The following is a 57671-nucleotide window of genomic DNA, read 5'->3' as shown; positions in this document are numbered from 1 at the left end:
AAGCCGTAGGCCAGGCCGTCGAGCTTGGTCTCGAGCGTATGGTTGCCCTCGGGGATGATATAGCGCAGGACAAAGCCGGCGGCAAAAGAACCCAACACGATGTCGAGATCAAAGACGGCCGAGAACGCCACGAGCGTGACCAAGATGAGCACCGTCAGGCGCACGAAGGTCTGCGACGTGGTATCGGCGCGTTCCTCGACAAACGCAAAGAAGCGGCTGCCGACGCGCTTGGAGCGGCTTGGGACCACGGCCAGCAACACGCAGACCACCGCAAACAAGCCAAGGATTACAAGCGTCTGGATGCCGGTGCGGGCAGACAGCAGCACCGACATGGCGAGCACGGGGCCGAGCTCACCCCAGGTGCCATACGCAAGAATCGAGTCGCCCACGCGCGTGCCGGTGAGCGAGCGCTCACGCATGATGGGCACGAGCGTGCCGAGCGCCGTCGAAGTGAGGGCAAGCGTCACGGCGATACCGTCGAAATGGCTGACCGAGAACCACGGAGTAAAGCGCACGGCAAGCCAGGCGATACCAAACGTGACGACCCACGTCGCCAAGCCGTAGCGCCCCTCGACGCCCGTGATGCTCTTGGGGTCGATCTCAAAGCCGGCGAGCAGGAACAAAAAGGCCAGACCGAGCTCGGACACAAGCGAGACCTCGGCATCTACATGGATAATGTCGAGCATATGGGGTCCCAGCACCGCGCCGAGCACGAGCAAAAAGACCGTCTCGGGAACGGGTTTTCTGGGAATCGCCGAGGCGATGAAGGGGCTTGCAAAGGCCACGAGCGCGATGATGGCGAGTGAAACGAATGCCATGTGATGCCTTTCTCTTGTTTGCGCTTCACTGTAGCACCCTCGCCGTCCTCAACGCGCCGCGAGCTGTCGTATCATAGTGAGGTTTACAAACATGTGGCTCAAGGCGACCGCGAGGCTTGTCCCGTAAACCGACCGCTGCCGCATACCGTACCGTACGCCCAACCGATCAGGAAGGCAGGAACCAATGGTCTCTCGTATCTACGTGGAGAAGAAACCCGGGTTCGACGTCGAGGCTCAGCAGCTCAAGGGCGAGCTGACCGAAATTCTCGGCATCAAGGGCATCGAGGCCCTGAGGATCATCAACCGCTACGACGTCGAGGGCATCGACGAGGAGCTTTTCCGCTCCTGCGTGCCGACCGTCTTTAGCGAGCCCCAGGTCGATGTGACCTACGACGAGCTCCCCGCAAGCGATGGCGCCGTCTTTGCCGTCGAATTCCTGCCTGGCCAGTTTGACCAGCGCGCCGACTCCGCCAGCGAGTGCGTGCAGCTCATCAGCCAGGGCGAGCGCCCCGCCGTGCGCTCCGCCAAGGTCTATATCATCTCGGGCGCTCTGGACGAAGCCGCCATCGAGGCCATCAAGCACTACGTGGTGAACCCCGTCGAGGCGCGCATCGCCTCGCTCGACCTGCCCGAGACGCTGTACATGGAGACTCCCGAGCCCCAGCCCGTCGAGGTGCTCGACGGCTTCCGCGAGCTCGACGAGGCCGGCCTTGCCGCCTTTATTTCCGAGCGCGGCCTTGCCATGGACGAGGCGGACATCGCCTTCTGCCAGCAGTACTTCCGCGATGAGGACCGCGACCCCACCATCACCGAAATCCGCGTGATCGACACCTATTGGTCCGACCACTGCCGCCACACCACCTTCGGCACCGTCCTGGATGACGTGACGATCGACGACGCCGTGGTGCAGCAGGCCTTCGACCGCTACATGGAGATGCGCCACGAACTCGGCCGCGACGCCAAGCCCGTCTGCCTCATGGACATGGGCACCATCGGCGCCAAGTACCTTAAGAAGACCGGCGTCATGACCGATGTCGACGAGTCCGAGGAGATCAACGCCTGCACCGTCAAGGTGAAGGTCGATGTCGACGGCGAGGACCAGGACTGGCTGTTCCTGTTTAAGAACGAGACCCACAACCACCCGACCGAGATCGAGCCCTTCGGCGGTGCCGCCACCTGCGTGGGCGGCGCCATCCGCGACCCGCTCTCGGGCCGCAGCTACGTGTACCAGGCCATGCGCGTCACCGGCGCCGGCGACCCCACCGTCCCGGTTTCCGAGACGCTCGAGGGCAAGCTGCCGCAGCGCAAGCTCGTGACCACTGCCGCCGCCGGCTACTCCAGCTACGGCAACCAGATCGGCCTTGCCACCGGCCAGGTCAACGAACTCTATCACCCCGGCTACGTGGCCAAGCGCATGGAGGTCGGCGCCGTCGTGGGCGCTACCCCGGCAAACCACGTGCGCCGCGAGTGCCCCGCCCCCACCGACAAGATCATCCTGCTGGGCGGCCGCACCGGCCGCGATGGCATCGGTGGCGCCACCGGCTCCTCCAAGACCCAGAACACCGAGTCCATCGAGACCTCGGGTGCCGAGGTCCAGAAGGGCAACGCCCCGGTCGAGCGCAAGCTGCAGCGCCTGTTCCGCCGCGGCGACGCCTGCCGTCTGATCAAGCGCTGCAACGACTTTGGCGCCGGCGGCGTCTCAGTCGCCGTGGGCGAGCTTGCCGACGGCCTGTACGTGGACCTGGACACCGTGACCAAGAAGTACGACGGCCTGGACGGCACCGAGCTCGCTATCTCCGAGTCCCAGGAGCGCATGGCTTGCGCCGTCGCCGACGGTGACGTCGAGGAGTTCATGGGCTACGCCGCCGAGGAAAACCTGGAGGCGACCGTTATCGCCGAGGTTACCGCCGAGCCGCGCATGCGCATGGCATGGAACGGCGTCGCCATCGTCGATCTGTCCCGCGAGTTCCTCAACTCCAACGGTGCGCCCAAGCACCAGGTCGCCCACGTCTGTGCCCGCAGCGTGTGGCAGCCCAGCTGGGCCGGCACCACGCTCGCCGAGCGCATGACCTCGCTCGTCACCGACCTCAACGTCGCTTCCAACAAGGGCCTTTCCGAGCGCTTCGACTCCACCATCGGCGCCGCGACCGTGCTCATGCCCTTTGGCGGCAAGACGCAGCTCACCCCAAGCTCGGCCATGGTCGCCAAGTTCCCCGTGGACGGCGAGACCACCACGGCGAGCGCCATGGCATGGGGCTTCAACCCCTATCTGATGGAGGCCGATCAGTTTGCGGGCGCCTACCTGTCCGTGGTCGAGTCCATCGCCAAGCTCGTTGCCGCCGGCTTTGAGCACAAGCGCGCCTACCTCTCCTTCCAAGAGTACTTCGAGCGTCTGCGCACCGAGGCCGAGCGCTGGGGCAAGCCCACGGCAGCCGTCCTGGGCGCCCTCATGGCCCAAGTCGACCTGGGTGCCGGCGCCATCGGCGGCAAGGACTCCATGAGCGGTTCGTTTGAGGACGAGACCGGCGAGCTCAACGTTCCGCCGACCCTGATCAGCTTCGCCGTCGCCGTGGGCAAGGCCGCCCGCGCCGTCTCGCCCGAGTTCAAGGGCCTCACGCACCGCGTCGTCCGCATCGCCCCCGCCACCTATGGCGAGGACTACCGTCCCGACGCCCAGCAGTTGCTCGCCGCGTTTGACGCCGTCGAGGCGCTCACTGCTACCGGCAACGCCCTGGCCATATCCACGCCCGGCTACGGCTGCGGCGCCGAGAGCCTCTTTAAGATGTGCGTCGGTAACCAGATCGGTATCGAGCTTGCCGAGGATGTAGACGTGGAGAGCCTCTTCACCCCGCTCTACGGCAGCTTTATCGTCGAGCTCGCCGAGGACGCCGAGCTGCCCGAGGTCGCCGACGGCGTTGTCGTCGAGCCCCTGGGCACCACCGTCGAGGGCTATGTCATCGACACCGGCTCCGAGGTCATCGAGCTCGCCGAGCTCCAGGAGGCCTGGGAGAGCGGCATCGAGGGCGTCTTCGCCTACCGCAGCGCCGGCGAGACCCCCGAGGTCGAGACCATCGACTTCCGCGCCAAGGATATCCACGTGTACGGCGGCGCCAAGATCGCCCGCCCGCGCGTGATCATCCCCGTGTTCCCCGGCAACAACTGCGAGTACGACAGCGCCCGCGCCTTCCGTGCCGCCGGTGCCGAGGCCGACACCTTCGTGATCAACAACCTCACGCCCGAGGCCGTCGCCGAGAGCACCCACGAGCTTGCCCGCCGCATCCGCGCAAGCCAGATCGTCATGATCCCCGGCGGCTTCTCGGGCGGCGACGAGCCCGACGGCTCCGCCAAGTTCATCACGGCGTTCTTCCGCGCTCCCGAGGTCACCGAGGCAGTCCGCGACCTGCTCAAGGCCCGCGATGGCCTGATGCTGGGCATCTGCAACGGCTTCCAGGCCCTGATCAAGCTCGGCCTGGTGCCCTACGGCGACATCGTCGACGCCACGCCCGATGCGCCCACGTTGACGTTCAACACCATCGGTCGCCACCAGAGCCGTCTGGTGCGCACCCGCATCTCGTCCAACTTGTCCCCGTGGCTGTCGCAGTGCAGCCTGGACGACCCCTACACCGTCGCCATCAGCCACGGCGAGGGCCGCTTTGTCGCCAATGACGAAGTGCTCGCCCAGCTGATCGCCAACGGCCAGGTCGCCACGCAGTACGTGGGCGAGAACGGTAAGCCCAGCATGGACCTTTCCGTCAACCCCAACGGCTCCGCACTCGCCATCGAGGGCATCACGAGCCCCGACGGCCGCGTCCTGGGCAAGATGGGCCATGCCGAGCGTCGCGGCGACAACCTGTACCGCAACGTGCCCGAGCATGTCCCCGGCGATAAGTTCATGCCGATCTTTGAGAGCGGCGTGGCCTACTTCGCTTAAACCTTTCCCATCGGGTACAATCCCTTCGGGTAACAACACCCGCCACCGGCACATCCGGTGGCGGGTTCTTTTTTGCTTCGCGCATGTAGGAAGGACATCATGGAAAGCCGCAAGCCGTATCTCGCCACCCTGCCCGGACTCATCCTGGGCTGCCTCGTCTGCTGTGCACTCTGGGGATCGGCCTTTCCCTGTATCAAGATCGGTTACGCACTCTTTGGTATCCCAGCGCACGATAGCGCCTCGCAGCTGCTCTTTGCGGGCTTGCGCTTCACGCTTGCCGGCGCCCTGGTTATCGTTGGGATGAGTGCGGCCCAACGCCGCCCCCTCATTCCGCAGGCTCGCGACATCAAGCCCATCTTTGTCTTGTCGCTCTTCCAGACTATCGGGCAGTACTTCTTTTTCTATCTGGGCCTCTCGCGCGCCAGCGCCATGTCGAGCTCCATCATCGAGGCCAGCGCCAACTTCCTCGCAATCCTCTTTGCCGCCCTGGCGTTTCGCACCGAGAAGCTCAATACGGCCAAGGTGCTTGGCTGTGCGCTGGGCTTTGCCGGCGTCGCTCTCGTCAACCTTTCGGGCGCGGATGGCACCTTTGGCTTCAGGCTCGATGGCGAGGGCTTTATCCTAGCCTCCACCGTCGCGGGTGCCCTTTCGACCTGCCTGATTGGCATCTTCTCGCGCGAGCACGACGGCGTCTTGCTTGCCGGGTGGCAGTTCTTGGTCGGCGGCCTTGTCCTCACCGCCATCGGCTTTTTGATGGGTGGCGCGCTCTCCCCCACGGCGATTGCCCCCGCCATCGCGCTCATCATCTACATGGCGCTTATCTCCGCGGTCGCCTACTCGCTGTGGTCGCGCCTGCTTGCCGTCAACCCCGTCAGCCGCGTCTCGGTCTTTGGGTTTATGAACCCCGTCTTTGGTGTACTGCTGAGCGCGCTGCTGCTCGGCGAAGGCGCGGGCACGAGCCCCGTTACCGTCATCGTTGCCCGGCTGTTGGTCTGCGGCGGCATCATCATCGTCAACAAACCCAAAAAAGCCTAGCGAACTCACCTTTTTAGGGAGGGCATTCGCATACTTTAGCTTAATGGAGCACACTGGTTCTCGTTGATTTCGTACCGAGTCGCGGCGGCAGACGCCCGTCTTGCCGCACCGCGCCTGGGCATTATGGCCGGTGGCCCCCACAAACGCAAAAGGGGCGCACGACCATCGCAACGGTCGTGTGCCCCTTTTCCTAGCGTATCTGAACGCCAGCTTTCTTTTTCTCGGCCTTGACGCGGTAAAGCTCCGCATCGGCAGCGCGAAGTAAGTCTTGCCAGGTATCAACACTATCGCCGACCCGCGCGTAACCGATGGACATCCGCAATGCATACGGCACCTCGGCATGCGCGAGCTCGTCGTTGATTGTCGCGCACAGATGCATGATATCCCGTTCCGCCACTGCCTTTTGGAGCACCACGAACTCATCGCCACCGTAGCGTGCGATAAAGCCACCAGACGCCGAGCAGACCTCTTTGAGCGCAGCAGATAAGACCTGAAGAGCATGATCACCCTCCACATGTCCATAGCGATCGTTAATCTGCTTAAAGCCGTCAGCGTCCATCATGAGAAGATACACATCGTCCGTATGACCAACATTTGAGAAGAGCGACAGCATATAGGTCTCAAAACGGTTGCGATTGTTGAGACCAGTCAACGGATCGGTCGAGATAAGCTGTTCCTGGCAGATGATGTAGAGCAGCAACATGCTAATCATTATGCCGACACAAAGGCCGGGCACCGAGCATACGACCTGAAAGGTACCGCCCACCAGGGCCGGAATGGCGAAAAACGCCAAGGTTCGATAGATAGCCTTCGTCTGCAAGCTCTCGACCCTGCGAGATTGCACAAACGCATGCAGGGACGTATGTATAACGTAACAGTAGCTGACAATGGGCTGGATCATATAAGCAAAGCCGCGACGATACACGCCCTGCGAATCGATATAGAACAGGGCATGCGTCCAGTAACTGGTAAACGCCAGCACGACCACCAGAGCCGTAGGCAACGTTACAAGCACCACCCTATAGCGCGAGGTCACAAGGCGAGAACCCTGCATCGTCTCGGAATAGATAAACCAAATGAGACACGCGATGGCAAAGAGCGAGAACGAAACCGCGTTGGAAATCCAGTTGGTAGCAATGCCCAACGTGCCGTCCGCACCATCCGAAAGCGTCCAGATCATATCGAATAATACGTACGCAGCAGAGGTGTAGCCAAGCATACTAAACAATAGTTGCAGGGTGCTCGAGAACAAGGAGCGACGACTTCGCGCGGCAAGCCCGATAAGAACAATCATGCATAGCAGGAATATCTCAATCTTGAGTGCCTTAACCACTAGACGCCCTCCCTTCAATATCCGAATGGTCAGAATCGCCCAATTCGAATCTGGGCAATAAACACCCCTTTACTCCGCAGGGGTAAAGGGAATCATAGCAAAGCGCCCGAACATCACTGCAAAACAGTTTCTGTTCGGGCGCTCGGACGGCGCGAATTGCACGCCGGAATCAATTATCGGTAACGGCCGTTACTCACCGTCGATGTCGGTCGCGACGGCCTCCTCGATGGCCTCGACACCGGCAGGCGACAGGTCCTCCTTGCCCTGGCAGAACTTCTTGTCGACCCAGCCGGTCAGAATCGGAGCCATGATTGCCGTGATGATAACGGCAGTGGCGATCTGGGCGTACGCGGTGGGCGCAAGCTCGGCGTAGCGCGGCGCGACCTCGGCGAGAGCAACCGGCGTGGTCATGGCCGTGCCGGCAATGGTGGAGCATGCCACAGCCGCCTTACCGTTGCCGCCACACAAGCGCTCGAAGGCAAAGGTAATGGGACCGACGATAAAGAGCGTGATGAGGCCCAGCAGGATACCCGAAATACCGCCGGTGATAAAGCTCGAAAGGCTCATGGACGCACCGAGCTGAAAGCCGATAACGGCGATCGCGGGGTTGGCACCGGGAACTAGCAGGTTCTTGATAAACGGGAACAGGTTGCCCAGAACCATGCCGATAACGAGCGGCAAAATGGAGCCGATGATAGTACCGACAGGGATGTTGGCAAGACCCGAAACACCAAGGATGATCATCGTGACGGCGGGGCCGGCCGTAAAGAACAGGATACCGACGGCGCCCTGCTCGGACTCATCGCCGAACTCGCCCATGATGCCCGTATAGAGCGCCATGTTGCAAAACGTAATGCCGCCGATGATAGACACGGAGCTCAGACCCAGGAAGTTATCGTTAAAGAAATATGCCACACCCAGGCCGAGAGCCGCTGCGACGACCAGCTTGGGAATCAGCACGACGATGCCGGTCTTGATGGCGCCCGGCGTGGACTTAAAGCTGATGCCGGCGCCCACAAACAGCAGGATCGCGGCGACGATGGTATTGGAGCCACCGCGACAGGCAGCCGTAAAGAAGCCGCCGACCTCAAAGACCTGCGGGCAGAAGGTGTTGAGCAAAAGACCGACGATCATCGGATAGATCATGATGTCGCCCGGAATGCGCGGGACCTTGAATTTCTTTTGCTCGTTGGTGGTTGCTTCCTGTGCCATGAAACCCCATTTCCGCTGACGGGGTACAAAAGCCCACGTCACGCTTTGCTACAGTAAAGTTTGACCATGGTACCAGAAGAAATAGACCAGCTCGGTGAAAAATCCGACAAGTTGGGGTGGAACGAGATTCGGCGCCCGCGACGCCACCCCTATATAAGGCTCAAGACAATATAGAGTACGATGCCCGAGACGCAGCACCACAGCATCGATTTTGTCTTGACCGCCACGACCACGACGCCGGCGGCCGCAATCCAGGGAACCAAGGCAGGCCAGAGTCCCGCGTCGAACGCGCCGGGGCTCACCAAGTCGTTGGCGACCAGCGCGGCAAAGGCAGCGGGCGGGATATAGCCCAGGGCCTCGGTAATGCGGGGCGACAGGGTCCGCCCGCGCAAGGCGAACGCCGGCGCGATGCGAAAGAACGCGATAGCAGCCCACGACGACAGCCACAGAACCAAGAACTCGTTAACGGGCATCGCGGGCACCTCTTCCGTCAAATACAGCATCGCACGCCAACGCAATGGCAATGCCGGCCACGACGCTTGCCGGCACGGCAATATTCGTGAGGCCCAAGAACTTGCATACGACGACGGACACCGCGCCCGAAACCGCCGCGACAACGTTGCCGCGCGACAGCCGCTGCGAAAAGAGCAGGCAGATAAAGAGTGAGGTGCAGACAAAGGCTGCAATGGCGGTGGGAACATCGACAACGGCGCCGACGATGGCGCCCGTCGTACACGAAACGCCCCATGTTGCGATAAGGATCACGTTGAGCACGAAGGACTCACGCGGGCCCCAATCCTCCCCTTCAACCAACTTGGCAAGCGAGATGCCGTATGCCTCCTCGGTAAGTGTCGCGGCAACAGCCAGCGTCTGACGCTTCGAGGCACCCCTCAGATGCGGTGCGATCGATGCCGAGTAAAGCGCAAAGCGCGAGGAGATTGCGGCGACGCTCGCGACGATCGATGCTGCAGGCACACCCGCCAGCCACAGGTTGCAGATCATAAACTGCCCGCTGCCCGTCACAAACGTGCTGCTCAGGGCAAAGACCATCCAGGGCTCCATTCCCGTCTGCCCCATGATCATTCCGCACGGCGCGCCTATTGCAACATAGGTAAGCATCACCGGCCAGACGGTTCTAACGATTTTGAGCACCATACGCTTCTCATCCTGACAAGGTCTCCGAGCCGCATGTAGCGACACGGCAGAATCATCATCCGACAGCAACCGAGTTCACCTACAATTGCCACCGGATCGAAAGACACAACTTTTTAGGAAGTCATTATGACAGCTATCGATCGAGACCGGGCGCGCGCGGCCTTCAAAAGCTACACCGATGCCTACGACGCCACCAACCCACGCATCGCGCTCAAAATCGAGCATACATACCACGTGGCCGAGGCATGCGATGCCGTTGCGCGCGAGCAGGGCTGGTCGTCAGAAGATATTGACCTGGCATGGCTTTGCGGCCTGCTACACGATATGGGCCGCTTTGAGCAGCTGCGACGCTGGGACACCTTTAAGGACGCCGAGAGCATGAGCCATGCGGCGCTGGGCATCGAGGTCCTCTTTGGCGAGAATCCCGCCGATGCACCCGCCGTAACGAGCATCCGCGACTTTATCGATGACCCGGCAGAAGATGGGCTCATCCGAGCGAGCATTGCCTATCACAGCGATTTCCGCCTACCCGCGCAGCTCGACGTGCGCACGCGGAGCTTCTGCGATATCGTGCGCGATGGTGACAAGATCGACATTATGCGCACCATCGCCGACAGCACCGTCGACACTATCCTCAAGGTGGACGAGAAGACGTTTCTCGGCAGCCGTTTCTCGTCGCCGACACTTGCCGCCTTTGACGAGCACCGCTGCGTCGCACGCGATGAGCGCGATGAGCCCGCCGACTTCTTGGTGGGGCTTATCTGCTTTATGTTTGAGCTCGTCTATCCAGCAAGCCGCGCGCTGGCGCGCGAACAGGGCGATATCCACCGCCTGCTCGACGCGCCCTTTGGCATTACGCGGCCCTTTACCGACCCCGCCACGCAGGCAACTTGGAGCCGCCTAAAGGACGAGATGCGCGACTGGCTGGCGCGCGCCTAGCGCTCAAGCTGGGCCAGCAGCTCCTCGACGACCTCGACGGCGTCCCCAACAACCTTGTACTGGGCAGCACCGAAAATGGGGGCATCCGGGTCCTCGTTGATGGCGATAATGCACTCCGCCCCACCGATGCCGGCAAGATGCTGAATGGCGCCCGAAACACCGATACTCACGAGAAGCTTGGGCGAAACCGATACGCCCGTCTGGCCAATCTGATGGCGATACTCCAACCAGCCGGCCTCCACGACGGGTCGCGTGCAGCCAAGCTCGGCTCCCAGAGCCTCGGCGAGCCTTCGCATCAACGGCAGGTTTTTCTTGGAACCAATGCCGCGACCCACCACGACCAGGCGCTCGGCATTGGCGATCGAGGGCTGCTGTCCCCACTCCTCGGCGGGAATCGAGATCTCGACATGAGCCTTAGCATCATCCGCAAGCGATATCTGGGTGATCGTGCCAGAGCGGCCGTAGTCGAAGTCGGGAGCCTTAAAGATACCGGGGCGCACCGTTGCCATCTGCGGACGGTGGTTGGGGCAAATGATGGTGGCCATCAGGTTGCCGCCAAACGCCGGACGCGTCTGTTGCAGCAGTCCCGTCTCTGTATCCATCGAAAGTACGGTGCAGTCAGCCGTAAGGCCCGTCTGCAAACGCACGGCAACGCCGGGTGCCAGTTCGCGACCAAAAGCGGTCGCGCCGTACAGAATTGCCTCGGGCTTGCGCTCGGCTACCAAATCACAGATCAGGCGAGCGTAGACTTCGGCATCGCTCTGACGCAAACGCTCGTCGCGACAAACCAGGACCTCGTCCGCGCCGGCGCAAACCAGATGCTCCAGGTCTCCGAGCGAGCCCTCGGGGCTCATGCCGACCAATGCCACCAGACGGCAGCCGCGAGCATCGGCAAGCTCGCGCCCCTTGCCCATGAGCTCGTAGGCCACGGGAGCCACGGCGTCGTGCTCGTCAGTCTGCACGAAGACCCAAATGTCTCGATATGCATCAAGGTCCACCGCACCAGCGGCCTCGTCACGCTCGATCGAGATAGCGTTGACGGGGCAGGCGTCGACGCACCCACCGCACAGGATGCAGCCGTCGGTTACGTGGGCGCATCGGTTGGGTCGCTCGCCTTCCACTACGATGCCGCCCGAGGCACAGGCGCGAACGCAGCGACCGCAGCCGATACAGGCCTCGCTATCGATAATCAGTCCGCTCATCTATGCCATCCCCTCGATAATCTTGGCAAGCTTTGCCGCCTGCTCGGACGCCGTCCCCTCAACGGTCTCGCACGTTTGGTCACGGTCGGGCACAAACGAGCGCACGACCTGTGTCGGCGACCCGGCAAGGCCGCAACGCGCGGGGTCGGCGTTCACGTCGGCGGCACTGACCACGCGCACGTCCGCCTCCTCTGCCGCGCGAATACCGGCAATACTCGGCATACGCAACTGGCCAATCTCCTTGGCAGTCGTCATCGCGCACGGCATCTCCAGATAGACCGTCTCCTCGCCGGCATCGCAACCGTGAACGAGCGAAAGCGCACCGCACGTCGTAAAACCTGCGCTCTGCACGCAGCTCACATCGGTCACGCAGGGAATCTCAAAGGCGCCGGCAAGCTCGGGGCCAATCTGGGCCGTATCGCCATCCACCGCCATCTTGCCGCAGATGAGCAGGTCGAAGTCCTCGTCGAGCGCCTCGATGCCGCACTTGAGGGCATAGGTGGTTGCCAGGGTATCGGCACCCGCAAAGGCGCGATCGGTTAGCAGCAGCGCGTCGTCGGCGCCTCGGGCGATGCAGTCGCGCAATAGCGATTCAGTCGCGGGGATGCCCATCGACACCACCGTTACGCGCACGTCCATGCCAAAGCCGATAAAGTCGTCCTTCAGCGCCAGCGCGCATTCTAGGGCACTTGCATCGAAGGGATTAATGACCGCCTGCTTGCCATCACGCACGATGGTATTGGTCTTGGGGTCCATCTTGACCTCGGTGCTGCCCGGCACCGCCTTGACGCACACTACCATATGGAAATCGCTCATCTTCACGCGCCCCCTTTCTGGACGAGCTCATCCAAGAGCTTCTCCGAAAACAGGTTACCGCGACCCAGCTGCCCGGCAGGATCGAGCTGGAGCTTGAGCCGCGCCGACTCGACCATGGCCTCGTGACCGTACATCGTCTCCAAGAAGCCCGCCTTGATCTTGCCGACGCCGTGTTCTGCGGAGACGGCGCCGCCCATGACCGTGACCTCGGAAGCCCACTGGGCAAAGAGTTCTCCGCCGCGGCGATAATCCTGCGCATCGCGCGGCAGAATGTTCACATGCAGATGGTTGTTACCGATATGCCCCCAGGCGGCAGATTCAAGCCCACTTTCCGCCAGCGTGCGGCGATAGAGGGCGATAACATCGGCCAAGTGCGCGTTGGGCACCGACATGTCCGAACCCAGTTTGGTGATGGTGGGATCCATGCGGCGGCGCTCGTCGATGAGCATGTTGACGCTCTCGGGCACCGCATGGCGGAAGAATCGCTGACACTCGCGATCGACCTCGGTGCGCGCGACCCATGTCGCATCGTCACTGCCACCCGCAAGCTCCAGTACCCACCCCAAGTGATACAGCTCCTCAGTCGCCTGGGCTTCGTCGTCGCAGTCGAGCTCCACGTAGACACAGACCTTGGCGTCTTTGTCGAGCGCAGGCAGCGAGGCAAACGCCGTCGACTGCTCGCGCTGGCGACGTAGAATATCCAGGGCGCCAGCATCGAAGTACTCGATGGCAGCCGCATGGGACAGGACGGGACGCACAGAATCGGTGAAGGACACGGCCTTGTCTTCGCTGTCGAAGAAGCAGCTCACGCCCCAAACGACCGCGGGTGCCACCTGCAGGGCAATCTCGAGTTCGGTGATGACGCCGATTGTGCCACACGCACCGATAAACAGATCGATGGCATCCATATCGTCAACAACGAAATAGCCCGAAGCATTTTTTGTCTTGGGCATGGTATAGCCGGGAAGATCGAGCTCGAGTGTACGGCCCGCTGCCGTCACGAGCGACAGGTGGCGGCCCTGGGCAAAAGCCTCGCCGCGTCGAAGCTCAAGCAAATCGCCATCAGCCAGCACGACGTGGAGTCCCGTGATATGTGGGCGCATGGGGCCGTAGGCGTAGCTGCGGGCACCGGAGGCGTTACATGCCGCCATGCCGCCCAGACAGGCAGACGCCTCGGTGGGATCGGTGGGAAAAAACTGGTCGGGAGCCTCTTGGAACTCCTCGTAGGCCTCAAGCGATGCCTGGTCCCAACCAGCGGTCGGCAGCACCTTCTTGCTCAGCTGCTTGCGCAGCTCCGAGAGCACAACGCCCGGCTCCACGCGCAGCAGAAATTGGCCTTGTTCATCGCGGCGAAGGCCCAAATAGCGATTCATACGGGAAGTATTGAGGATATGCCCGCCGTGGGGCACGGCGCCGGCGGCAAGGCCGGTTCGGGCGCCCTGAACCGTTACCGGAACACGCTCGACATGGAGCTTTTCCAAAATGGCACGGACCTCGTTTTCCGTTGTCGGAAACGAGATGCTCGAGGCCTCGCCCGATGCGCGAGATTCATCGCGGCCATACTCTTCGAACTCGTCGGTGAAGGGTTTGATGGTTGCAGACACGCGAACTCCCCCTTTAGCTAACTACAGTGTTTGCAGGGAGATGTTACCGCATCGTTTCGTCAACGTGTTCGAGACCGTCTCCATAATTGGCGTTTTTTACGTTCGTGCAATTCGGCGAGCGGCTTGATTTCCTCGGCAGACGATGCTTTTGACACATATGGCCCCGCCGTCGCCGACCGCGCGATTGTCGCTCGAAAAAAGTTGGAGTATTTTTTGCCGCCTTTTACCTGCGGAGACGCCAATCCGTCAAGCATTTGGTCAGAAATTGGTCAAGTAGCGGCTGATACGGTCGGCGTCGACAGCCAAAACCGATAGAAGTTTTGGCCCAGAAGCAGGGAGGTTCCCATGGCATATTACTGGCCCCAGTACGGCATCGCCATCGAAGTCGACGACGATCCCCATCTCCTGCCTTTCGACGAAGAGGCATTCCCCGATACGACGGTCTACCACGTTACCACCGATGTGATCTGCGACCCCGAGTCGTTCTCGGCGCTCGCCCACCACATCGCGCATATCCACGACATCGAGCTCCCTCCCGACTTCGAAGAACTCGTCTACTCGCGCCGCCTGATGCTTCACATGCTCTTTGGAGCGGACCCGTCCACCTTTGCGCGCATCTATGCCGCCAAGGATGCCGCATGAGCGCGAAGAAGCCGCCCCACTTTGCAGGTCTGGGGCATCGCAGGAAGCTCATCGTTGCCTGCTTGGCCATCGTCTGTGCCCTTGTCGCCGTAGGACTATACACTTGGCAGTCGCAGCCCGTACCCGAGGCGGGCGCTTCGGTTACGACGGCCGAGGGCAAAACGCGTCAGGAAATCCAAGATGAGCTCGACGCCATCGTCCGCGACAACATGATGACGATTTCGGTCGCACCGGTCGCTCAGCTGCAGGAGGACGGCAAGCTGCGCGTCAACGTGCAAAACGTCCAAGACAATAAATTTCCCCAGCGATTCCGCGTCATCCAAAACGACGAGACCATGTACGAATCCGGTGTGGTCGAGACCGGCAAGACAATCGAAACGTGCCCCGCCGGCGACATCAAAGAAGGCGAGGCGTACATCGAGATCCAGGCACTCGATGCAAAGACCCTCGACAGCCACGGCAATCCGACACGTGTCAAGGTACGGGTTGAGCAAGCCGAGAACTAGCTTTCCGGCCGACGCGGCACCGCACGCAATTCACCAGCATTCGTCCAATCATCGCGGGGACGGCCCGCGGCGAATAGAAAGGAACGACCATGGACATCACCAGGAACATGAACGGAGCCAGAGCGCTCGCCGTGGGCGCAGGGCTCGCGCTCGCGCTCGCAATGGGCGCCGCCCCGACGCCAGCTATGGCAGCCGGACGCGTTGGAACCACGAAAGTAATGGTCAGGACCGAGATCGACAACGTTGAGTTCAAAGTTCCGACGGTTATTCCCTTCGTCGCCAAGGCCGACGGCACGCTTCAGGGCCCCTCAGAAGACGCGACCACCATCGACAATCATTCGGCCTACGGCATCCATGTCACCAACATGAAGATCGATGCCATGAACACCTGGACCATTGCTGCCGACGCCAAGACCGGAACCGCGCAGAACTCCATCGACTTTAAGGTCGGCCCCGACGGCGCACTCCAGAACGCCAGCGCCGCAATGCAGGGGACGGGCCTCGATCTTTCCAAGAACGCAGCCTTCGACATGGGCTACCAGGGCATTGCCGGCGGCACGGACAAAATTAAGCTCAAGACAAGCGGAAACGTCGCCCGCGTCACGCGCGACATCTTCCGCGTAACCGGCGAAGGCGATCAGGTTGCAACGATCACCTGGACGGTCGAGCCCGGTGCGCACACGGCATAAGGCCGTCGCCCTGGCCGCCGCCGTCAGCATCCTAGCGTTTGGGCCAGCCATGGCCTTTGCCCAGCAAGAACAGGCGCAGGCCGCCACGCAAGTGACGGTCGACCTCTCGGAGCTCGACCGCGGCGACCGCGAGGAACCGTTGGCGCAGACAGGCGACAGACGATGGCTCTTGGCAGCAGGCGCCACAGCAGCAGGCGCGGGAACCGCCGGCCTCGGTCTGCACATCAAACGCAGCCAGAAACAAAACACGGACAGGCCGCACTAAATTAGCTAAGGAGACCCCATGGCATCGAAGAACCTTTTGCCCGTCGTCGCACTCTGCGGCGCGCTCGCAACCGGAACGCCTGTCGCCGCTTGGGCGACTCCCGTCATGGCAGACTCCTTACCAGCAGCCCTAAGTTCTGCACCAAATCCGTCGAGCGCCATTGCGTGCAAGCGTTTTTCGATCGCACAGGCCGCAAGCTCAACCTCGGGATGCCTTCGTCGTAATACGGACGGCTCGATAGTCGTGGATATCAAGCGTTCGAACAAGGCAAACGGCTCCCAGGCGGGGTTCGCCGTCTGCACGTGGCGTTCGGTTGTGCTCGATGCGGATGGCGATCCATGCAATTTAGAGCTGCGCATCGACATCGCTTCGGTCGATGACTCGGCGAACGGAGCGAAGGTCGCCTTCGACGGTACGTTTTTTGAGAAAGGAGGCGGTATATGTCTGGGCTGCGCCGCCGCGAATGCAGACGATGCGCAGCCCACCCTCTCATTCACGGCATCGTTGCGGCTGACCAAAGCCGGTACCGATGCCACCGCGGCGGGAGAAGCGTCCCTGCTGTTCTACGCCGTCAGCGCCAAAGACACAGACGCTCATTTCGAGAAGCCAGCCGGATCACTCAGCCTTACACGAGGGATAGAGGCAGGCCCTATTGAAATCGATGCCCACACGCAAAGCAGGCAACGCATTCTTGCCGACCCGGCGCTTCTCGAAATGGAGTGGAACGGATCCGGAGCCATCGGAATTCTTCCCTCCGCGCTTGACGCCAAGACGCTCCCCCCAAACGACGAACCCATCAACGCAACCATACAAGAAGGGAGCGCGGACAAAGAAGCAGGTGCGGGCGACACGCCGCCGCCGACAAACAGCGTCTCAGCTTCTTTCGAAGCACCGAATGAGCCCGCTAACGATCCAAACGATCCCGAGCTCGCAGACAGTCTGGGACTTGCTGATCCTCAAGAGATCGATGAAGGTAACTGCTGCGTGCTTGCCGCGCTCGACCACACAGAGGTCATCGACGCTGCGAACATCGAAGTTGCCGCCGCCAATCAGCCCGTCCGCAAGTCAGCCATCATCGCATTTCCTGAATCCATCGAAGTCGTCTTTTTGCCATCGGGCGAGGTCGTGGCCCCAACACTGCTCACCTTGTTGGGCGCCAAGAATACTCGAAACGAAATTAAAAAGGTCACGGTTGTCGACCCTGCAACCACCGCCAAGCTGCGTCTATACGCCGTTGCTCCAGACGGAGGCAAGACCTTAGAATTCGATGGTGACACACTCCTAGCCTGGCGACGTCTGGACATTATGCAAGACGTCTCGTATCAGATCGAACTCGAAGGGTTTGATCGTGCCCGCGATGCCAATATCATCGCCGCGGCTATTGAATCCCCGCAGCGGCTTATGACACTGCGCTTTGAATACTATCCCTATGTCCCGACAACCACCTGAGGCTTAAATGCCGCGCATCATTCCTAATACCACTTATATAACGTATTAGATGAGTCGCGATGTGCCTCGCATTTCGTTCTGCTACGATTGCCACGTTGGCATCAATACAGGAGGGCTCATGCCGGGCTTGGGAACAATCATCAACGTTGTGCTTTTAGTTGCGGGCGGTCTTTTGGGATTAGCGGGCGGCCGCTTCATCACACCGCGCATCCAAGACACGCTCATGAAAGCATCGGGGCTGTGCGTCCTGTTTATCGGCCTTGGCGGCACCATGCAAAAGATGCTCCTTATCGATGGGAAGGCGCTAGCGACCACCGGCACCACCATGCTCATCGTCTCATTTGCGCTCGGTTCGCTCATCGGCGAGGCCGTCAACTTGGAAGCCGCCATCGAGAACCTTGGCGAATGGCTCAAGCGCAAGACCGGCAGTGAGGGCGATAACGAGTTCACCAACGCTTTTGTCTCGACTTCACTCACCGTGTGTATCGGCGCCATGGCAATTGTGGGATCGATCCAGGACGGCCTGCTCGGCGACTGGTCAACGCTTGCCCTCAAGGGCGCACTGGACTGCATCATCGTCTGCACCATGACGGCGTCGCTCGGACGCGGCTGCATCTTCTCGGCCCTGCCCGTAGCCGTGTTCCAGGGGACGATCACGTTGTTTGCCGGCGCGCTCTCCCCCATCATGACCACAGCAGCCCTCAACAGCCTTTCGCTCGTAGGCTCCATGCTCATCTTCTGCGTCGGCGTCAACCTCATCCGTCCTCAGACCTTCCGCACGGCCAATATGCTCCCCTCCGTCGTCATCGCCGTCATCTACGCCCTCCTGTTCTAAATCTATCAACGCAGCGGTATCTCGAACACCTGTTTGATGCTGTGCTATGATATGAGGTCACCGTAGCTGCGTTCGAGAGGAGGAGCGGTGGCCGACCAGGACATCAAGATGCTCATCGAGCGCATTATGGCCGAGGCCCGGACCCATCAGTCTGCCCGCTTCTCACATGAAGTCTACGCAGACGAGCCGATTCTCAAAACCGGCCGACAGATGCAGAATTTCCTCCCCGACCAATACCGTAAAATGCGCGAGATATCGCGCTGGCAGGATGACCCCAAAGGCGGCGCAGGTCGCTGGCTTTCGGAAGCCGAGCTTTTCTACCGCCAGGGCCTGCTGATGGCCGACTTTGAGGACGACTGTCCCTACAACGGCACCTTTAAGTCGTACTTTCCCACCTACAATGCCATGAGCGACCGGCAGTTGCGCGGCTACTTTACCTGGCGTGCCCAAGTGCGCCGCGGAACCGTCGAGGAAACGTCTACGTCCTTTGCCTTTCTGTATCTCTATGAGCTGATCTGCGGCATTGGCGTAGATGACCCGCTCGACGGTTTTAACAAGATCAAGGCCTTTTGGGATGTCTATCGCGCCTTCGAGCCCGGCATTGATCGGTTTGCACGCGTGTGGTTGCAGGATTACGCCGTATTCCATGGGCTCGACCCCAAGCTGCTTCGTGACTCTAAAACCGTCATGTTCGATAACGCCCTTATCGAGCTGCGGCGCGCGGCACGAGACCTTGTACCGGCACCGGCACCGTCCGACCAGACCCCCAAACGTCGCAAAACCTCCGAGCCCACGCTCCCCCTTCCGCCCGATGAGGTGCGCGAGGAGCGACTCATGGCCGCCATCAACGCCCTCTCCACGTACAACCTAAGTAACTCGCGGCTCGACCGCAGCCACCACCGCGATCTGCGCCACGTGGCATGCGCCGTGTATGTCCACATGGCGCGCTACTATGACACGCACCGAAAGACCGGCATCGTAGCGAGCTTGTTTGGGGAGGAGACGGCCATGCCCTACACCATGTTTGCCTCGGCCGTATTCTTTGCGCCCGAGCGCCACGAGGACTGCGAATACCGCCTGGATCCCATCCATATCTACCGTTGCCAAAACGGCTTTTGGGAATGTATGCGTATCCATGGTAGTAGGCAAAAGAGCAGCAAGCTCGGTGAAATGATGCGCGCCTGCGACCAACGCCTGCGCCTGGCGCTGGACCCCGCCCATCCCCTTAAGGAAGAAAAGGTCCCCAAATATCTGGCCAAGATTATCGATGACGAGATTGTGGCATGGCTTTCGTGGGACGCCGCACACCAGCCCGTCAAGATCGATATCGATCTGAGTCAGCTGGGGCACATTCGGAACGCCGCTGCGCAAACGCGCGAAGCGCTTTTGATCGATGAGGAACGCGAGGACGGCGCGTCCGCAGAAGCCGAGGCAGCGGACTCAGGGCAACCGGAAGCCGGGCCCGTAGCCGACGCGATTGTCGAGGCGGTCGTGGCACCCATTCGGCAGGACTTGACCGACGAGCCGACCATATCCACCGAACAGTTTGGTGTCGTGGCACCGCTTCTCGCGCCAACGTCAGCGTTCGCAGCCGCAGTGCCCGCTGACGCCACGAACGAACTCGCGCCCGCCGCAGACGCCTATCTCCGCGCGCTGCTCGAGCACAACGCAGTACAGGCGGAATCGGCGGTAGTGCAATCGGGGCAGAGCGAGGACATGCTCGTCGATACCATCAACGAGACGCTCTTTGACCTGGTGGGCGACACCGTAATTGAATTTAGCGCGGCAGGGCCGCAGATTATTGAGGACTACGAAGCAGACGTGAGAGGATACCTAGACCATGAGTGATACCGCATCCGCAGCACCCCGCGTGCCCAAGCGCGTCGCCGCCGTTATCCTAAACTCGCTCAAGGGCGGCGTGGTCCCGCGCATCGGCCTTCCCTATATCACCGTGGGACGCGAGGTCGAGATTCGCGCCCTGCTCACCGATCTGAGTCTCATCTCCGACGGTGGCGCGAGCTTCCGTTTTTTAGTCGGTCGTTACGGCGCCGGCAAGAGCTTTTTGCTCCAGACCATCCGCACGCACGCCATGGGCGAGGGATTCGTCGTCGCCGATGCCGACCTATCCCCTGAGCGCCGCCTGCAGGGCGGCCAGGGACAGGGCCTTGCCACCTACCGTGAGCTCATCCGCAACATATCGACTAAAACGCGCCCCGAGGGCGGTGCGCTCAACCTTATCCTGGATCGCTGGGTCGCCTCGTGTGCCGATGCCGATGAGTCTGCCGTCAATGCCCAACTGGCCCCGCTCGAGGAAATGGTCCACGGCTTCGACTTCGCCCGTATGCTCCGCCGCTACCGCGCGGCCGTATCCGAGGGCGACGAAGAAGCTATGAGCCGCGTGACCAAATGGATTCGTGGCGAGTACCGCACCAAGAGTGAGGCACGCGCCGAGCTGGGCTCCTCGACCATCATCAGCGATGACGACTGGTACGACTACGTTAAGCTCATTGCGCGCTTTTTGGTCTGCAGCGGCTACAAGGGCATGCTGGTGCTCATCGACGAACTCGTGAATCTGTATAAGATTCCCAACGCCATCACACGCCAATACAACTACGAGAAGATCCTGACCATGTACAACGACACGCTCCAGGGCAAGGCGCAGTACCTGGGCATGATCATGGGCGGCACGCCAACCTCCATCGAAGACCGCCGCCGTGGCGTGTTCTCCTACGAGGCCCTGCGTAGCCGACTCGCTCAAGGCCGCTTTGCACGCGAGGATCTTAAGGACATGCTCGCGCCCATCATCCGCCTGCAGCCACTCACCTATGAGGAGTTGCTGGTGCTCATCGAAAAGCTCATGCAGATCCATGCCGGCTACTTTGGCTGGACGCCCACGCTTACCGAGAACGACTTGGTGGACTTTCTCAAGATTGAGTTTGGCCGCGTGGGGGCCGACACACATCTGACGCCGCGTGAAGTCATTCGTGACTTTATCGAGTTGCTCGATATCCTGTGTCAGAACCCCGATGCAAATGTGGCGGAGCTGCTGCAAAGCGTTGGTGGCGACGCGCTGGCGCCGGCAGCCGCAACAGGCGACACCGGCACCGCAGACGGCGACCGTAACTTCGCCGAATTCACCATCTAGCCTGCCAAAAAGGGACAGGTTTATTATGGTAGGTTCTATCTGGGCAAACGTTGAGGCAGTAATGCAGCAAGCCGTTGCCAGCCGCGTTGAGAGATTCGTTTTTGAGAGGAGGCCCCGTGAACGCCTTTGACCGCTACGCCCCGTTTATCCAAGACTTCATCTACTCCCACGATTGGGAGAGCTTGCGCTCTATCCAGGTTGCGGCGGCAGATGCCATCTTTAACACGCAGGACAATGTGCTCCTGACGGCATCCACGGCTTCCGGCAAAACCGAGGCAGCCTTTTTTCCCATCCTGACCGAGTTTTGGGAGAACCCGCCCGCAAGCGTGGGCGCCCTCTACATTGGCCCCCTCAAGGCGCTCATCAATGACCAATTCGTCCGCCTCAACGACCTGTGCGAAGAAGCCAATATCCCTGTCTGGCACTGGCATGGCGATGTCTCGCAGTCGCACAAGGCTAAGCTCATCAAAAAACCGAGCGGCATCTTGCAGATTACGCCCGAGTCACTCGAAGCGCTCTTAATCCATAAGCACATGGCGATCCCGCGCATGTTTTGCGACCTGCGCTATGTGGTCATCGACGAGGTCCATTCGCTCATGCGCGGCGACCGTGGCGGGCAGACGCTCTGCCTTATCGAGCGACTCTCGCGCATGGCAGGCGTGCAGCCCCGCCGCATTGGCCTTTCGGCCACCATCGGCGACCCCGAGCGCACGGGTGCCTTTCTCTCACAGGGAACGGGACGCGACTGCGTTATCCCCCGTTTTGAGGAACCGCGTCGCGTGTGGCGTATCTCCATGGAGCACTTCTACAACTCGGGTCCCCAGGCACAGCAGCGAGGATTCGAGAGCATGGGTCCTCAAGAGGCCGAAGTGCTTGCGTGCGAGCGCATTGAGGCAGTGGCACCCGCGGCGCTGCCCGCATCCGGACAAGACATGCGCCACAGCGGACAGCTTACACAGGCGGAACGTCGTCAACGTCGCGAGCAGGCGCGGGGCAAGGACGCTCCCAAAGACCGTCGCACTTCCTCGGCCCCCGAGGGCGAAGTCGACATCCCACGAGCGACCGAGCAGGCGCTTCTCAACCCCACCGACACGGCGCCCGACAACGCCGACCCCGGTATGGGCTATATCTTTGAGCATACGCGCGGCCGCAAGTGCCTGGTCTTTGCCAACTCGCGCGAGGAGGCAGAGGCCGTGTGCTCCATGCTGCGCAGCTACTGCGAAAGTCGACACGAGCCCGACCGCTTTCTCATCCATCACGGCAATCTTTCGGCATCGCTGCGCGAGACGGCCGAGGAGCTCATGCGCGACGAGGAGCAGGCGCAGACAACCGTCACCACCTCTACGCTGGAGCTCGGTATCGATATCGGCCGCCTGGAGCGCGCCTTCCAGATTGACGCGCCGTTTACCGTCAGCTCCTTTTTGCAGCGCATGGGGCGCACAGGCCGTCGCGACCTTCCGCCCGAGATGTGGTTTGTCATGCGCGAGGAAGAACCCGAGCCGCGCACGATGATGCCCGAAACCATTCCCTGGAAGCTCCTGCAGGGTATCGCGCTCGTACAACTCTATCGCGAGGAAAAGTGGGTCGAGCCGCCCGAGCTCGATCGACTCCCCTACAGTCTGCTCTATCACCAGACTATGTCGACCCTCGCCAGCACCGGCGAGCTCACGCCGGCCGAACTTGCCCAGCGCGTGCTCACGCTCAGCTATTTCCACCGTGTCTCGGCAGACGATTACCGTGTGCTGCTGCGTCACCTCATTAAGATCGACCATATCCAGGTCACCGAAGGTGGCGGGCTCATCGTGGGTCTCGCGGGCGAGCGCATCATTAACAACTTTAAGTTCTACGCCGTGTTCCAGGAAAACGAGGAGTTCACCGTTCGCAGCGAGTCGGCCGAGCTGGGCACAATCGTCAATCCGCCACCGCCCGGTGAGCGCATCGCCATCGCAGGCCATTGCTGGATTGTCGAGGAAGTGGATTGGAAGCGTCATACCGTCTTTGCCACGCAGGTCAAGGGCCGTGTGCCGGCCTACTTTGGCGACTGTCCCGGTGACATCAACACGCACGTACTCGAGCGCATGCGCAAGGCGCTCAACGAGCACGCAACATATCCGTACCTCATGGGTAACGCACGGGCCCGCTTAGTGCAGGCTCGTCATACGGCCAAGCTTTCGGGCGCGGGAACTAAGCCGCTCATCAACCTGGGTGGCGACACCTGGGTGCTCTTCCCCTGGCTGGGCAGCTACGCCTTTTTGGCACTCGAGCGCATGCTCAAGATTAAATGTGCCGCGGAGCTGGGCCTTCGCGGACTCGACCCGTCGCGCCCGTACTTTATGCAATTTAAGATGAAGGCCGACGAAGAGATGTTCTTTGAAGTGCTCGCCGCCGAGGCCGTGAAGGACTTCGATCCCATCGAGCTCGTCTATCCCGGCGAGGTGCCTTACTTTGATCGTTACGACGAGTACGTTCCCGAGGAGCTCGTGCGCAAAGGCTTCGCCGAAGGCGTGCTCGACATCGAGGGCATGAAACAGCGCGTCCTCAGCTGGCGCGACCACGCCTAAGGCCAGTCCTTTTTGGGACGGGGAGACTTACTTGTCGTGAAGGATGGTGCCGAGGAAGTCGGTGTCGAAGGGCACAGCTTCGGCAAAGGCGTAGTCGCCGTCGCTGGCGATGAGCAGATAATTCTCCTCGCCGCCGAACTCTGCATCGCCACAGGGGACCACCCAAGCATGGTCGAACACCTCAAGCGCCGTGGCGGCACAGTCGCGCAGGAACGTCACATCGCTCCCCTCGTTTGCGCTCACGATATTGGCCACGTAGATACCCCCGGGGTTCAGGCTGCCCCGCACCAGGCGCAGCGCCTCAACGGTCGCCAGCCCGCGCACGGGCTCGGCACCGCCAAAGCAATCGCTCACGACCACGTCGTAGCGACGATGGCCCACGCTCGTCACACCCAAATACGAGCGAGCCTCAGCGGTTATCACCCGCAGGCGATCGCCCGCCGCGCGCTCCAGCTCGTCTAGGTAGAACCAGCGGCGCGCCAGGCGCGTAACCTCGGCATCGTACTCAATGACGTCCATGCGCAAGCTCTCGTGCGACATCAGCGCGAACTTGGGATAGGCAAACCCGCCGCCACCCAGCACAAGCATGCGGTCGATGCCGTGACCATAAGCATCGCGCATCGCATCCTCGGACTCAAACACGTCGTCAAACGCACGATAGTACGCAAAGACGGGCTCCGCCCAACGCTCACCAACGTAGCTTGCGCTTTGGTAGACGCCGCCTTGCACCAACACGCGAATCTCATCGCCGTCCCCATCGTGCACGCGCTTCACACGCGCCAACCCATTGCGGGTTCGCGCAACCTGCAGACAGGCAGCACGAACAGCGACGGCGGCCGCACCAAGTGCCGCGGCTCCCAGGGCAACGCCGGCAACGACGCCAGCAGAAACACTCGGCTTGTTCATCTAGAGCTCCTTTTGCAGATAAAGGCCATGGTCATAAAATCCAAGATGGCGATAGTACTCGCGTGTGCCAATCGCGCTAATCACGTTGATACGCGCATAACCCGCATCCCGGGCAATCTCGCACGCACGCTCTACGAGCAGACGCCCCAACCCATGGTGCTGGGCCGCCTGGCCTTGATACCCCACGCGCGCCGCCATGCCATACACGTGTACCTCGCGAATCATCGCCTCATCCGGCATCGTCAGCAACTCGTCCGCATGCGCGGCAACAAACGAATGGTCGGGCAGCGACAACCGCAAAAAGCCCGCGATCTTGCCCTGCGGCGTCACCCACTGCAAAAAGCGCTCGTGCGTCACCGGCGTCTCGTACGCCACCTCCTCATCAAGAGATAGCTCATCCAAGTCGGCACCCGCCGTGCTGATCTCGCGATAGCGAATCTCGCGCACCGTCGCACCGTCACCCCGAGCGGCCAAGCGGTTTTCGACGAGCTGACGCAGGTTGGGTTTCTTGTTGCCCACCATGATGTCGTCGGAACTAAAGTCACGGATCATGCGACTGATGCGGCAGAACGCCGGCGTCACCACGATGTCGTCGGCCAACACATCGAGCAGTTCTTCCTCGGTATAGGGGCGCCACTCGCCGCGCTCGTAGCAGCCCACCAAACGCGAGCCCTCGATGAGCGCACACGGGTAGACCTTGACCTCGTCGGGCATAAAGGCCCCTTCGGTCATAAAGCGTTCGTAGTCGCGCTTGTCCCCTTCGGGCGTGGCACCCAACAAGTTAAGCATAAAGTGCGCGTGGATCTTAAAGCCAAACAGGCGCGCAAGCGAAAACGCCCGCTCGATCTGCGCCACCGAAATGCGACGCTCGTTGATATCGAGCAGGTGCTGGTCGAGGCTCTGGATACCCATCTGGATCTTGGTGCAGCCCAGGCGGCGGATGAGCGTAAGTGCCTGCGGCGTTACGGCATCGGGACGCGTCTCGATAACGAGTCCCACCACGCGATGCTTTGCCGTCTCGTTGATGCGCTGCTGACGCTCAAGCTCCTCCATCGTTGCCGTTTGCCACTCGGCAACCTCGCCCCACGGCGTACCAGGGCCGTACAGACAACGCACCGCGCGGTTATAGCCGCCCACGGCAGCATCCACACGACCCTGCTCGTCGGCAACGCCGGCAGCAAGCTCAGCCTCGTCAGTCGCAATGCCGGCAGCCCGATAGCGCTCGCGGCGCTCCGCTACCACCGGCGGCAGGGCATCGGCAGGCGCATCGTCGAGCAGACGCCCCGCCTCGGCACGGCTGATGCCCGGACGCGCCAACATGGGGTTAGCCGCCACACCAGCCACAGCATCGTCATTGAGCGCGCGGAAGAGCTCCGACATAAACCACGCCTGATACCCTTGCGGATAGTCGCTCCAGGTACCGCCGAGCACAATGAGCTCAATCTTATCGGTCGCATGCCCCATCTGCGAAAGCGCCGTCAAACGGGCACTCACTTGCAGATACGGGTCGAAGCAGTTTTGCTCCGCACGGGCACACGCCGGCTCGGCATGCAGATAGCTTTTAGGCATGCGCAGATCGTTGGGGCAAAACAGGCAATCGCCCGAGCACGGCCAGGGCTTGGTGATAACGGTAATGGTCGCCACGCCCGAAGCCGTGCGACGAGGCTTCATGCGCAGGACCTGCAGCAGTTGACGTTCCAGATCGGAATCGACATTCCACGCAGCCCACCGAGCCGGCTCCTCGCGTTTAACCCGCTGGCAGAATGGCAGCAGGCGGCGCTTGGCCAGGTCACGTTTGTCGGCGCCCTCACGGCGCGCCTCGGCATGTATCAGTTTGACGAGCGCCTTGTCGTCCACGGTCTCGCCGCGACGCAGGGCCTCGAGTATGTTCAAGATAATCTGTTCCATGTCCCCATTGTAAAGGTAAAGGCGCCGGAGCCGATCTCGGCTTCGGCGCCTTCATCAAACAGCGCGTCTATATCTTCGCCTAGGCTTTCGTCTGCCTCACTACTCCGAATCAAACGACATGTCGCCCGAACCGACCTCAAAACGATACGTAGCAGACTTATCGCCGTTATCGAATTCAAGATTCAAAATGGTCTCGCCGTCGTAGTCAAGCGGAAGGAAATCGCTCTCAAAGTCGCCGCTGCCCAAGGTGAGGCTCGCCTTAAAGCCCGTCGAGTTCGGAACCGTCATCTCCACATCGCCCGAGCCCACACTCACGTCCATCGATTTCGCGGGGGCCTGGTAAAGCTCGAACGTCACATCGCCCGAACCGACCTCGGCATTCAGAGTGTCGGTCACGGTGCCCGCGAACGCGACGTCTCCCGAGTCCAACGTCAAATCAAAGTCGTGGCACGCAATGTCCGCGACCGTCAGGTCTCCCAACCCCACGTTTGCCGTAATGCCCATCATGTTATCGGCAAGCTCACGCGGCAGTTCAATGGTGACCTTACGGTCATGGGCGCGCTCGTCATCGCAGTCGAACTGGCTAATCTTGAGTGTAGAGCCCTCGATCTTAACCAGATTCTGAGTGGCGGCATCGGAAGCAGACGCCCCCTTTGCAACGCGCCCGCTTTCGATGACACGTACCGGTCCGCCAGAGACACGTTTAATCTCGACCGTCCCCGACGTCACATCCAAGTCGAGCGATTGGAACGCGTCTTCGTCAAAAGTCGTGCTCGAAAGTTGCTGAGGCCGAGCGGAATATTTACCGCCATCGTTCATAAAATCGTCGTCGTCAACCACATCGTCCATACCGGACAAGCCGGATACAACATCGTCGAGATCCCACGGGCCATCAAAATGAATCAAAGTCCGCGAAGTGCCAAAGACGAGCCCGATGATGAGCACAAACGCTCCGATGCCAACGCCCAAGCGTACCTTGGATTCATGCGAAAGCTTCATCATTCATCACCCTCTTTGGCGATCGGCTCAGCGGTGGTCGCGGTAGCCACGTCAGTATCAACTGAAGCGGAAGTATTCTGAGCCCTAGCCGCCACCGGCGCCGGACCAACCTGAATATCTCCACGCGCCCAATCACCATCGAGCGCACGCGCCACCCAGTGATAGATGGGAATCGTGAAGAAGATCAGCGCGGCAAAGGGTCCGGCACCAAACAGGAACATCAGCAAAAAGAACAGCAGCCAGCACACGGCCCAATACGGGAACGACTGGAACGGGCCCTTCACCGGAGTCGAGCCAACTGCGCCGCCACTCGTCGTCTGCGCCGTAGCGGCATTGGCGGCCTGCGCACTCCAGCTTGCCGCTTGCGCCGCCTTGGCGGCGGCATCACTCGCCTGCGTTGCCGCCTCGGTAGCACGCGCCGCCGCCTCATGGGTGCGAGCGCGCTCTGCTGCCTCGGCCTCGCGCTGACGGGCGCGGTCCTCGTTCTCAAACTCGATATCGTCCTCGATCTCGTCGCTCGGATTGAGCAGCTCGTCCAGGCTCACACCATAGAGTTTGGCGAGCGAGATCAGGTTCTCGGTATCGGGCGAGCTCTCCGCGCGCTCCCATTTACTGACCGCCTGGCGCGACAGCCCCAGCTTTCGTGCCAGCCCTTCTTGGCTAAAGCCTTTGCTGCGGCGAAGGTCGGCGAGCCGCTGCGCAGTTTCTACATTCATGGTTCCTCCTATGTAATGCCAGCCGTGCCGCCGGACCGTTTTTGTTCTTAAGGCGCCTTGCACAGTTAAAAATCTATCCGCCACCGCCAAAAGCATGCCACCTATTCTAGTGAGATTTTTGACAACCGGCGGTTGCGGGTGCATATGAGCTGCGGAAATGTGTCCAAACAAAGCAATGACCCGTAGCTTGGTTGTCCCCGTTGCGGCGTTAACGGTAGTATGGTCGTACTGTTTATTCCGCACCGCCAACGGAGGGAGTTCCGCGCCGTGAACCGCGATTTCGCCTCATCGCTCATCCAGCTCAACAACACGTTCTATCGCGAACACTCCGCCTCCTTCTCCGATACGCGCCAGGCCCCGTGGCCCGGCTGGGTGCGCACCATGGACATCGCGCTCGAACAGCTCGACGTCGCCACGATCGAGCATCCCGTCCGCGTCTTCGATCTTGCCTGCGGCAATATGCGATTCGAGAACTTTGCTGCCGGCGGCGCACTTGCCGCCAAGGGCGTCGACGGCGCAAACCCCTCGGCAGATGCCAGCTGCCCGTTTGAGTTCTATGGCGTCGACTCGTGCCAGGATTTGGCTATCGATGCGCGCGGTCACGCCCTGCGCATTCCCAACCTGCACTTCCAGGAACTCGACGTGCTCGACGCCCTTATGAAGCTCAACCCCGCCGAGACGCCCGACGTGCTTTTCGACGCCCCGCTCGCCGACATCTCGGTCTGCTTTGGCTTTATGCACCATGTGCCGTCGTGCGAGTACCGTGTACGCGTGCTCGACGCTCTGGTGCGCCAGACGCGCCCGGGCGGCATCATCGCCATCAGCTTTTGGGAGTTTATGAACGACGAGCGCATGGCGCGCAAGGCCGTTCGTGCCGAGGCCCGCGCCGAGCTCACCCCGCCGTTTGAGGGTTACGATTCAGCGCAGTTTGAAGCCGGCGACCACCTCATTGGCTGGCAAAACGACCGCCACGCCTACCGCTATTGCCATCACTTTGACGATCAGCAGATCACCGACCTGGTGCGCGGCGTCCGTACGTTCTACAAGAGCGGCGAGGTCCCCGTGCGCGAGCTTGAGCGCTTCCATGCCGACGGCCGCAGCGGCGAGCTCAACCGCTATGTGATTCTCAAGCGCCTGTAGGCATCGACGACTCGCCGCCGAGCCGCACCGCATATTTCGGGCAAGCTATGCCCGCCCTTTTTCAATCCATTGACGGAACGTGCAGCTATGCGTTCCAAACTTATGACCAAGGAGCCTCATGGGAGCCGTCCACGTTCGCACGCCTAAGAACTTTGTGCTCGAGGAGCGCCTGGAGCGCTACGCCGATGCGATTGAGACGAACCCCGAGGCCTATGCCGGAGATTGGCGCAAGGCCTGTGCGCCGACTGACAGTGCGTCCTTCGCCCGCCTTCATCTTGATCTGGGCTGCGGCAAGGGCACCTATCTGGTTGAGCGAGCTCGCCGTGAACCCAACACGCTCTTTATCGGTATGGACCAGGAGCCCATCTGCATTGCCTATGCCGCGCAGAAGATCTGCGAGCAGGAGCTGCCCAACGCACTCGTCCTGCCCCGAGGCGCCGCATCGCTGCCACAGCTGTTTGCCGCAGGCGAGCTCGATGCCATCACCATTAACTTTCCCACGCCGCAGCCCAAGGCCAAGTACGCTAAAAAACGACTCGTCCATGTCGACCATCTGATGCTCTACCGCCCGCTCCTTTCAGCCGGCGCTACCGTCACACTGCGCACCGATAGCAAGCCGTTGCGCGATTACGCCCTGGGACAGTTTGCCGCGGCCGGCTACGACACACTTTGGGTAAGTGACGACGTTCGCCGCGACCATCCCGAGCATCCCGAGACCGAGTACGAGTGCCGCACGCGCGAGATGGGTGCCACTGTCTATGGCATTTGCGCCACACCCGGCGAGAAGCCTACCGAAGAGCAACTCGCAGCAGGCCGAGCGCAGGAGCAAAGCCTTGCCTGCTACCTGCCCGATAACCTCGATGAGCTCACCTATGTACCTCTGGGCATGGAAGAAGCCGTCGAGAACTTTAAAAACCGTGCCCGCAAGGGCAAGAAGCGCCTGCCGCAAGAGTCCTAGGGGCTTCTGATGGTCGCGGCGTCAGCAAATAAGCGCGAATAGGCGCCAGCAAACAACCCTCAAACCTAAGTGAGTAGACTTTTTTGCAATAGCCAAGCACAACCCGTATAACGAAAACTAAAACCGCAGATAGAACCCTTGTGCAAAATCCATGTGCTCGCGACATCGCAAAAAGTCTACTCACTTAGCTGGCAACTGCACCAAACGGCCGGGCAGAACGCCCATTTCCTGCATTTTCTCGTACGCTGGCACCCCGCGCCGCCGCTACGCCATAATAGTTGGCGGACAATCGCGAGAGAAAGCAAGCACATGGCACAGACCACGACAGATACCGCCGCCAGCACCGTCTCCGGCGCCGGGGCCGCCAGCTCATTCTCGGGCGGCACGGGAACCGAAGCCGAGTTTGGCTCGCTCGGCGCGCTCTCCCCCACCTGGTGGGAGCCCGAGGACGGCAGCGGGCCCGAACCGTGGCTCACGCCCGATCAGGCCTTCGAACGCTTCTTTGAATGGACGAGCGATCGCGGCATTGAGCTGTGGAATCACCAAGAAGAGGCCCTCATGGACCTGGCCGCCGGCGATCACGTCATTTTGGGCACGCCGACCGGATCGGGCAAGTCGCTCGTCGCGCTGGGCATGCTCTTTATGGGCATGGCACAGGGCAAACGCTGCTACTACACGGCTCCTATCAAGGCTCTGGTCAGCGAGAAGTTTTTCGACCTGGTACAGGTGCTCGGCCGCGATAACGTCGGTATGATCACCGGCGATACGCATATCAACACCAAAGCGCCCGTCATCTGCTGCACGGCAGAGATCCTTGCCAACGATGCACTGCGCGAGGGCGAGGGCGCCGACGTGGGCTGCGTGGCCATGGACGAGTTCCACTACTTTGCCGACCCCGACCGCGGCTGGGCCTGGCAGGTGCCGCTGCTCACCCTGCCCCACACGCAGTTTATGCTCATGAGCGCCACGCTCGGCGATGTCACCGCCATCGCCGCCTCACTCGAGGAACACACCGGCGCTGCTTGCGACTTGGTTGTCGACGCCCCACGCCCCGTGCCGCTGAGCTACGACTACGTGACGACCTCGCTCGAGGGCACCGTCGAGCTCGCCATGCGCCGCGGCGAGGCCCCGCTCTATATCGTGCACTTTAGCCAGGATGCCGCCCTTGCGACGGCACAGTCGCTCGCCAATTTTGGCATCGCCAGCAAGGAGCAGCGCGAGGCCATTAAGGAAGCTGCCAAAGGCACGAGCTTCTCGACGGCCTTTGGCAAGATCCTCAAGCGCTTGCTTGGCTGCGGCGTCGGCGTGCACCACGCCGGTATGCTGCCGCGCTATCGTCTGCTGGTCGAGCGCTTGGCGCAGCAGGGCCTGCTGCCTGTCATCTGCGGCACCGATACGCTCGGCGTCGGCATCAACGTACCCATCCACACCGTGGTCCTCACCGCACTCACCAAGTTCGATGGCTACAAGATGCGTCGCCTGCGCGCCCGCGAGTTCCATCAGATTGCCGGTCGCGCCGGCCGTTCGGGCTTCGATACCGAGGGCATGGTCATCGCCGAGGCCCCGGAGCACGAGATCGAGAACGCCAAGCTCATGGCCAAGGCGGGTGACGACCCCAAGAAGCTCCGCAAGATTAAAAAGAAGAAGGCCCCCGAGGGCTTTGTCACCTGGAACAAGCAGACCTTTGAGCGCCTGATTGAGACTCAACCCGAGACGCTCAAGCCGCGCCTGCGCATCACGCACTCCATGGTGATTAGCGTGGTCGAGCAGGGCGGCGACGCCCGTGCCCGCGTACACGACCTCATCGAGACGAGCCTGCAGACCCCCGAGGAAAAGGCCAAGCTCGAGGTTCGCGCCGATGAAATCTTCGCCACACTCATCGATTCCGGCGTCGTCGTTCGCACCGAGGTGCCGCCCGCACCCGACGCCCCGACTGACGCCGCACCAGACATCGACTATGCACTGACGGTCGATCTGCCCGAGGACTTCGCGCTCGATCAGCCGCTCTCGCCGTTCTTGCTTGCCGCGTTGGAGCTGCTCGATCCCGAGAGCGAGACCTATACCATGGATCTGATCTCGATGGTCGAGGCAACGCTCGAGGACCCCAAGCAGGTGCTGCGCGCACAGGAGCGCGCTGCGCGCGACCGCGCGATGGCTGAAATGAAGGCTGACGGCGTCGAGTATGAGGAGCGCTTGGAGCGCATTCAAGACGTCACGTACGAAAAGCCGCTCGAGGATTTGCTCGACGCCGCCTTTGACAAGTACTGCCAGGAAGTGCCCTGGGCAAACGACTATCAGCTCTCTCCCAAGAGCGTCCTGCGCGATATGCTGGAAAGCGCGAGCGATTTTAAGGGCTACATTCAAAAGCTCGGCATCGCCCGCTCCGAGGGCATTCTGCTGCGCTACCTAGCCGAGGCCTACCGTTCACTCGACCGCACCGTGCCCATCGAGAAGCGCGACGAGCGCCTGCGCGACATTATCTCGTGGCTGGGCTTTGTGGTGCGCTCGGTGGACTCGAGCCTGGTGGACGAGTGGGAGAACGCCGGCAACCCGGCAGCCCTCGACGCCGCGCCGCCGCAGGGCATCGACGAGGTCGTGGCGGACCGTCGCGGCTGCACGCTATTGGTGCGCAACGCGCTCTTCCGCCGCGTGACCCTTGCCGCCCGCGAGCACGTTCGCGACCTGGGCGAGCTCGACGACGACTGGGGCATGAGCGAGATCCGCTGGCAAAAAACACTCGACGCTTACCACGAGCAGCACGAGGAAATCCTCACCGACGGAGATGCCCGCAGCGCCGCGATGTTTTCCATTGACGAGTCCGACGAGAAGACTGCGCACGTATGGCACGTGCACCAGATCTTTGCCGACGAGGATGGCGACCACGATTTTGGCATCATGGGCGATGTCGATCTGGACGCCACGCAAGACGGCGGCGAGGTCATCTTCAAAAACTACCGCGTCGGCTTTATCGAGGACCTGCTCGAGGACTAGCCGAACATACTGGAACGAAACGAAACGGGGCCGTTGGCAATATCGCCAGCGGCCCCGTTTTTTGCGCGATACGCTATCCCCTACTCGGTATCCTCGACCTCATACGAATCCGCCTCGGCTGGCTCATCGTTTGTCTCTGTCGCAGCCCCGCGCGCCTCGTCAAACGCGGCCTTCATGGTCTTGTTGCCCCACGTGAGCTTGCGAATGGTAAGATCGTCGGCCTTCTTGTTGGCTAGGCGCAGATTGTTCTCGGAGGACAGCAACGCCTCCTTGGTTTTCTGCAGGTGGCTAATCGTCTTGTCGATCTCATCAATCGCCGTTTGGAACTTGCGGCTCGCGATCTCGTAGTTGCGACCGAAATCATTCTTGAACTTTTCCATCTTGGCTTCGAAGTTCGTGACGTCGATATTCTGCTGCTTGTACTCCGCTAGCTCCTGCTTATAGCGCAGCGAACCCATGGCGGCGTTGCGCAGCAGCGTAATCATGGGAATGAAAAACTGCGGACGGATCACGTACATCTTCTCGTAGCGATAGCTCACGTCGACTATCCCTGCGTTATAGAGCTCGCTCTCGGGCTCCAGCAGGGTGCAGAGCACCGCGTACTCACAGCCTTTCTGGCGACGATCGTGATCGAGTTTCTTAAAGAAGTCCTCGTTTTTGTGCTTGGTCGCGGTCTCATCGTTCTCGTTTTTCATCTCGAACATAATTGAAATGACCTCGTTGCCGCTCGCGTCGCACTCGCGGAAGATAAAGTCGCCCTTGGTACCCTCGGACGCATCGTTGTCTTTCTCGAAGTACGCGTTGGGAAACGCCGTCATGCGCAGACGGTTGAACTCGGTCTCGCAGTGCTGCTCAAGCGACTCGCCCACCATCTTGGTGGACAGGCGGACCTTCATGTCCTTAAGGCGCTCAATCTCTTCATCCTTGTAGCGAATCAGGTCATCGCTCGCGCGCTTGGCCTGCGCGAGCTCGAGCTCATGCGCCGCCTTAGCCTGTTCCTCGCGAGAATCGCGCACCGCCAGCTCACTCGTCAGCTTGGCACGTGCCTCATCGCGCTCTCGCTCCGCCGCGGCAACCGCCTCCGACAGGTTCATTTTTGCCATCAGTTCCTGCTCGCGCAGCTGGGCACGCAGACCCTCGGCCTCTTGCTCGGACTGTGCCTTAGCGGCGGAAAACTTCTCTTGTACCGTCGCGCGATAGTCAGTAAGCGCGCGCTCGGCCTCGCTGCGAGCGGCATCGAGCTCGCGCTGCGACTCAGCCGCAGCGGCGGCAAGCGCCATCTCCTGGGCCTTGTCCGCCGCGGCAAGCTTGGCCTGCAGCTCGGCAATCTGAGCATCACGTGCAGCTAAATCGTTTTGAGCAGCGTTGCGCGCCGCCGACTCGGCAAGCTTTGCTTCGTCATCTTTGCGCCCAAGCTGCGCACGCAGGCTATCAATCTCACGCTGGAGTTCGGCATTTTCCTTTTGAGCATTGGCTCGCGCCTCTACCGCCGCGCGCTGGCTTGCACTCTCGCGCTCTACGGCAGCGCCCTCGAGCTTAGCGCGCAGCTCGGCAAGCTCAGCATCGCGCTTGGCGACTTCTTGTGCCAGCTGCTGAGCTGCAGCGTTCCTCTGCTCGACAAGCTGAGCATTGCGCTGAGACTCCGCCTTTTGCAAGGCAGCCGTCGAACGCGAGCGCTCAAGCTCCAGCGCCTGCTCGCCCTCGCGCTGGACAGCCTTCACACGCTCATCCAGGTCGCGCGAGAACTCGGCATCGCGCACTTGCTTGACGATGTCCGCATAGCCGGACGCATCGACCTTAAATACTTCGCCGCAATGCGGGCACTTAATCTCGTTCATAGCAGCTCCTTGCTGGACGCACATTTCAATTGCCTACACTCTACCGCGGCACGCGGACAAAAAAGGCGCCGCCGCCATAATGGCAGCGGCGCCAGAACCACCACAAAGGTGCCTGTCCCCTTTGTGGTGGTTCGAGAATTACAGTCCAAAATAGCCGAGGATTTGATCACGACTTACGGGCTTGTAGTCATTGGCGTCGAGGCCCACATCGTAGCGGTAAATGGGGCGCTCGCGATCGCGGTTGCGTGCGTTGGTGCGGTCACCCCTGCTGTGGATATGCCCATGCAGCATAATGGCGCCACGTGCCTTGCCGTTCCAGCTGAGCATGGGGTAGTGGCTCATAACCAGACGATGGCCCTTGGCATAGCCGGGAGCAATCTCCAGGTAATCGCGCACGTCTTCCCAAATTTGCGGGGCGTCGGAATCTTCCCAGTCGCCGTCATGGTTACCGCGGATGAGCGTCGCATTCTTGCATTCGATACGCTCGCGCAGGCGCACCGCCTCCGCCATGGGCAAGCGATACGTAAAGTCTCCCAGGATATAGAGGCGGTCGTCCGCAGCCACGCACTCATTGATGGCATCGATGACCTTGCGGTTCATCTCCTCGACCGAATCAAACGGTCGATCCATGTCGTGCAAGATATTCGTATCGCCCAGGTGCAGGTCGGCGGTAAACCACATCATCGTCTATGCCCTCATTTCGCAATGCATCCAACTCGTGCTAAGTATACAGACACAGCGATGCGGCGGTTAGCCAAAGAGCCCGCCGAACAGTCCGCGGCGGCGCTTGTCTTGCTTTTTCGAAGCGTCACCCTGGGCGTTCTTGCCCTGCCGCTTCTTACGATCCTGCTCCAACTCATCGTCGTCGAGTAGCAGATCCCACTCAAACGGATCGTCTGTCAGATCGAACTGGTCGTCGTCATCAAACATGGCCGCCTCCATTGCCGACTAGCGGGCATCCACCACATAGAGGCCAACGCGCACCTGGTGCCACGGGCTGCGCTCGGGGGGCAACCTGTTGCACGCGGGCCTCAAATACGTCCTCGTGGCCGTAATACATCATCAAGGACAGCGGGCCGACCTCGTTTCCCGGAACGTAGCCAAGTTTGGTCTTGCCATAGTAGATCGCAACTGCCTCGGGGTCATGGGGATTATCGCGCTCGGCACACAGCGTCAGCTTATCGCCCGCTTTAAGATCGCCCAGGACCAAGGCGCCATCGGCATACTGAAATCCTGCAATGTGAAATGACAGAAGAACACGTGAAGGCTCGTACATAGCAACTCCCCTAACGGCCAGATAAACCGGCGCTTAACCTTATTGAGAAGTCTACGAACTCGTGCGGACACAAATTCATCCTGCCTGCGCCTTTCGACCGTTTGTCGCTACGCCATCTGATTCTAATGCACAAACATGCGCACGAACTTGTGCTTCCAGCTTGCGTAAGGAGCATAGCGGAATGGCACGTCCAGCCACGTTGCCTTGTTCACGATGCTCTTCTTGTGGCTAAACGTATCGAAGCTCTCGCGTCCATGGTACTGCCCCATACCGCTCGCACCCATGCCACCAAAGCCCATATGGCTCGTAGCCAAGTGCATGATGGTGTCGTTGACGCAGCCGCCGCCAAAGGGCACGTAACGCACAAAGCGCTGCTGAACTGCGCGATCCTGGCTAAAGATATACAGAGCCAGCGGCGTCGGACGATCCGTAATAAACGTCTCGGCCTCGTCTAGGCTCTCAAACGTCAGCACCGGCAAGATGGGGCCGAAAATCTCCTCCTGCATCACGGCGTCATCGGGGGTCACGCCGTCCAAAATCGTCGGCTCAATCTTGAGCGATGACTCGCGCGCCGTGCCTCCAAGCACAACCTTATCGGGATCGATCAGCCAACGCACGCGCGCAAAATGCTTGGCGTTGACGATATGCCCATAATCCTCGTTATCGAGCGGATGCTCGCCAAACATACGGCGGGCCTCTTCCCTGATGAGGTCCAGCAGCTCGTCGTGCACGCGCGCATCGACCAGCAGGTAGTCGGGCGCCACGCAGGTCTGCCCCACGTTGAGCCATTTACCAAAGGCGATACGCCGCGCCGCAACCTTCAAGTTTGCGGAGGCATCCACGATACAGGGGCTCTTGCCACCCAGCTCAAGCGTCACGGGCGTAAGGTTTTTACTTGCGCGCTCCATGACGAGTTTGCCGACCGGAACGCTACCGGTAAAGAAGATCTTGTCCCAGCACTCATCGAGCAACGCTTCGTTCTCGGCGCGCCCGCCCTCGACAACCGTCACCAGGCGCAGATCAAATGCCTCTTCACAGATTTGCTTGAGCACCGCGCTCGATGCCGGAGCATAGGCACTCGGCTTGATGACCACGGTATTGCCCGCGGCAAGGGCGCCGGCGAGCGGCTCGAGTGTTAGCAAAAACGGGTAGTTCCACGGAGCCATGATGAGTGTGACGCCATAGGGCACGGCTTGCGTTTTGCACACGCTCACGGCGTTAGCGAGATCGCACGGACGCAGGCGCGGACGACTCCACCGAGCCACGTGAGCGATCTGATGTCGAATCTCGGAAAGCGACGTGCCGATCTCGCACATATAGGCCTCGTCATGCGACTTCCCCAAATCGGTCTTGAGCGCATGGGCGATATCGGCCTCGTGCGCCCGGACCGCATCGCGCAGGCGTACCAGTGCGCGGCGGCGACCGTCAACGTCAAACGTAGCGTGCGTCTTAAAGTAGGCGCGCTGATCGCCGACGATGCGCGCAATTTCCTCGGTGTTCATGGCACCCTCCTAGTTCTCGTCCTCAAACATACCACCCGCGACGACCTCGTACATATGCTCGAGCTCCGAGCGGTCCATCAAAAGTGGAACGGGGTACAGGGGATTGGCCTCGGCATCGGCATGGGCCGCCATTTGCGGAATATCGGAGCGGCGAATACCCGAGACATATTTGGGGATTCCCAGGGCCTCGTTCATGCGGTCGACCCAATCGATAAAGGCCTCGGCCGCAAGACTGTCCTGCGCGGTAGCCGGCGCAATGCCCGCCATGCGAGCAAGATCGGCAAGCTTGGGGGCGGCGGCGTCACCATAAGCGCGAAGCATGTGCGGCAGGATGATCGCGTTGGCCAAACCGTGCGGAATTCCGTATCGGCCGCCTAGACTGTGCGCGATGGCATGAACGTATCCAACATAGGAGCGCGTAAAGGCAACTCCCGCCTTATACGCCGCCGAAAGCATATTGCGACGCGCACGCATGTCGTCGCCATGCTCATAGGCCTCGAGCAAATTGTCGTGGATGAGCTGCACCGCCTGTCGTGCCATCTTGCGCGTATAGGGCGTGGTGCTTCGCCCGATAAAGGCCTCGACGGCATGCGTCAGGGCGTCCATACCCGTCTGCCCCGTAATGGAGGCGGGCAGACCGCGCGTAAACTCGGGGTCGTGCACCGCAAAGCGCGGAATAAGCACAAAGTCGTTAATGGGGTACTTGTAGTGCGTCTCGTCATCGGTAATTACCGCCGCAAGTGTGACCTCGCTTCCCGTGCCTGCCGTGGTGGGGACGGCGATGAGCAGCGGCAGGCGACGATGAATCCGCAGCAGGCCGCGCATCTTGTTGATGGGCTTGTTTGGCTGCGCAATGCGTGCGCCTACGCCCTTGGCGCAGTCCATGGCTGATCCTCCGCCAAAGCCGATAATGGCCCGGCAGGCACTCTCTCGATACAGGGACGCCGCTTCCTCCACGTTTGAAACCGTGGGGTTTGTACGCGTTTCGGCATAGACCGTAACGCCAATCCCCCTGGATGCGAGCGCCGCCTCGAGCGGTGCCGTGAGCCCCAGACGGGCAATGCCGGGATCCGTCACGATAAGGACCTTCTGGATCGAGCGCTTTTGAAGCACCGCGGGCACATCCTCGGCATGCTCTAAAATGCGCGGCTCGGTATAGGGCAGGATCGGCAATGCAATGCGAAAAACCGTCTGATATGTTCGGCACCAGGCACGACGGGCTAGATGCATAAAGGAAACTCCTTCATTTGTTGATAGGTCAACATTTGCTCGCCCGATTGTACTCAGCAAAGATCGCAGACGGCCTCCCAATCGTTAATCAATCAACATCTTCATATCTCGAAATTGTTTTATTAAAAATCATTCCTAATAGGCTTCACATTTGGTTGCATTTATGGATAATAGAACTCGTCAAGACGCACGTCCGGAGAGGGCCCTTACGGGACCGGACGAGCGCACAATCGCCATCGATCGAAAGGATCGAATCATGAAGTTTGTTTGCCCCGTTTGCGGTTATGTGGAAGAGTTCGACGGCGACCAGCTGCCCGAGGACTTCAAGTGCCCCCAGTGCGGCGTTCCCGGTTCTCGCTTCCTGAAGCAGGAGGAGGGTCAGCTCGAGTGGGCTGCCGAGCACGTCGTGGGCGTCGCCAAGATGGAGGGCGTCTCCGAGGACATCGTTGCCGACCTGCGCGCCAACTTTGAGGGCGAGTGCTCCGAGGTCGGTATGTACCTGGCCATGGCGCGCGTCGCTCATCGCGAGGGCTATCCCGAGATCGGCCTGTACTGGGAGAAGGCTGCCCACGAGGAGGCCGAGCACGCTGCCAAGTTCGCTGAGCTCCTGGGCGAGGTCGTGACCGACTCCACCAAGAAGAACCTCGAGATGCGCGTTGAGGCCGAGAACGGTGCCACCGCCGGCAAGACCGATCTTGCCAAGCGTGCCAAGGCCGCTGGCCTTGATGCCATCCACGACACCGTGCACGAGATGGCTCGCGACGAGGCCCGCCACGGCAAGGCTTTCGCCGGCCTGCTCAAGCGCTACTTTGGCTAAGCCAAACGCCTGAGACATAACCTCTAGCTCAATGAGGCCCGGACCGTATTGGTTCGGGCCTTTTTCGTGCCTCACAAACTTGTTAACTACCTGAAATAGGACCGCCTTCGGCATAGGTTTCTCGTCAAAAACTAAGTGAGTAGACTTTTTGGAACTTGCCGAGCACGCCATCCATATTGCTTTATAAAGCCGCAGGTAAATGACTTGTTTCAAAACGGCCTGGTCGCCAAAGTGCTAAAAGCCTACTCACTTAGAACCGCAGCCGTCCACGATCGAGCCATTTTGTGTCTAGCGGGCATCTTTCCGTCGATTACTCCCAATTTTGTCCAGTCAACGAATAGTTCAGACCGGAGTAATGCCTCAGCCCTTTGCTCATCTGAGCTTTTATCACGATATTCAGCATCGAGCATCCTGCATACGGTCTTAACGATCGCGCGGAATCTACCCTCATCGGATATCTGTCTGTGTGTCAGGAGAAGCACATCGTAGCCCATGGCCTGAAGGGCCGTCATGCGGTCAGCGTCACGCAAGCCATCCCCTGCGCGTCCGTGCGAGGCCTTTCCCTGACATTCAATGGCCACCTGTCGCCTGCCGTCCGGCGAAGAAAGAAGTAGGTCGATATATACACGGGACTTTCCCACAATCGCTCGAGCACTTGTGCTTAGCATCACTTCAACATTAAGCTCTATGCCGCAAAAACCTTCGCCTCCCAGGGCTCGCGGCAGTCCAAGCAACAAATACGCCTCGACCTCAAAAGGCGACGCGGCACCCAATGGAACGAGTTGCGATACCGCCATAAATCTATTGCCGTAACGCATCCCGCAAACATCTGAACAAAAACGGTCAAGGTCTCCGCCCAAAACCAAAGCGTCTCGACGCCATAAATTTGAGGCGGTGCCGTCCTCGGACGGGCAGCGCACCCAACCGACCGTTGTCGAAATCGCGCCCGAATCAATTGCACGCGAAAGCTCCGCCTCAAGTGCCGCCGGCAGGGCACACACCGCAAACAAGCCACACATCTCCGCCAATACCAAAAGAAGCTGAAGATCCGTCAGATGCCGCGACATGATGAATGTCGTCAGTAGAGGAGACGTAACCAAAAACCCATGCTCCGTTTCCAGCACGGATTCCCTGGGAAGCTCACCAAGAAACAGCCGCTGCCTAATGCTGGCAGGACAAGTCCGTTTGTTTCTCGTCCGAACCAATGTATACAACGGAAAACCGAGCGCGACCGCAGCCGTCGGGTTGCGGGCGAGATCATATCGCTGCCGGTCTTCTTCCGGTCGTGGAAGCGGCGGACACAAAGCGCGGACTTGAGGAGGCAAACGCCAGTACCTAAAAGCTGATATGTCACAAAGTAGATCCTTCATAGGCACAGGAAAACACGAATTTCAACCCAATCAGTCACGCATTGGCGCGAACGCAGCAAAAATGGCGCCGAACGGACTGCCAAGTTTTCAACAGCCCTCCCCAACTGGCCAAAAGCTTGCCGAGAGCTGGACGAAACCCTGTTGAAAACCCCATTTTTTCTCATGTAGAAGCTTTGCGCGGCAAGTGAGTAGACTTTTTTGAACATCCCGAGCAGGCCGGTCATCCTGCTTTTCAAAACCGCAGGTAGATAGCTTGTTACAAAACTGCCTGGTCGCCAAAGTGCTAAAAGTCTACTCACTTAGATTGCAGAGCGCCCCCATTAGCTGCAATTCCAAGGTATTAAGCACTTTTGGACTCAGATCATCATACTGAACAAGAATTTGACTTGAGTTTTCAGGGACAGATGCGCCATCGGCACACCAATAACAGTCACTGATATCGATAAACGGGATACTCGAGCGCGTGAGGGCCCGTGCAAAAGTGCTTCCGCCCGTTCTACGCTCCGCAACCACGATACAGTAAAGGCCCGCGTCAGCATGCTCGATCGAGACTTCCCCTGCCGGAAATGCCTTCCGTACAAGCGCCACTAGGCCATCACGCGCCTCGCGGGCACGAACGCGCACGCGGTTCACATGTCGCTCGTAATCACCCGATTCCAGCAAACGAGCCAAAGCGACCTGGTCAACAGAACTCACCGACGAGGCGTAAAAACCAAGGTTGCGCCTAAACCGCTCCATTAGCTCATCGGGCAGCACCATGTACGCTAGACGCAACGCCGATGACAGGCTCTTCGAAAACGTGTTGGTGTAGATAACCGACTGGGAGGCATCGATCGACGCGAGCGCGGGAATTGGCTTGCCGGCAAGGCGAAACTCACAATCAAAGTCATCTTCGATGAGGTACCGACCTGGTCGCTCGGCGGCCCAGCTCAGCAGCGCATAGCGACGCGCAATGCTCGTCACAAGACCGGTGGGATACTGATGGGACGGCATCAGGTGAAGAACATCGGTCCCAGTTTTCTGCAGAACGCTCAGGTCCACGCCGTCATCATCCAACGGGATATGTCGAACTTTGCAACCCATAGCCTGATAGATGCGCGTCAGACGCAAATAGCCCGGGTCCTCAACGGCATACACCTTGTCAGCGCCAAGCAACTGAACCAACATGGTATCGAGCAGCTGAGCGCCCGCGCCGATAACAATGTTATTGGGGTCGACATTCATACCCCTCGTCCCGCGCAGATGGTGAGCAATTGCGCGTCGCAGCCGGGCGGTGCCCTGTGCCGGTGCGGGCGAAAAGATCTCGCGCTCGTCTTCGGACGCCAGCGTCGCCCGTAGCGCACTTTGCCAAAGCCGCGCCGCCTCCAAAGCGGAAGGAGAAAGTGCGTCGAATTGCTCGACCCGCCCGCGGACATCATGCGCGCTGGGGTCCACAGAGACGGCATCTCGGTCGATGCCCTCCGAAGCCAAAGGCAAAACCGGTGCATCCGGAAGTTTGCAAGCGTAGTAGCCACGACGCGGCATTGAGCAAATATAGCCCTCGGCAAGCAACTGGCTATATGCATTCTCGATAGTAATGACACTGATTCCCAGATGACTGGCAAAGGCGCGCTTAGACGGAAGATGCTCCCCCGCCGCAATGCGTCCAGCAACGATATCATCTCGAATTTGCTGATAAATATACTCATAAAGCGATGCCTCGCCGCGTTTTTCCAAATTGTAGTCAAGCATGAGTTTGTCACCTGACCTTATTAAGTCATTCATTCTGGTATTAGTCTGACCTTGTAATTATCCCGAAAACTGAGTATTTCGCCATACCCAGCTCCCCGATAGGATGTTCCGTCAAGCAATGCACATGCCAACCAAGGGAGCAACCATGGCAGAACAGACCAACAAGGCCGATCGCGTCAAACTCAATCGCGAGCTCGCGCAGATGCTCAAGGGCGGCGTCATCATGGACGTCACCACGCCCGAGCAAGCACGCGTCGCCGAAGAGGCAGGCGCCTGCGCCGTCATGGCACTCGAGCGCATCCCGGCCGATATCCGTGCCGCAGGTGGTGTGTCGCGCATGAGCGACCCCAAGATGATCAAGGGCATCCAGGAGGCCGTCTCCATCCCCGTTATGGCCAAGTGTCGCATCGGTCACATTGTCGAGGCGCAGGTCCTGCAGGCCATCGAGATCGATTACATCGATGAGTCCGAGGTCCTCTCCCCTGCCGATGACGTCTATCACATCGACAAGACCCAGTTTGACGTGCCGTTTGTCTGCGGCGCCCGCGATCTGGGCGAGGCGTTGCGCCGTGTTGCTGAGGGCGCCACGATGATTCGTACCAAGGGCGAGCCGGGCACGGGCGACGTCGTTCAGGCCGTGCGTCACATGCGCAAGATCCAAAAGCAGATCCGCGACGTTGTTGCTCTGCGCGACGACGAGCTCTTTGAGGCAGCCAAGCAGCTGCAGGTTCCGGTCGAGCTGGTGCGCGAGGTCCATGCCATGGGCAAGCTCCCCGTCGTAAACTTTGCCGCCGGCGGAGTCGCGACCCCCGCCGACGCCGCGCTGATGATGCAGCTGGGCGCCGAGGGCGTCTTTGTTGGCTCGGGCATCTTTAAGAGCGGCGACCCCGCCAAGCGCGCCGCCGCCATCGTCAAGGCCGTGGCAAACTTCACCGACGCCAAGCTCATCGCCGAGCTTTCGGAGGACCTGGGCGAGGCCATGGTGGGCATCAACGCCGACGAAATCGAGATCATCATGGAGGAGCGCGGGCGCTAGTCCAGCAGAAAGGATCGCACATGAGCGATTATGCACACCAAACGGTTGCCGTGCTGGCGGTCCAAGGCGCTTTTGCCGAGCATGAGGCAAGGCTATCTGAGCTGGGCGCACGCTGTATTGAGCTGAGGCAGGCGGCTGATTTGAAGCAGAACTTTGACCGTCTGGTACTTCCCGGCGGCGAGTCTACCGTTCAAGGGAAACTGCTTGATGAGTTGGGCATGCTCGAGGAGCTTCGTACCCGTATCGCTGAAGGCATGCCCGTCCTGGGCACCTGCGCCGGCCTGATTCTGCTGGCTCACGACCTTGCCGCTCATGACGATAAGGGCACGCCGCGTTTGGCAACCATGGATGTGCTCGTTGAGCGCAATGCCTATGGCAGACAGCTCGGCAGTTTTCGCACCAAGGGACAGGTAGACGGCATCGACGGTGAAGTGCCGCTGACATTTATCCGCGCGCCCCGCATCGTCGAGGTCCACGGCGACGCCAAGGCCTTGGCAGAGGTCGATGGCCGCATCGTCGCCGCCCGCCAGGGCAACCAGCTCGGCGTAACCTTCCACCCCGAACTCGATGAAGACACCCGCCTCCACGAACTGTTCCTACAAATGTAGGTAGAACAAAAACGAGAGTGGATAATCTCCCACTTTGAGCTTGAATGCAGGCTCAAACCGGGAGATCATCCACTCTTGTTCTATGTAGTCGTTTAAGAACGTCCCCAATGACTACAAGGAGTGTCCCAAGCTGCCGGCAGAAAAGGAACGTCCCTAACTGCCGCATCCGGAGCAAGACAACGCCGCAGGCAGAGGACGGACAGCGAGCGGGTCGCATTTGAGGCAAGGTGACGTGAAACGAAAGGGCGCTGACCTTCTGGTCGCGCCCTTGAAGTTGAACGTCAGATTGTCCAAATGCGGCCCGCGCAGCGTCGGCCCGTTACGGCGTTTGGTAAAACGCCGTAACTAAAAACGGTTACCGCGGAAGCCGCCACCGTTGCGGCCGCCACGGTCGCCACCGCGACCGCCGCGGTCGTTACCACGGTTGCCGCCGAAGCCGCCACGGTTGCCACCGCGATCGCCATAGCCACCACGGTTGCCGCCAAAGCCGCCGCGACCGCCACGGTCGCCGCCACGGTCACCAAAGCCGCCACGGCCGCCGCGATCGCCACCGCGACCGCCACGGTCGCCGCCACGGCCACCGCGGTCACCAAAGCCGCCACGGCCGCCTCGATCGCCACCGCGACCGCCACGGTCGTCACGGCCGCCGCGAGGACCGCGGTCCTCGTCCAGGCCCATGGCGACAAGCGGAGCGATAACCTTATCGAGAGCGGCCATCAGCTCGGTGGCCTCCTCGTAAGAAAGCTCGGGCAGGAGCTTCTCCTTCTTGTTGGCAAGCTCGACCAGGCCCTCAGCGGCATCCTCGGCAGCGAAGACAACGATCTTGCGCATATCGCCCTCGGCGTCGTCGATGCGGCCGACCAGATCGGCAGCCTCGGCCTCGGCCATCAGGCCATCGAGCTCACGAAGGCGCATGCCCAGCAGGTCGGACATTTCCTTCTGCTCCATCTTGGGCTTGAGGTCAAGAAGCTTGATGGCGCGCTCGATGTTCGCCATGCGCTCGGCCTTGGCCTCCTCCTCCTTGGAAATAGCAAAGCGACGGCTGCGCAGCAGGCGGGCGGCCTTCTGCATCTTGTCCATCAGCTCTTCGTCATCGTAATCAGCGGCGGCCTCGACAACCTCGGCCTCCTCGGCGGAAACCTCGTCAGCAGCCTCAACCTCGGCAGCTTCGGTCTCCACGGTCTCGACTGCCTCGACCTCGGCGGCCATGGTCTCGTTCTCGGTCTCGTTCATGATCTCTTCGTTCTCAGACATGAGACTCCTTCTTGGCCCTCTCGGGCATCATCGCCCCATTCGCGGGGCCCGTCGCGCACTCTTTGCGCTTTATACATTCATGCCTCTCGGCAAAACGTCCATTAGTTTATGGTGTCGCCATCCAATCTAGCTGCAGAATCTATGTGCACACATTAATGCGACATGTGCGACTCGCGGCGAGCGTACACCAGCGACACCGCGAACCCGACAACGGCAATCACGGCCGCCACGCGCACGGCGGCTGCAAATCCTATCGCCTGGGCAACGTCCGACGCAACGCCTGCGGCTCCAGCAGCCACCGCAGAACTCGAAAGCAGGCCGATAAACAGCGACGGACCAAACGACGCGGCAATCATGTTCCACGTGTTAAGCAATGCCGTTCCGTGAGGATGCTCAGCGGCGGGAAGCGTCTCCAAACCGGCGGTCTGCGAGGGGCTCAGTACCAAACCGACGCCGGCATACACCACAACGGTCAGCAGCACGACAACGCCGATGTTCATGCTTGCCGCGGTCATCGAGATTGCCGTCTGCCCCACAGCGATCAGGGCAAAGCCGACCGGCAGCAGCGGCCACGCACCACGGGCATCCATCACGCGTCCGCCCACAATCGAGGTCACGGCGTTGCAGGCGATCGCCGGCAAAATGAGCAAACCCGCGACAAGTGCGGTCATGCCGTATGCGCCCTCAAAATAGAGCGGCAACAAAACGCTCATCGAGAACGTCGTCATCATCGACACCACCACAAGCAGGCACGCAGGCCAAAAACGAACGCTCGCCATGGGGCGCACGTTGAGCACCGGATGCTTGAGCTTGAGCTGACGAACCGCAAACAGGCCGAGCACCACAACAGCGGCGAAAAGCGTCGCGATACCGGCCATCACATTGGTCGAGAACTCGCCTACGGAATACACAAACGCCGTAATGCCGGCGGCGAGCAAAACAACCGACAGAATATCAAGCGTGGTGTTCGAGCGCTCTCCGACATTCCGAACGAGCTTTGCTGCCGCCGCGGCGACCACGGCACCGCCCACCAGCGGCACTACGAACACCGCCCTCCAGCCAAACAACGTGCACATAAGACCACTAATCACGGGCCCAAACGCCGGCCCTAGCGTAATGCAGGCACCGCCCAGGCTCAGATACAGACCGAGCTTCTCGCGCGGAGCACAAGATAGCACCACATTCATCATGAGCGGAAACAAGATGCCCGATCCCGCAGCCTGCAAAATACGACTTGGCAGCAAAACGGTAAACGACGGGGCGACCAGGCACAGGACTTCTCCGGCGACCATGCATCCGCATGCGAAAAACAGCAGCTTGCGCGTCGAGAAACGACCGGACAGAAAGGCCATGATGGCCGTAAAGATCGACGTCACGATCATGTATCCCGAAACTAGCCACTGCGCCGTGGTGGCACTCACCGAAAAGGCCGCCATGATATCGTGCAGTGCCACGTTAATGATGTTCTCGTTAAACGCGGCGACAAAGGCTGCAATATACATTACGACGAGAAACGCCGAAGTGGCCGATGGCGTTGCTTGAACTTGTTGCTGAGATTTGCTCCCCATGCATTTCCTTCCTCTTGGAACGACAGTCGCATCGCCCCAGAGGAACAGTCCAGGGCGAGCATGAGCCCTAGACTTACGTCAGACGCCGCACGCGACGGATCCGACAACATGGTCCAACGTTGAAAGATTGTAACGCTGACGCGCAGCTTTCCTTCCGCGCTATTATTAAAAGTCCACGAAAGCACGAGACATGAGGAGCCCGCCATGATTAAGCCCATCATGAAATCCGAGTTCTTTTTGCGCCTGCCTTCCGAAGACGCGGGACCCGACGATGCCGCGACCGGGCAGGACCTCCTGGATACACTCCACGAGCATGAGCGCGAGTGCGTGGGCCTCGCCGCCAACATGATTGGCGTGCGCAAACGCATCATCTGCGTAAAGGACGGCAACAGGACACTCCTGATGTACAACCCTCAAATTCTTGAGCAGGTCAATGCCTATCAGACGAGCGAAGGATGTCTCTCGCTGATCGGCGAGTGTCCCTGTACCCGCTATCGCCGCATTAAGGTGGAGTATTTGGACGAGAACTTCGTCCACCGCATCAAAAACTTCTCGGGCTACACCGCCGAGATCATCCAGCACGAAATCGACCACTGCAACGGGATTGTTATTTAGTTCCGCCGATTCAAGAAAGCTCCCTGCAGCAAAACAACTGCAGGGAGCTTTTCATAGTGCGGAGTTTCTATCCCCTACGACTGGCGGTAATGGTCAAAGAAGTCGGCGAGGTCTTCGAGGGACTCTTTGAGTACTTCCATGCGCGGCAGGTACACGATGCGGAAGTGGTCGGGCTCAGCCCAGTTGAAGCCGCCGCCGCGCGTGATCAGGATCTTCTTCTCGTGCAGCAGGTCAAGGGCGAACTGCTCGTCATCGGTGATGTTGAACTTTTTGACATCCATCTTGGGGAAGATGTAGAACGCCGCACGTGGCTTAACCACCGAGATGCCGTCGATCTTGTTGAGCGCCTCATACACAAAGTTGCGCTGCTCGTAGACACGGCCACCGGGACGGATGTAGTCGTTGACGGACTGATGGCCACCGAGTGCCGTCTGGACGATCGACTGGGCCGGCACGTTGGAGCACAGGCGCATGTTAGAGAGCATGTTGACGCCCATGATGAAGTCGCTCATGCAGCGCTGGTTGCCCGAAAGCACCATCCAGCCAATACGATAGCCCGCGATCATGTGCGACTTGGAAAGGCCGCTAAAGGTGACGCAGGGCAGGTCGGGGGCGAGCGAGGCAATCGAGACGTGCTCGTAGCCGTCCATGCACAGGCGGTCGTAGATCTCATCGGCAAAGATCATCAGCTGATGCCTGCGTGCAATCTCGACGATGCCCTCGAGCACCTCGCGCGGATAGACGGAACCCGTAGGGTTGTTGGGGTTGATGATGACGAGGGCTTTGGTCGCGCTCGTAATCTTGGACTCCATATCCTGCAGATCGGGATACCAATCGGCCTGCTCGTCGCACAGGTAGTGCACAGGATGGCCGCCGGCAAGGGTCGCGCACGCCGTCCAGAGCGGATAGTCGGGGCTGGGAACCAGGATCTCGTCACCGTTATCGAGCAGCGCGTTCATCGAAAGCTGAATGAGCTCGGACACGCCGTTGCCCGTGTAGATATGCTCCATCTGAACGTTGGGCAGGCCCTTGATCTGCGAATACTGCATGATCGCCTTGCGCGCAGAGAACAGGCCACGCGAGTTGGAATAGCCTTCGCAGTCGGGCAGCTGCTGGCGCATGTCCTTGATGACCTCATCGGGCGTGCGGAAACCGAAGGGCGCCGGGTTGCCGATATTGAGCTTGAGGATGCGCTCGCCCTCGTCCTCCATACGGGCGGCCTCGTCGACGACGGGACCGCGCACGTCATACAGGACGTTATCGAGCTTGGTGGATTTAGAAAAAGTACGCATGGTGGTGCTCCTTGCAATTTGAGCTGAGGGATGGGGTTCGGGTTTGGAATCGTTGCGGGGTGATGATGCCTCGCCTCGATCGGCGTCGCCGGCAAGCAGCCAGGTAACATCGACCTCCAAAATACGGGCGAGCAGCTCAGCCACATCGCGCCGCGGAATCGTCTTGCCGCTCACATATTGGCTCATCTGACTCTTGCCGAGTTTTTTGCCGAGCATCTCCGATGCGCGGATCACGTCCGACTGGCGAACGTCGCGATCGGACATAGCCTGTCGCAGACGATCGCTAAACGTCTCTTGGGCCACTAGAACCTCCTTGCTGGCAAAGTTCAATTTATACAACACGAATTGAACCTGAGTTCAATTTAGGCAGCAGTATAACGCCGTGCTATTTCGAAAAGTTCAATTTCAAAAATAAAATGAGCAAGACCTCGAGATTTATCCCAAGGCGATAACGACGTGCACGCATTTAGAGGTATTCGAGGAAACGAGCGGCGGCAAGCGAAACATCGGCCGTTCGATATATGGCGTTGATCTGCCGATGGGGATGCCCTTCGAGCGGACGCACAGCAACATCGAACTGGCAGCGACGCAAGATGAGCGCGGGAAGAATGCTCACGCCCAGGCCATCCTCGACCATAGCCATAATCGCATAGTCATCCCAAGTCGACAGTTTTGAGCGCACCGCCAGCCCCGCCCGACGGAATAGCGGCGTAATCTCGTCATCAGTGCCGCGTTCTAGCAGAATAAACTGCTCGTTGGCTAAATCGGCAAGAGAAACGACCTCCGCCGTGGCAAGCGAGGAGTCTGCTGGCACCACGGCCATCAACTCGTCTTGCACCAACGGTCGCGACGCCATGCCGGCGCCGCGTGGCTCGCGCGGAATAAAGCCCAGGTCGCAGCGGCCTTCCGCCACCCATTGCTCAATCTCGGAGTAATCACCCATCAGCAGCTCGTAATCGACATCCGGATGATCGGCGCGAAAGCGCGCAATCACCGGCGGCAGTACATGGGTCGCCACACTCGAAAACGTACCGATACAGATCTTGCCGCGCATGAGCCCACGCATCTCGTCCACGTGTCGCTGCAGGCGGCCAAACTCCTCGCAGAGCGCCTCAACCGCCGGCATGATCTGCCGCCCATCGGCAGAAAGCACCACGCCCTCGCGGCTGCGATCAAGCACCTTAAAACCCCAGTCTGCCTCAAGGTCGCCCACCATGCGGCTCACGCCCGACTGCGAATAGCTCAGCCGCTCTGCAGCACGCGTAAAGCTGCCGGCACGCACCGTCTCGAGCAGCACTTGCATCTTTTGGATATTGGTCTCCACGGCACGTCCCCACCCTTGCATGAGTTTTTGTTATGTTTTCCATGCATTATATTCGCTTTTCTTCTAAAGCCAGTTCACCCATAGTGAATATGTTCGGATATAGAGGGGATGTCAGCGCATGAACAACGGACTGTTTACATACTTAGCAGCATTACTGTTGTTTGGCTCTAACGGCATCATCGCCGCAGCTATCGCACTGCCGAGCTCCGATATCGTACTGTTGCGCACGTTTTTGGGCGCTCTCACCCTTGCCGCCATCCTCTTCATAACCAAGCGCCATAACCTGCAGGCTCCGTCTCGCCCCCGCGAGGCCGCAGCGCTCATCGTCTCGGGCGCCGCGCTGGGCGCCAGCTGGATTTTCCTGTTCCGCGCCTATCAGACGATCGGCGTTGGTATCTCCTCGCTGTTGTATTACTGTGGCCCCATCATCGTTATGGCCCTTTCCCCGCTCATTTTTGGCGAAAAGCTGGCCGGCGGCAAAATCGCCGGCTTTGTCGCCGTCGCCTGCGGTGCTTTTCTCATTGCAGCGCAAGGTCTAGGCGGCAATATGCCCATTGCGGGCATCGTCTGTGGAATCGCCTCGGCCTTCTGCTATGCATTGATGGTCATCGCCAGCAAGGGTGCGCCGCACATCGAGGGCCTCGAGAACTCCGCACTCCAAGTGAGCGCCGCCTTTGTGACCGCACTGGCCCTCACGCTCATCACGCAGGGCGCTCCCTCGTTCCTGTCCGCCGGCGTCGCCGCCAGCATTGATTGGCGCGCCGTCGCTATGCTCGGCGTCGTCAACACCGGCATTGGTTGCCTGCTCTACTTTAGCGCCGTCGCCAAGCTGCCCGTCCAGACCGTCGCCGTCGTCGGCTACCTCGAGCCGCTTTCGGCGGTCGTGTTCTCGGCCGCCCTTTTGGGTGAAGCCATAACACCGGTCCGTCTGATGGGCGCCGCGCTTATCATCGGCGGCGCGATTTTTTGCGAACTCGCCGGCAAACGCGCAAACGCCAAGGCTGGCATCGCCCAGACAGCACGTGCTTAAAAGCCCCTGCTTTGAAATGCTACCTGCGTAGATAAATAATCCCCAGCTGAGGATTATTGTCTAAAATAACCCGATGTGCCAAACTGCTCTTGTATGTATAAAGACGGCATAAAGTTTTTTGTCCTAGACAGATAACCGGATGTCTAAGGGAGTCCTCGTGGCACACAACAAACTGGAGGCAAACCTCCAAGACCAGCGCGGGCAAGGCGGGCACGGAGCCATCCCCCTCTCCGCTGGCATGCTGCTCGTAACGCTCGGCGTCGTCTATGGCGACATCGGCACGAGCCCCATGTACACCATGAAATCAATCGTCGCCAACAACGGCGGCATCGGTACCGTCAGCGAGGACATGATCCTGGGCGCGCTTTCGCTCGTCATCTGGACCATGACGCTCGTGACCACGGTCAAGTACGTGGTAATCGCCATGAAGGCCGACAACCACAACGAAGGCGGCATCTTCGCCCTGTTCAGCCTCGTACGCAAGGTGGCACCATGGCTGATTCTGCCCGCCATGATCGGCGGCGCGGCGCTGCTCGCCGACGGCATCCTCACCCCCGCCGTCACGGTCACCACAGCCATCGAGGGTCTGCGCACCATCGAATGGGGCCATGCGCTGCTGGGCGACGGCCAGACCAACGTCATCATCATCACCATCATCATTATCTGCGGCCTATTTGCCATGCAGCGCGCCGGCACCTCGTCAATCGGCAAGCTGTTCGGCCCGCTCATGACGCTGTGGTTCCTGTTCCTGGCAGGCGCCGGTCTGTTCAACATGCTCGGCAACCTGTCCATCTTGCGCGCGCTCAACCCCATCCGCGGCATTATGTTCCTGTTCTCGCCCATCAACCATTCGGGCATTATGGTGCTCGGCTTTGTCTTCCTGTCGACAACCGGTGCCGAGGCACTCTACTCGGACATGGGCCACGTGGGCAAGGCAAACATCTATGCATCCTGGCCATTTGTTAAGGCGGCCCTTATCCTCAACTATCTGGGTCAGGGAGCTTGGCTGCTCGCCAATAACTCCAACCCCCAGATGCTCGCGATGGATATCGTCAACCCGTTCTATATGATGCTCCCCGAGCCCCTACGCCCCTTTGCCATCGTGCTTTCGGCCGTGGCGGCCATCATCGCCTCACAGGCGCTCATCACCGGCTCGTTCTCGCTGGTATCCGAGGCAACGCGCCTCAACCTTATGCCGCACCTGCGCATCCACTACCCCAGCGACACCAAGGGCCAGCTCTATATTCCACTCGTCAACAACATCATGTGGGTCGGCTGCATCTTCATTGTGCTGCTGTTCCAGAACTCCGAGCGCATGGAGAGCGCCTATGGCCTCGCCATTACCGTGACCATGCTTATGACCACCACGCTGCTGACGAGCTATATCGCCGGCATCCTCAAGCACAAGCTGGGCGCCTGCGTCTTCGCCCTGCTCTTCGGTGCCATTGAGCTGTGCTTCTTCGCCTCGTGCCTCACCATGTTCTTTGACGGCGGCTACGTAATGATCTTCTTGGCCTCGCTGCTGTTTGGCCTTATGTACGTGTGGCGCCGCGGCACCGCCATCGAGCGCACGCAGACGATCCTGCTGCCCGTCTCCAAGTACATTGACCAGCTCAACCGCCTGCGCAACGACGAGACCTACCCCGTGCTCGCCGACAATCTGGTGTTCCTCACCAACAGCCCCGACCCGCTCACGCTCGACCGCGACGTGCTCTATTCCATCTTGGATAAGCATCCCAAGCGCGCCAAGGCATACTGGTTCATCAACGTGCACGTTACCGACGAGCCCTATACGCACGAGTATTCCGTCGAGACCTTTGGCACGGACTTTTTGTTCCGCGTGCGCTTGGACCTGGGCTTTAAGGTCAACCAGCGCGTTAATGCCTACCTGCGCCAAATCGTTGGCGACTTGATGGCATCGGGTGAGCTGCCGCCGCAGCATCACACCTACTCCATCTACGAGACGCGCGGCAACGTGGGCGACTTCCGTTTTTGTATGCTGCGCAAGATGCTCGCCCCCGAAACGGACATCAACCGCAATGACCACCGCGTGATGGCCATCAAGTACGCCGTCCGCCGCGCCTGCGGAAGCCCGGCACGCTGGTACGGTCTCGAGAACTCGGCCATCATCATCGAGTACGTGCCGCTGTTTGCCCGCATGCGCCCGGCCGTTAAGCTCGTGCGCACCCAAGTGCCGCTCGAGGTTCAGATCGAAGAGGCCGAAGAAATGGAAGTCGACATCTTCTCGGACGACCTGGTCAACGGCAACGAAGCCGGTAAGAATATGAACGTCGATCCCACTGAGCTGCTCGAGAGCGTCGCAGATACGCCCGAACAGCAACTCGACGGACTCGAGAGCACCCAGTTCAACGACGCCAACTTCTAACACGCCACCAGCCATTGACGACAACGGCCTCGCATCTCATAAGAGGTGCGAGGCCGTTTTATGTCGCAACGGACCAGTGAGCTACGAACGGCGCGGCTCGGGAACCACGAGCCTATCGGGGCTCGCGCCCTCGGCATCCATCAGGCTCACGTAGCGAATCGACGGATCCCCATACATCGCGTAGTAATAATTGCCCGTGCGCGCGCTAAAGCATCCGGTGTAGATAGTCTTCTCGAACTTGCCATCGCCCATCCTGGACGCTCCCTCGATCATCACCACGCCCTCGAGCGAGCGGAACATGCGAACGACGTTTTCGGTCTCGCTCTCCTTTTGCGGGTAATTGGCATTGAGGTACGCCGCCTTTACAAAACGGCTCGGCGAATAGCAATCGCCCGGAATGCCGCGCATGCCGGCACCGGCTCCATAGGGCTTAAGCTCGGCGCCACGCCATGTCGCCGTCTGCGGAAAATCGCTTGTGGCGGTGATATAGGTGCGCAGGTTTTCCATGTGCCACGGGAAGGTCGGCTGGTTGGCAAGGGTGTCGACCGGATCGTCGTATACATGCAGGCCGTCAGCCATCATCTCGACCACGATACTGCGCTGGCTGTCGCCGATAATCCAATGGAGCAGCGACACGCCCAGCCCCTCTCCGGCAGATTTGGCGACAATCACCGTGTCGCGCAGCGCGGCCTCGACCTCATCGACCGTCGAGAACGTCGCTGCCACCCACAGGGGAAACTCATAGGCCGCGATATTGGTCTTGCCGTCGACAGGGTCCTCGGCATACTCGGCATAACCCGGGAAATTGAGACCCGCCACGGCGAGGCCCGCATCGTTGCCGCAGTCGAAGAACATAGGGTAATTCTTGTAATCGATGCACATACCGATCACCGCGTGTGCCGCTGTCGCGTCGTCGATAAACGAATACGGAATGTGAAACCCGCGCGGCATCACGCGAACCTGTTGGCCGTAGTCAAAGCTCCAGTCGAGGTTGCGGCCCAGATACATGTGGCCAGAATTATCGGTAAATCGAATGCTCGTACACATAGCGCCTCCTAGCTTTACGTTCTTGCTAAGGTTATTGTCACCAAACAAAAAGGCGCTAAACACAAAAGCCCGGACATGACAACAATGTCACGCCCGGACTATTCAAGCAGGATAAACTCAACCAAGTTAACCCCGCAGGTCGTCTAAGGGGTCAAAGTGCCGCAGATTGCCACGAAAGAGGAGCGAAGCGTACTTAAGGTACGCGAGCGACGATTGAGCGGCAAGGTGCGGTGCTTTGGTCCCCTTAGACCAACTTTCCAAGACAGTGATCGATCATATGCTGGATCATCTGTGCCTCAAAGCCCGCGTAGTCGCGGCGGCACTCCTTCATCTTGCCGTCGACAATCTGGTCAAAGGCAACCTTGCACTTGATATAGCGCGTGGACTTGGTGACCTCCTCGTGCGTCAGGCAGCTCTCCTCCATCTTGCTGGCACCCAGGCCAAACACCAGACGGGGGTTGTAGAGCACGTGGGGCTCGCCGGCATCGTCCAGGTAGACGCAGACCTTCTTGGTAACGCCAATCTGGTTGGCGGCCAAGCAGCCGGCATCATCGAGCGACTTGATGGTATCAATCAGATCCTGAGCGACCGACTCGTCCTCGACAGTCGCAACCTCGCAACGCTGAGACAGGATAGCCTCGTCGCGGCAGAGCTCTTTAATCATACGTTCCTCCATAGGGGTCGTTGTAACCGCTTAAGTATACGGTACCTACACAATTTCATGCGAAAGATACCGCCCGTCCGTTACAAACCGCCGAACATCAACATGTGAGGAACACCAACTTCACAAAGGCGATATAGTGGGTGAGTTCGTGTCAATCGGCCTAAACTCGGGGCCGAACAAGGAAAGGGTATGCATGGACGAACTATTTCACGTCAGCGAGCGCAAGTCCACAATCGGGACCGAACTTCGCGCTGGACTGACAACATTCCTGGCGATGGCCTACATCATCGCCGTCAACCCTGCGGTGCTCTCGGGCGCCGGCATCGATGCGGGAGCGCTCGCCTGCGCCACCTGCCTGGGCGCTGGCATCATGACCATCTGCATGGGCATCTTCGCCAACCGCCCGCTCGCCTGCGCGTCGGGACTGGGCATCAACGCCATGATCGCGGGCATCGCCACCACCATGTGCGGCGGCGACTGGCACGTGGCCATGAGCGTTATCTTCCTCGAGGGTATCGTCATCTTGCTGCTCGTCCTTTGCGGCCTGCGCGAGGCCATCATGGATGCCATCCCCGTGGTCCTGCGCCACGCCATCTCGGTGGGTCTGGGCCTGTTTATCGCCATGATCGGCCTGTGCGACGCCGGCATCATCACCGCTGGCGCCGGTACGCTCGTCGGCCTGGGCGACATCGCCTCCCCCACCTTTATCGTCGGCATCATCTCCATCGTCGTGACGGTTGCCCTGGCTTCCCGCAACGTGCCGGGCTCGCTGCTCATCGGCATCATCGTCGCCGTTATCGCCGGTATCCCGCTGGGCGTCACCCATGCGCCCGAGGGCCTCATCGCACCGCTCGACTTCTCGACCTTTGGCGCCCCGTTTGCCAGCACCGCCGACGGCAACATGGCCATCGTGAAAGTTCTGACCGACCCGATGCTGCTCGTCGTTGCCTTCTCGCTGCTCATGAGCGACTTCTTCGACACCATGGGCACCGCGATGGCCGTCGCCAAGCAGGGCGAGTTCCTGACCGAGGACGGCAATGTCGAGGACATCCGTCCCATCCTGGTCGTCGACTCCGTGGCCGCTGCTGCCGGTGGCTTTATGGGCGTCTCCTCCATCACTACCTTCGTCGAGTCCACCTCTGGCGCTGCCGACGGTGGTCGCACGGGCCTCACCTCCGTCACCACCGGCGTGCTGTTCATTCTCGCCGCGTTCTTCTCCCCCATCGTCACCATCGTTTCCAGTGCCGCCACCTGCGGTGCTCTGGTCTACGTCGGCTACCTCATGATGAGCGAGGCCTCCGAGATCGACTGGTCCGACGTGTCGCAGG

At 60.2% G+C, this 57671-nt stretch carries 48 protein-coding genes (2 of these 48 cut by a window edge); 22 read left to right on the top strand and 26 right to left on the bottom strand.

All coding sequences use genetic code 11. From position 1 onward, the window contains the following. Positions 1-818 carry the 5' portion of a cation:proton antiporter gene (locus RX395_RS00495; RefSeq protein ID WP_316364679.1) on the bottom strand. It extends 745 nt beyond the left edge of the window, so only the first 818 of its 1563 coding nucleotides appear in the window; it begins with the start codon at positions 816-818; the stop codon falls past the left edge of the window. 184 nt (positions 819-1002) lie between these two features. On the opposite strand from RX395_RS00495, the gene RX395_RS00490 reads away from it, so the two are divergent. Both RX395_RS00490 and RX395_RS00485 read left to right on the top strand, forming a co-directional pair. Continuing rightward, on the top strand, positions 1003-4749 hold the full coding sequence (locus tag RX395_RS00490) for a phosphoribosylformylglycinamidine synthase (RefSeq protein ID WP_316364677.1): 3747 nt from the start codon (positions 1003-1005) through the stop codon (positions 4747-4749). Between the two features lie 99 nt (positions 4750-4848). Beyond that, positions 4849-5784 (top strand): DMT family transporter, encoded by a 936-nt coding sequence (locus tag RX395_RS00485; RefSeq protein WP_316364676.1) that lies wholly within the window; start codon positions 4849-4851, stop codon positions 5782-5784. Between the two features lie 190 nt (positions 5785-5974). Here the strand turns inward: RX395_RS00485 and RX395_RS00480 are convergent, their stop codons facing one another. The 4 genes from RX395_RS00480 to RX395_RS00465 form a co-directional block, all read right to left on the bottom strand. Further along, positions 5975-7117 carry a GGDEF domain-containing protein gene (locus RX395_RS00480; RefSeq protein WP_316364674.1) on the bottom strand — a complete coding sequence of 381 codons (1143 nt, stop codon included), beginning with the start codon at positions 7115-7117 and terminating at the stop codon, positions 5975-5977. A 189-nt stretch (positions 7118-7306) separates the two neighbouring features. Further along, positions 7307-8329 carry a 2-keto-3-deoxygluconate permease gene (locus RX395_RS00475; protein ID WP_316364673.1) on the bottom strand — a complete coding sequence of 341 codons (1023 nt, stop codon included), beginning with the start codon at positions 8327-8329 and terminating at the stop codon, positions 7307-7309. A 149-nt stretch (positions 8330-8478) separates the two neighbouring features. Further along, the gene (locus RX395_RS00470; RefSeq protein ID WP_035137063.1) at positions 8479-8802 is read right to left on the bottom strand and encodes an AzlD domain-containing protein; all 324 of its coding nucleotides are present in this window, start codon (positions 8800-8802) and stop codon (positions 8479-8481) included. Next, positions 8792-9448 carry an AzlC family ABC transporter permease gene (locus RX395_RS00465; RefSeq protein ID WP_316364710.1) on the bottom strand — a complete coding sequence of 219 codons (657 nt, stop codon included), beginning with the start codon at positions 9446-9448 and terminating at the stop codon, positions 8792-8794. The genes RX395_RS00470 and RX395_RS00465 overlap by 11 nt, the downstream gene beginning before the upstream one ends. A 162-nt stretch (positions 9449-9610) precedes the next feature. Here RX395_RS00465 and RX395_RS00460 point away from each other — a divergent pair, with 162 nt between their 5' ends. After that, positions 9611-10423, top strand: a complete 813-nt coding sequence (locus RX395_RS00460) for an HD domain-containing protein (RefSeq protein ID WP_316364670.1) — start codon at positions 9611-9613, stop codon at positions 10421-10423. On the opposite strand, the gene RX395_RS00455 is transcribed toward RX395_RS00460, so the two are convergent. Genes RX395_RS00455 through RX395_RS00445 form a run of 3 tightly spaced genes read right to left on the bottom strand, consistent with a single transcriptional unit; the run spans position 10420 to position 14045 of the window. Continuing rightward, the gene (locus tag RX395_RS00455) at positions 10420-11625 is read right to left on the bottom strand and encodes an electron transfer flavoprotein subunit alpha (protein WP_316364669.1); all 1206 of its coding nucleotides are present in this window, start codon (positions 11623-11625) and stop codon (positions 10420-10422) included. The genes RX395_RS00460 and RX395_RS00455 overlap by 4 nt on opposite strands. Then, the gene (locus tag RX395_RS00450; protein ID WP_316364667.1) at positions 11626-12441 is read right to left on the bottom strand and encodes an electron transfer flavoprotein subunit beta/FixA family protein; all 816 of its coding nucleotides are present in this window, start codon (positions 12439-12441) and stop codon (positions 11626-11628) included. A 2-nt stretch (positions 12442-12443) separates the two neighbouring features. Continuing rightward, positions 12444-14045: an FAD-binding oxidoreductase gene (locus tag RX395_RS00445; RefSeq protein ID WP_316364666.1), complete on the bottom strand. Its 1602-nt coding sequence runs from the start codon at positions 14043-14045 to the stop codon at positions 12444-12446. Between the two features lie 345 nt (positions 14046-14390). Between RX395_RS00445 and RX395_RS00440 the strand changes: the two genes are divergently transcribed. From RX395_RS00440 to RX395_RS00400, 9 genes are all read left to right on the top strand, one after another. Next, the gene (locus RX395_RS00440; protein WP_316364664.1) at positions 14391-14687 is read left to right on the top strand and encodes a hypothetical protein; all 297 of its coding nucleotides are present in this window, start codon (positions 14391-14393) and stop codon (positions 14685-14687) included. After that, a complete protein-coding gene (locus RX395_RS00435; RefSeq protein ID WP_316364663.1) occupies positions 14684-15193 on the top strand; it encodes a hypothetical protein in 510 nt (169 codons plus the stop codon). Before RX395_RS00440 ends, RX395_RS00435 begins: the two co-directional genes overlap by 4 nt. Before the next feature lie 89 nt (positions 15194-15282). Then, positions 15283-15882, top strand: a complete 600-nt coding sequence (locus RX395_RS00430; RefSeq protein WP_316364661.1) for a hypothetical protein — start codon at positions 15283-15285, stop codon at positions 15880-15882. After that, positions 15866-16147, top strand: a complete 282-nt coding sequence (locus RX395_RS00425; protein WP_035137055.1) for a hypothetical protein — start codon at positions 15866-15868, stop codon at positions 16145-16147. Before RX395_RS00430 ends, RX395_RS00425 begins: the two co-directional genes overlap by 17 nt. Before the next feature lie 18 nt (positions 16148-16165). Then, positions 16166-17596: a hypothetical protein gene (locus tag RX395_RS00420; RefSeq protein WP_316364659.1), complete on the top strand. Its 1431-nt coding sequence runs from the start codon at positions 16166-16168 to the stop codon at positions 17594-17596. 118 nt (positions 17597-17714) lie between these two features. Then, positions 17715-18431, top strand: a complete 717-nt coding sequence (locus RX395_RS00415; RefSeq protein ID WP_006234467.1) for a DUF554 domain-containing protein — start codon at positions 17715-17717, stop codon at positions 18429-18431. Positions 18432-18518: 87 nt separating this feature from the next. Continuing rightward, a complete protein-coding gene (locus tag RX395_RS00410; protein ID WP_316364657.1) occupies positions 18519-20279 on the top strand; it encodes a TerB N-terminal domain-containing protein in 1761 nt (586 codons plus the stop codon). Further along, positions 20272-21576, top strand: a complete 1305-nt coding sequence (locus tag RX395_RS00405; protein WP_316364656.1) for an ATP-binding protein — start codon at positions 20272-20274, stop codon at positions 21574-21576. The genes RX395_RS00410 and RX395_RS00405 overlap by 8 nt, the downstream gene beginning before the upstream one ends. Before the next feature lie 116 nt (positions 21577-21692). After that, entirely contained in the window at positions 21693-24137 is a 2445-nt protein-coding gene (locus RX395_RS00400; RefSeq protein ID WP_316364654.1) for a DEAD/DEAH box helicase, read from the top strand. A gap of 27 nt (positions 24138-24164) precedes the next feature. On the opposite strand, the gene RX395_RS00395 is transcribed toward RX395_RS00400, so the two are convergent. The 4 genes from RX395_RS00395 to RX395_RS00380 form a co-directional block, all read right to left on the bottom strand. Then, a complete protein-coding gene (locus tag RX395_RS00395) occupies positions 24165-25043 on the bottom strand; it encodes a spermidine synthase (RefSeq protein WP_316364652.1) in 879 nt (292 codons plus the stop codon). Then, complete coding sequence (locus RX395_RS00390; protein ID WP_316364651.1) at positions 25044-26951, bottom strand: elongator complex protein 3; 1908 nt, start codon at positions 26949-26951, stop codon at positions 25044-25046. Between the two features lie 99 nt (positions 26952-27050). Further along, positions 27051-27950 (bottom strand): DUF4097 family beta strand repeat-containing protein, encoded by a 900-nt coding sequence (locus RX395_RS00385; RefSeq protein WP_316364649.1) that lies wholly within the window; start codon positions 27948-27950, stop codon positions 27051-27053. Beyond that, complete coding sequence (locus RX395_RS00380; protein ID WP_316364647.1) at positions 27950-28666, bottom strand: helix-turn-helix domain-containing protein; 717 nt, start codon at positions 28664-28666, stop codon at positions 27950-27952. The genes RX395_RS00385 and RX395_RS00380 overlap by 1 nt, the downstream gene beginning before the upstream one ends. A gap of 267 nt (positions 28667-28933) precedes the next feature. On the opposite strand from RX395_RS00380, the gene RX395_RS00375 reads away from it, so the two are divergent. From RX395_RS00375 to RX395_RS00365, 3 genes are all read left to right on the top strand, one after another. Further along, complete coding sequence (locus RX395_RS00375) at positions 28934-29806, top strand: methyltransferase domain-containing protein (protein WP_055287126.1); 873 nt, start codon at positions 28934-28936, stop codon at positions 29804-29806. Between the two features lie 118 nt (positions 29807-29924). Further along, the gene (gene trmB / locus RX395_RS00370; RefSeq protein ID WP_316364645.1) at positions 29925-30764 is read left to right on the top strand and encodes a tRNA (guanine(46)-N(7))-methyltransferase TrmB; all 840 of its coding nucleotides are present in this window, start codon (positions 29925-29927) and stop codon (positions 30762-30764) included. Between the two features lie 309 nt (positions 30765-31073). Further along, a complete protein-coding gene (locus tag RX395_RS00365) occupies positions 31074-33755 on the top strand; it encodes a DEAD/DEAH box helicase (RefSeq protein ID WP_316364643.1) in 2682 nt (893 codons plus the stop codon). 80 nt (positions 33756-33835) lie between these two features. Here RX395_RS00365 and RX395_RS00360 read toward each other — a convergent pair whose 3' ends face one another. The 6 genes from RX395_RS00360 to RX395_RS00335 all read right to left on the bottom strand — a co-directional run bounded on the left by RX395_RS00360 (position 33836) and on the right by RX395_RS00335 (position 39601). Further along, entirely contained in the window at positions 33836-35593 is a 1758-nt protein-coding gene (locus RX395_RS00360) for a DUF2130 domain-containing protein (RefSeq protein ID WP_316364640.1), read from the bottom strand. Between the two features lie 138 nt (positions 35594-35731). Then, a complete protein-coding gene (locus RX395_RS00355; RefSeq protein ID WP_316364637.1) occupies positions 35732-36277 on the bottom strand; it encodes a metallophosphoesterase in 546 nt (181 codons plus the stop codon). 66 nt (positions 36278-36343) lie between these two features. Further along, positions 36344-36523 carry a hypothetical protein gene (locus tag RX395_RS00350; RefSeq protein ID WP_316364634.1) on the bottom strand — a complete coding sequence of 60 codons (180 nt, stop codon included), beginning with the start codon at positions 36521-36523 and terminating at the stop codon, positions 36344-36346. Beyond that, positions 36516-36869: an HIRAN domain-containing protein gene (locus RX395_RS00345; protein WP_316364633.1), complete on the bottom strand. Its 354-nt coding sequence runs from the start codon at positions 36867-36869 to the stop codon at positions 36516-36518. Before RX395_RS00345 ends, RX395_RS00350 begins: the two co-directional genes overlap by 8 nt. A gap of 122 nt (positions 36870-36991) precedes the next feature. Beyond that, complete coding sequence (locus RX395_RS00340) at positions 36992-38371, bottom strand: aldehyde dehydrogenase (protein WP_316364631.1); 1380 nt, start codon at positions 38369-38371, stop codon at positions 36992-36994. A 9-nt stretch (positions 38372-38380) separates the two neighbouring features. Further along, entirely contained in the window at positions 38381-39601 is a 1221-nt protein-coding gene (locus RX395_RS00335; protein WP_271746849.1) for an iron-containing alcohol dehydrogenase, read from the bottom strand. A gap of 256 nt (positions 39602-39857) precedes the next feature. Between RX395_RS00335 and RX395_RS00330 the strand changes: the two genes are divergently transcribed. Then, on the top strand, positions 39858-40418 hold the full coding sequence (locus tag RX395_RS00330) for a ferritin family protein (protein WP_022094328.1): 561 nt from the start codon (positions 39858-39860) through the stop codon (positions 40416-40418). 242 nt (positions 40419-40660) lie between these two features. Here the strand turns inward: RX395_RS00330 and RX395_RS00325 are convergent, their stop codons facing one another. Both RX395_RS00325 and pdxR read right to left on the bottom strand, forming a co-directional pair. After that, positions 40661-41542 carry a hypothetical protein gene (locus tag RX395_RS00325; protein WP_316364626.1) on the bottom strand — a complete coding sequence of 294 codons (882 nt, stop codon included), beginning with the start codon at positions 41540-41542 and terminating at the stop codon, positions 40661-40663. Between the two features lie 537 nt (positions 41543-42079). Continuing rightward, complete coding sequence (gene pdxR, locus RX395_RS00320; RefSeq protein WP_316364625.1) at positions 42080-43519, bottom strand: MocR-like pyridoxine biosynthesis transcription factor PdxR; 1440 nt, start codon at positions 43517-43519, stop codon at positions 42080-42082. A 145-nt stretch (positions 43520-43664) separates the two neighbouring features. Between pdxR and pdxS the strand changes: the two genes are divergently transcribed. Beyond that, positions 43665-44555, top strand: a complete 891-nt coding sequence (pdxS, locus tag RX395_RS00315) for a pyridoxal 5'-phosphate synthase lyase subunit PdxS (RefSeq protein WP_117862404.1) — start codon at positions 43665-43667, stop codon at positions 44553-44555. A 20-nt stretch (positions 44556-44575) separates the two neighbouring features. Continuing rightward, positions 44576-45163, top strand: a complete 588-nt coding sequence (pdxT, locus tag RX395_RS00310; protein ID WP_117736778.1) for a pyridoxal 5'-phosphate synthase glutaminase subunit PdxT — start codon at positions 44576-44578, stop codon at positions 45161-45163. Positions 45164-45508: 345 nt separating this feature from the next. On the opposite strand, the gene RX395_RS00305 is transcribed toward pdxT, so the two are convergent. Both RX395_RS00305 and RX395_RS00300 read right to left on the bottom strand, forming a co-directional pair. Beyond that, complete coding sequence (locus RX395_RS00305) at positions 45509-46417, bottom strand: hypothetical protein (protein WP_117842932.1); 909 nt, start codon at positions 46415-46417, stop codon at positions 45509-45511. A gap of 152 nt (positions 46418-46569) precedes the next feature. Then, a complete protein-coding gene (locus RX395_RS00300; protein WP_316364622.1) occupies positions 46570-47985 on the bottom strand; it encodes an MFS transporter in 1416 nt (471 codons plus the stop codon). Positions 47986-48189: 204 nt separating this feature from the next. Between RX395_RS00300 and RX395_RS00295 the strand changes: the two genes are divergently transcribed. Next, on the top strand, positions 48190-48600 hold the full coding sequence (locus RX395_RS00295) for a peptide deformylase (RefSeq protein WP_316364621.1): 411 nt from the start codon (positions 48190-48192) through the stop codon (positions 48598-48600). Between the two features lie 74 nt (positions 48601-48674). On the opposite strand, the gene RX395_RS00290 is transcribed toward RX395_RS00295, so the two are convergent. Both RX395_RS00290 and RX395_RS00285 read right to left on the bottom strand, forming a co-directional pair. Then, positions 48675-50156 (bottom strand): aminotransferase class I/II-fold pyridoxal phosphate-dependent enzyme, encoded by a 1482-nt coding sequence (locus RX395_RS00290; protein ID WP_316364709.1) that lies wholly within the window; start codon positions 50154-50156, stop codon positions 48675-48677. Between the two features lie 202 nt (positions 50157-50358). Further along, positions 50359-51216: a LysR family transcriptional regulator gene (locus RX395_RS00285; RefSeq protein WP_271817594.1), complete on the bottom strand. Its 858-nt coding sequence runs from the start codon at positions 51214-51216 to the stop codon at positions 50359-50361. A gap of 118 nt (positions 51217-51334) precedes the next feature. Between RX395_RS00285 and RX395_RS00280 the strand changes: the two genes are divergently transcribed. Both RX395_RS00280 and RX395_RS00275 read left to right on the top strand, forming a co-directional pair. After that, positions 51335-52246 carry a DMT family transporter gene (locus RX395_RS00280; protein ID WP_316364618.1) on the top strand — a complete coding sequence of 304 codons (912 nt, stop codon included), beginning with the start codon at positions 51335-51337 and terminating at the stop codon, positions 52244-52246. 139 nt (positions 52247-52385) lie between these two features. Beyond that, complete coding sequence (locus RX395_RS00275; protein WP_117797689.1) at positions 52386-54632, top strand: KUP/HAK/KT family potassium transporter; 2247 nt, start codon at positions 52386-52388, stop codon at positions 54630-54632. Between the two features lie 81 nt (positions 54633-54713). On the opposite strand, the gene bsh is transcribed toward RX395_RS00275, so the two are convergent. Together bsh and RX395_RS00265 are read right to left on the bottom strand one after the other, a co-directional pair. Further along, complete coding sequence (gene bsh, locus RX395_RS00270; RefSeq protein WP_138341130.1) at positions 54714-55679, bottom strand: choloylglycine hydrolase; 966 nt, start codon at positions 55677-55679, stop codon at positions 54714-54716. 244 nt (positions 55680-55923) lie between these two features. After that, positions 55924-56343 (bottom strand): peptide deformylase, encoded by a 420-nt coding sequence (locus RX395_RS00265; RefSeq protein WP_196025965.1) that lies wholly within the window; start codon positions 56341-56343, stop codon positions 55924-55926. 193 nt (positions 56344-56536) lie between these two features. On the opposite strand from RX395_RS00265, the gene RX395_RS00260 reads away from it, so the two are divergent. Continuing rightward, positions 56537-57671 carry the 5' portion of an NCS2 family permease gene (locus RX395_RS00260; RefSeq protein WP_195192972.1) on the top strand. 179 nt of this gene lie beyond the right edge of the window, so the window shows 1135 of its 1314 coding nt (coding positions 1-1135); it begins with the start codon at positions 56537-56539; the stop codon falls past the right edge of the window.

Origin of the sequence: Collinsella aerofaciens, from assembly GCF_032584215.1 — a bacterium.
Taxonomy (GTDB): Bacteria; Actinomycetota; Coriobacteriia; order Coriobacteriales; family Coriobacteriaceae; genus Collinsella.
The sequence above is the reverse complement of the archived record's forward strand: the minus strand, read 5'-3'. Positions and strand labels throughout refer to the sequence as shown.

What these genes read in the sequence shown, in the direction of transcription:
- RX395_RS00430 (WP_316364661.1), top strand. Translation starts at nt 15,283, where the DNA reads ATGGACATCACCAGGAACATGAACGGAGCCAGAGCGCTCGCCGTGGGC.
- pdxS (WP_117862404.1), top strand. Translation starts at nt 43,665, where the DNA reads ATGGCAGAACAGACCAACAAGGCCGATCGCGTCAAACTCAATCGCGAG.
- RX395_RS00280 (WP_316364618.1), top strand. Translation starts at nt 51,335, where the DNA reads ATGAACAACGGACTGTTTACATACTTAGCAGCATTACTGTTGTTTGGC.
- pdxR (WP_316364625.1), bottom strand. Translation starts at nt 43,519, where the DNA reads ATGCTTGACTACAATTTGGAAAAACGCGGCGAGGCATCGCTTTATGAG.
- RX395_RS00450 (WP_316364667.1), bottom strand. Translation starts at nt 12,441, where the DNA reads ATGAGCGATTTCCATATGGTAGTGTGCGTCAAGGCGGTGCCGGGCAGC.
- RX395_RS00340 (WP_316364631.1), bottom strand. Translation starts at nt 38,371, where the DNA reads ATGAACACCGAGGAAATTGCGCGCATCGTCGGCGATCAGCGCGCCTAC.
- RX395_RS00420 (WP_316364659.1), top strand. Translation starts at nt 16,166, where the DNA reads ATGGCATCGAAGAACCTTTTGCCCGTCGTCGCACTCTGCGGCGCGCTC.
- bsh (WP_138341130.1), bottom strand. Translation starts at nt 55,679, where the DNA reads ATGTGTACGAGCATTCGATTTACCGATAATTCTGGCCACATGTATCTG.
- RX395_RS00475 (WP_316364673.1), bottom strand. Translation starts at nt 8,329, where the DNA reads ATGGCACAGGAAGCAACCACCAACGAGCAAAAGAAATTCAAGGTCCCG.
- RX395_RS00395 (WP_316364652.1), bottom strand. Translation starts at nt 25,043, where the DNA reads ATGAACAAGCCGAGTGTTTCTGCTGGCGTCGTTGCCGGCGTTGCCCTG.
- RX395_RS00365 (WP_316364643.1), top strand. Translation starts at nt 31,074, where the DNA reads ATGGCACAGACCACGACAGATACCGCCGCCAGCACCGTCTCCGGCGCC.
- RX395_RS00435 (WP_316364663.1), top strand. Translation starts at nt 14,684, where the DNA reads ATGAGCGCGAAGAAGCCGCCCCACTTTGCAGGTCTGGGGCATCGCAGG.
- RX395_RS00330 (WP_022094328.1), top strand. Translation starts at nt 39,858, where the DNA reads ATGAAGTTTGTTTGCCCCGTTTGCGGTTATGTGGAAGAGTTCGACGGC.
- RX395_RS00300 (WP_316364622.1), bottom strand. Translation starts at nt 47,985, where the DNA reads ATGGGGAGCAAATCTCAGCAACAAGTTCAAGCAACGCCATCGGCCACT.
- RX395_RS00490 (WP_316364677.1), top strand. Translation starts at nt 1,003, where the DNA reads ATGGTCTCTCGTATCTACGTGGAGAAGAAACCCGGGTTCGACGTCGAG.
- RX395_RS00275 (WP_117797689.1), top strand. Translation starts at nt 52,386, where the DNA reads ATGTCTAAGGGAGTCCTCGTGGCACACAACAAACTGGAGGCAAACCTC.
- pdxT (WP_117736778.1), top strand. Translation starts at nt 44,576, where the DNA reads ATGAGCGATTATGCACACCAAACGGTTGCCGTGCTGGCGGTCCAAGGC.
- RX395_RS00405 (WP_316364656.1), top strand. Translation starts at nt 20,272, where the DNA reads ATGAGTGATACCGCATCCGCAGCACCCCGCGTGCCCAAGCGCGTCGCC.
- RX395_RS00380 (WP_316364647.1), bottom strand. Translation starts at nt 28,666, where the DNA reads ATGAATGTAGAAACTGCGCAGCGGCTCGCCGACCTTCGCCGCAGCAAA.
- RX395_RS00265 (WP_196025965.1), bottom strand. Translation starts at nt 56,343, where the DNA reads ATGATTAAAGAGCTCTGCCGCGACGAGGCTATCCTGTCTCAGCGTTGC.
- RX395_RS00295 (WP_316364621.1), top strand. Translation starts at nt 48,190, where the DNA reads ATGATTAAGCCCATCATGAAATCCGAGTTCTTTTTGCGCCTGCCTTCC.
- RX395_RS00470 (WP_035137063.1), bottom strand. Translation starts at nt 8,802, where the DNA reads ATGCCCGTTAACGAGTTCTTGGTTCTGTGGCTGTCGTCGTGGGCTGCT.
- RX395_RS00415 (WP_006234467.1), top strand. Translation starts at nt 17,715, where the DNA reads ATGCCGGGCTTGGGAACAATCATCAACGTTGTGCTTTTAGTTGCGGGC.
- RX395_RS00440 (WP_316364664.1), top strand. Translation starts at nt 14,391, where the DNA reads ATGGCATATTACTGGCCCCAGTACGGCATCGCCATCGAAGTCGACGAC.
- RX395_RS00390 (WP_316364651.1), bottom strand. Translation starts at nt 26,951, where the DNA reads ATGGAACAGATTATCTTGAACATACTCGAGGCCCTGCGTCGCGGCGAG.
- RX395_RS00485 (WP_316364676.1), top strand. Translation starts at nt 4,849, where the DNA reads ATGGAAAGCCGCAAGCCGTATCTCGCCACCCTGCCCGGACTCATCCTG.
- RX395_RS00290 (WP_316364709.1), bottom strand. Translation starts at nt 50,156, where the DNA reads ATGTCCGATCGCGACGTTCGCCAGTCGGACGTGATCCGCGCATCGGAG.
- RX395_RS00455 (WP_316364669.1), bottom strand. Translation starts at nt 11,625, where the DNA reads ATGAGCGGACTGATTATCGATAGCGAGGCCTGTATCGGCTGCGGTCGC.
- trmB (WP_316364645.1), top strand. Translation starts at nt 29,925, where the DNA reads ATGGGAGCCGTCCACGTTCGCACGCCTAAGAACTTTGTGCTCGAGGAG.
- RX395_RS00305 (WP_117842932.1), bottom strand. Translation starts at nt 46,417, where the DNA reads ATGTCTGAGAACGAAGAGATCATGAACGAGACCGAGAACGAGACCATG.
- RX395_RS00350 (WP_316364634.1), bottom strand. Translation starts at nt 36,523, where the DNA reads ATGTTTGATGACGACGACCAGTTCGATCTGACAGACGATCCGTTTGAG.
- RX395_RS00360 (WP_316364640.1), bottom strand. Translation starts at nt 35,593, where the DNA reads ATGAACGAGATTAAGTGCCCGCATTGCGGCGAAGTATTTAAGGTCGAT.
- RX395_RS00460 (WP_316364670.1), top strand. Translation starts at nt 9,611, where the DNA reads ATGACAGCTATCGATCGAGACCGGGCGCGCGCGGCCTTCAAAAGCTAC.
- RX395_RS00385 (WP_316364649.1), bottom strand. Translation starts at nt 27,950, where the DNA reads ATGAAGCTTTCGCATGAATCCAAGGTACGCTTGGGCGTTGGCATCGGA.
- RX395_RS00345 (WP_316364633.1), bottom strand. Translation starts at nt 36,869, where the DNA reads ATGTACGAGCCTTCACGTGTTCTTCTGTCATTTCACATTGCAGGATTT.
- RX395_RS00355 (WP_316364637.1), bottom strand. Translation starts at nt 36,277, where the DNA reads ATGATGTGGTTTACCGCCGACCTGCACCTGGGCGATACGAATATCTTG.
- RX395_RS00465 (WP_316364710.1), bottom strand. Translation starts at nt 9,448, where the DNA reads ATGCTTACCTATGTTGCAATAGGCGCGCCGTGCGGAATGATCATGGGG.
- RX395_RS00335 (WP_271746849.1), bottom strand. Translation starts at nt 39,601, where the DNA reads ATGCATCTAGCCCGTCGTGCCTGGTGCCGAACATATCAGACGGTTTTT.